Source organism: Rhodococcus sp. NPDC060084 (assembly GCF_042730335.1).
Taxonomy (GTDB): Bacteria; Actinomycetota; Actinomycetes; order Mycobacteriales; family Mycobacteriaceae; genus Rhodococcus.
Genome location: NZ_JBHWWX010000005.1, coordinates 56,513 through 112,872, shown reverse-complemented (window position 1 = coordinate 112,872; position 56,360 = coordinate 56,513). Strand labels below are relative to the sequence as shown.

Genomic DNA, 56,360 nt, shown 5'->3' with positions numbered 1-56,360 from the left:
GGACGCACCCTTGCCGACCGCGACGCACGCCGAGACGCTGTATGCCGACGCAGACGGTGTGCTCGCCGAACTCGACGCTCTCGCCGTCGGGAAGGCGGCGTGGCGGCTCGGCGCCGGACGAGAACACCAGGGCCAGGCCGTGCAGCCGGGCGCGGGGGTCGAACTGCACGCCGTCGTCGGCGACACCGTCCGCAAGGGACAACCCGTCGCGACGCTCCACACCGACACGCCCGGGCGGTTTCCCGCCGCGCTGGGTGCGTTGCGTGGCGGGCTCAGCGTCTCCGAGACGGCGCCGCCGCCGCGCCCGCTGATCGTCGAGCGGATCACGCCGTAGCGGACTACCGTCCCGAAACATGAGTGACGAGTCGGTGGTTCCCGGAATGTTCGACGGCAGGGCCGAGTCGGTGAAGCTCGCGCCGAAAGTGCTCCTGCACGACCACCTGGACGGCGGGCTGCGTCCCGGGACGGTTCTCGAACTCGCCGACGCGTGCGGCTGGTCGCTTCCCGCCGACACCGAAGACGACCTTGCCCGCTGGTTCCGGGAGTCGGCCGACAGCGGCACCCTCGTCCGGTACCTCGAGACGTTCGAGCACACCGTCGCGGTGATGCAGACGCCGGAAGGTCTCGAGCGCGTGGCACGGGAATGCGTGATGGACCTGGCGGACGACGGGGTCGTGTACGCCGAGGTCAGGTTCGCGCCCGAACAACACCTCGAGCGCGGACTAACGCTCGACGAGGTGGTCGAGCATGTCCTCGAAGGCTTCCGCGCCGGCGAGTCGGAGGCGCGTGCCGCCGGGCGCCCCATCATCGTCGGGTGTCTGCTCACGGCGATGCGCCATGCCGCGCGATCCCGGGAGATCGCAGAACTCGCGGTCCGGTTCCGTGACCGGGGAGTGGTGGGTTTCGACATCGCCGGCGCGGAGGCCGGTAATCCGCCCAGCCGCCACCTCGATGCCTTCGAATACACGCGAGCAGCCAACGCGCACTTCACTATTCATGCGGGCGAGGCATTCGGTCTGCCGTCCATCCACGAGGCCGTAGCTTTCTGCGGTGCCGACCGGCTCGGTCACGGCGTCCGCATCCTCGACGACATCGTGCTGGGCGAGAACGGCGAGCCACGGCTCGGGCTGCTGGCGAGCTACGTCCGCGACAAGCGCATCCCGCTCGAGCTGTGCCCGAGTTCCAACGTGCAGACCGGGGCCGTGCTGACACTCGCGGAACATCCGTTCGACCTGCTCGCGCGGTTGCGTTTCCGCGTCACCGTCAACACCGACAATCGGTTGATGAGCGACACCACCATGACCAAGGAGATGGTGCAGCTCGCCGACACGTTCGGGTACGGCTGGGCCGACCTCGAGCGTTTCACGATCAACGCGATGAAGTCGGCGTTCCTGCCGTTCGATCAGCGGCTCGCCCTGATCGACGACGTCATCAAACCGGGTTACGCCGTCCTGATCGGCTGAGCGGGCCGAAGCGGTGCGAACGCGTCAGTTCTTGTTCAGCCGTGCTTCGAACTCGCGCTCGAGTTCACGCCACGCGAGAGCTTCGGCGTCGAACGGTGCGCTCGGAGCGAGGCGGCCCGGGTCGGGTTCGAGAACGTAGTTGACGAACCATCCCAGCTCCGTGGATGCCGCGAGGGCCGCTTCGGTGCTGTCGTCGTTCGCGTAACCGGCGGCGTCGGTGAACAACTCGACGGCGAGCTCGAGTTGTTCCGGGTCGACGGCGGCGATGCCCTCGGCGATGTCGTCGGCGATGCCCGTGAGCACGTAGACGTTGTCGTCGATGACGGCGACCTCGAGCGACCCGTCCACCGCAGCGATCCGGATCTCCTCGTACGTTTCGAGCTGGGACATGTCGTGGTCGTGGTTGTCGGCGAGATACCGCGCGAGAACACGCTCGGACGGGAAGACGAAGATCCGTCCCTCCTGCCCGAGGAACACCGCGTCGTCGTCGAGGTAGCAACGCAGGGTGAACCACGTACCGTCCGACGTGATGATCTTGATGGGGTCGATGCCGACGGAGGCCCAGAAGTCGTCTTCGTCGTCGTCGAGGAACTCGTACTCGTCGTTGTCGACCTCGTCCTGGACCGTGTCGTCGGCTTCCAGTTCGTTCTCGTCCGAGGCCACCAGTTCCGACTCGATCTCGGCCACGACCGCCTCGTCCACCGCGGGCGTGGTCACCACGGCGTCGAGTGCGTCGATCACCGCGTCCCAGTCTTCGGCGATCGCGGTGCCGATGCTGTTCCACAGCTCGTGTCCCTCGCGGCCCGCGACGGCCGACGCGCCGTGGCGGAGCAGGGTATCGACTTCGGTCCGCTCGAAGAACTTGGTGACGACATCGAGTTCGCACACGTCGCCGAGGATGCTGACGATGTCGAACGTGTCCTGCAGTTCGGAGATCGACTCGGCGTCGGGATCGGCGGCCGCGAGTTCCGGTACGCCGATCAGGTCGTACGAGTGCGCGTCGTCGGGTTCGAACTCGACAGCGGCGAGCTTGGCGACCACGGGCCACGCGGGATGCTCCACGAGATCGTTGTCGCCACCGGAGCGGACGAACGCCACCATCGCGGCCACGCTCGGGAATCCGTACAGGTCGTCGCCGTGGCCGAGAAACGCCTCCCATTCGTCGTCGCCCTCACGCCAGCGCGGTGCCCACAGGGTCACGAGGTCGCCGTCGGTGAGACCGAGCTCTATCGGGACGATGTCTCCAGCCATGGCGCGAAGCCTAGCCATGTCGCCGCCGAGAATATAGCCGGGGTGGCAAGCAGCACGTCATCGAAGCGCACCCCGAAGGTCGTCGACGAGTGCGACCCGCTGTGCGGCGGCTGCCTCGGCCGCCGCATGGACTGTCGTGAGGATCGATGCCGCGAGCTCTCGCGCGTCCATGCGGCATGCTGCTTCCTCCAGCCGAAGATCCGCGAGGGCGCCCGTCCCGTCGACGCGCGCGGCGATCCGGCCGTCCGGACTCTGCGCGGTCGCCCGGATGCCGTGTATCCCTTCCAAGGTGCTCTCGAGAGCGTCGAGTTTCGTGCGGACGCGATCGACGATCGCCGTCACCTGCTGTTCACTCATCGGTGGTCCCCCTTGTTCTCGTCGGATTCGGGCGTGCGGCTTCCGGCTCGGTCACGACCGGTGGGCGGCCCGCGCGTCGCCGTACGAAAAATGCCGCATCCGGTCGAGCACTTCGCGTGGGACGCCCTGTTCGTGCAGTTCTCGGTGACGGAGCGTCGCGGCTTCCTGTGCGGCGACGCGATTCAGGGCGAGGATCTCGTCGGCGAGCGCACCCGCGCCGTAGCGAAGTTCGCGGGGATCGATGCGCAGCTCGACCGGGAGGCCGTCGTCGGTGGTCCGCACCGAGATCGTGCCCGCGCGATTGTGGGCGATCGCGGTGATCGGGGCGGTCGGCGGAACGGGAGTCGTGAGATCCATATCCGGTTGGACGCAGGGACTGCCCGGGTGGTTCCCGGCCCGGACGATTCCGGTCGGCCGGCGTACACCGTTCACGCAGTCGTCGGCCGGTAGAACCCCTGGAACGCCATGCCGCCGTTGCCGGTGCGGATCGGGGTGACCGCGACGGGATCGCCTGCTTCCACCATCATTCCGTTGCCGACCACCATCGCGACGTGCCCGTCCCAGACCGCGAGGTCGCCCGGCAGGACCGATCCCGGATCGACGCGTTGCCCGACGTCCTGCTCCTGCGCCAAGCGTGGGATCTCCACGCCCGCTTCGGCGTAGGCGTACTGCGTCAAACCGCTGCAGTCCAGTCCGCTGCCGGGCGACGTGCCGCCCCACAGGTACGGCGTGCCCTGCTGCTCGAGCGCGCGGCGGACGGCCGTCGCCGCGGCGGCATTGGGGGCGGTGCTGACGCTGCCGTCGGGAAGGACCACCTCGGTTCCGGTGTCCCCGGATCGGCTTCCCACCATCGCGTGCGCGGCGGGGTCGGCCGCGGACGGCGCGTCCACCGGGGTGTGCTCGGGGAGCAGCGCGGTCAGCCGGTCGGTGAGATCCGCGAGGGTCGACACGACCCGGGTGAGCACCCGCAGACCCTCGGCGATGTGCTCGACCGCGACGGTGAGCAGCATCAGCTGACCGTGCGGCAGACCCGCCACGGGTGCCGCCCGATTCGCGAACGCGAGGAACGAGTCGACGAGCCGTTGGAGTTCGGCGGTGCCGGTCGCGACGGTGACCGTCGCCTCCAGCGCGACGGCCGCGATGCCGAGTCCACGGTCGGCGGCCACCAGGACATCGGACACCACCCGTTCGGCGCCGGCGACGGCATTCTCCGCGGCGGGCCCTGTCCACGCCCACGCAAGCTCGGCGACGGCGTCCCGCCCGGCCGCATGAACCTCCTCCGCGAGTTGTGCTCCTACCCGTAGGAGGGCGCCCGGATCCGGTGCCGGGGCAGAAGCGGAACCGAAGGCGTCGAGCAACTCCCTCAGGGGCGCTGTCAGCAGGTCGCCGCCGACGGCCGCGATCACGCGTCGTCCTGCACGGCCAGCAGTCGACGCGCCACCGCGTCGACCGAACGCTCGTATGCCGCCGCCGACGCCGTTGCTGCCGCACTCATCCCGGCGAGGGCGCCGCCGAGGCGATCGAGGTCGCGTCCGTGGGCGTCGTGCGTCGCAACGAGCGCGGCGAAGAACGTCGCACCCACGGGGCCGAGCACCGGACCGAGCAGGGCGGGGTCACCGTCCCGGGTGTGTGCTGCCGCACTGTGCATGCGTTCGGCCAGTGCGGCAGCCCGGTGCCCGAACGCCGCGATCGTCGCGGTGTCGGCGCGGACCGCCACCACGGTTCCTTCGTGCGGTCCGCCGCCGAATTGCCGGTCCCTGTCGAGTTCTTCCGACACTCGTCCCCCCGTGGTCGATTGCGGTGTCCACCGTCACGTCGAGTGCGGCGCGAGGTGGACATTCCTCATCGGGGTTCGACGCATAGCGGACGGGTCCGGTTCCCTCGTACCTGCACGTGTCGTGAGCGCTCTATCCTTTTCTGCATGGACATGCTCGTTGTCGACCACCCGCTCGCTGCTTCTCTCCTCACCATTCTTCGCGACGAACGCAGCGACAACGCTGCATTCCGAGACGCGTTGAGCCGGCTCACCCAGATGCTCGTCTACGAGGCGGTGCGCGACGCGCCGGTCGAGAAGTTCGAGGTCAAGTCGCCGGTGGCGGTCACCGAGGGCGTGCGGTTGCAACAGCCGCCGTTGCTCGTCCCCGTCCTGCGCGCCGGACTCGGCATGGTCGACCAGGCCCACGCCCTGATCCCTCAGGCTCGGGTGGGATTCGTGGGTCTTGCCCGCGACGAGAAAACCTTCGAGCCGGTGCCGTATCTCGAGTCGCTGCCCGAGAACCTGTCCGGGTTGCCCGTGTTCGTGCTTGATCCGATGCTCGCGACGGGAGGTTCGATGGTGCACACCCTCGACCTGCTCGTGGCGCGCGGCGCCACCGACATCACCGCGGTGTGTGTCGTCGCGGCACCGCAGGGTGTCGATGCGCTGGCAGCGTCCGGTCATCCGGTCCGCCTGGTGACCGCGTCGGTCGACGAGGGCCTCAACGACAACAAGTACATCGTGCCGGGTCTCGGCGATGCCGGAGATCGCCAGTACGGTCCCCGGTAGTCCGGGGAAGTCGCATCCCGAGCCGGTCGATCAGAGCACCGAGTCGCCGAGTGCGGAGGCCCACTCGCGGAGAGCTTCGAGAGTTGTCTCCGCGGTGGTGCGGTCGCCGTCGGTGACGACCTCGAGGTAGAACTTCAGCTTCGGTTCGGTGCCGGACGGCCGCACCACCACCCGCACGGTCGGGCCCTCGAACACGAGAGCGTCGGTGTTCAGCGGTCCGTCGGCCGCAGCCAGGTCGGTGACCGTCACCGCCTCGCCCGCGAGCGTGCGCGGTGGCGACGACCTCAGATGCGCCATGATCTCGTCGATGCGGCTCAGATCGTCGACGCGCAGCGAGACCTGGTCGCCCACGTGGATACCGAACTCGCGGTACAGGTCGTCGAGGGTATCGAGAAGCGTGCGCCCCGACGCTTTCAGAGCCGCAACGTAGTCCGCGACCACGACGGCGGTGCCGATGCCGTCCTTGTCGCGCACCGCGTCGGGGTCGACGCAGTGACCGATCGCCTCCTCGTATGCGTAGACCAATCCGTCTCCGGCGCGGGCGAGCCACTTGAAGCCGGTCAGGGTCTGGGCGAACCGGGCGCCGCGCGCCGCGGCGAGCTTGCCCAGCAGCGTCGAGGACACGATGGTCGTGGCGACGAGCGGGTCGGGCGGCGCCGAGCCCAGGATGCGCTCGCCGAGCAGCACCCCGGTCTCGTCACCGCGCAGCATCCGCCACCCGTCCGCGGTGGGTACTCCGACCGCACAGCGGTCGGCGTCGGGATCGAGGGCGAGGGCCACGTCGGCACCGACGGCGGAGGCGAGTGCCAGCAGCGCGTCGGACGCACCGGGCTCCTCGGGGTTGGGGAAGGCGACCGTGGGAAAGGCGGGGTCGGGGGTGAACTGGGACGCGACGACATGCACGTCGTCGAACCCCGCGGCGCGCAGCGCAGCGACGGCGGTCTCCCCGCCGACACCGTGCAGCGGGGTCAGGGCGATCCGCACATCGCGCCGGGGTGAGCGCGGCAACGTCGCCACCCGTGCGAGATACCGCTCGAGGAGTTCTTCACCCGAGGTGACGACGGTGGTGCGCGGAATCTGTGCCGCGTCCGGTGCTGCATCGATCGCGGCTTCGATCTCGCGGTCGGCGGGTGCGACCAACTGTGCGCCGCCCGAGAGATACACCTTGTAGCCGTTGTCGCCGGCCGGGTTGTGCGACGCCGTGATCTGAACTCCCGCAACGGCTCCGAGGTCGCGTACCGCGAACGCGGTGACGGGAGTGGGAAGCGGGCGGGGCAGTGCCACCACGTCGAACCCGGCCGCCGCGAGAACTTCCGCCGCTGCGGCGAAGAAGTCCGCCGAGCCGGTCCGGGCGTCGCGCCCGACGACGACGGTGCCGCCGCCGTGGCCACGGTCGGTCAGCCAGCGTGCGAGCCCCGCCGTGGCACGAACGACCACGGGCACGTTCATCCGGTCGGGCCCGTCGCCCACCGGGCCGCGCAGCCCGGCGGTGCCGAAACGCAACGTCACAGCCGCGCTGCCAGGTCGCGGAGCAGATCGCCCATCCGGGTGGCTGCGTCGCGACCCGCCGCGAGGACTTCCGCGTGGTCGAGGTGCGCGCCGGTGATGCCGGCGGCGGCGTTGGTGACGAGGGAGACGCCGAGCACCCGCGCACCGGCGGCGCGCGCGGCGATCGTCTCGTGCACGGTGGACATGCCCACGAGATCTGCGCCGAGGGCGCGCAGCATCCGGATCTCCGCGGGCGTCTCGTAGTGGGGGCCGGGCAGTCCCGCGTAGACGCCCTCGGCGAGGCTGGGGTCGATCTCGCGCGCCAGTGCACGTAGATCTGCGGAATACGCGTCGACGAGGTCCACGAACTGCGCACCTCGCAACGGCGACCGGCCGGTGAGATTGAGATGGTCGGAGATCAGCACCGGCTGACCTACCGCGAAATCGGGATCGATGCCGCCGGCGGCGTTGGTGAGGATCACGGTGTGCGCGCCCGCAGCGACGGCCGTGCGGACGGGATGGACCACACGGGTGAGGTCGTGACCTTCGTAGGCGTGGCTGCGGCCCGCCAGAACGAGAACCGCGTTGTCGCCTGCCCGCACCGAGTGCACGGTGCCGGGATGTCCGGCTGCGGTGGGCGGCGCAAAACCGGGGAGTTCGCTCATCGGCACGGTGGCGACGGGCGTGCCGAACCTCTCGACGGCCGCGCGCCACCCCGAGCCCAGGACGACGGCGACGCCGTGCGCAGGCACCGACGAACGTTCGGCGATGACGGCGGCTGCAGCGATCGCTTCGGCTGCGGGATCGAGAATGACGTCCGGGTGTCCCATGACACGGACCCTAACGTCCCGGCCGTGGTTACTTGCGAGTAACCACGGGCGTTATCCTGGCTCGCATGCCCTATCTCGAACGCGACGGCGACGTCTTCGTACTGCACCTCGGCGACCGCGACGCGGAAGCGACGGACAACCGTTTCCACCCGGATCGGCTCGCGGCGATCGGCGCGCTGCTCGACGAGGTCGAAGCGCACGACGGCCCCGCGGCCCTCGTCACCGCAGCGACGGGCAAGTTCTGGAGCAACGGACTCGACACCGACTGGGTGTTCGCGAACCTGACGGAACTGCCCGGGTACCTCGATACCGTGCACGACCTCTACGTGCGGATACTGACCTTCCCCGCCGCCACGGTCGCTGCCGTGCAGGGCCACGCGTTCGGTGCCGGAGCCATGCTTGCGCTGGCCCATGATTTCCGTGTCATGCGAGCGGACCGGGGATTCTGGTGCCTGCCCGAGGTGCAGTTGAACATGCCGTTCACGGTGGGGATGTCGGCGCTGGTCCGGTCCCGGCTGCCGATCCAGACCGCGGTGGAGGCCATCACGACCGGTCGCCGTTACGGGGGCACCGACGCCGTGGCGTCCGGCATCGTCGAGCAGACCGTCGACGGTGACGCGGTACTCGCCGCGGCCGTCGAACGCGCCGCCGCGCTCACCGGCACCCGGGGCAAGAACCTCACGACCATCAAGCGTGGTCTGCATGCTCCTCTGATCGCTGCTCTCGAGATACGGACGGACGCGTCGAACTTCGTGCTCGGCTGACGCTGCTGCCCGATCCGTCGGGTCGGTCCGGCATGACAGACTGGACAGCGTGACGACACTTGCCGACAGCGCGATCGAGGCTGCTTCAGACACCTTGGTCGCGCTGTCGCATTCGATTCACGCCGAACCGGAACTCGCCTTCGAGGAGTACCGCAGCGCCGCGAAGATCATCGACGTGCTGCGCGGCTGCGGTTTCGAGGTGCGCACCGGTATCGCCGACCTGCCGACCGCCTTCGATGCCCGGTTCGGCAGTGGCGACCTGGTGCTCGCGTTCTGCGCCGAGTACGACGCGCTGCCCGGCATCGGACACGCGTGCGGGCACAACATCATTGCTGCGGCCGCGGTCGGCGCGGGCATCGGTCTGGCCGCGCTCGCGGACGAACTCGGCGTCACCGTCCGCGTGATCGGTACGCCCGCCGAGGAAACCGGTGGCGGCAAGGTTCTCATGCTCGAACGCGGAGTATTCGACGACGTCGGCGCGGCGATGATGGTGCATCCCGGACCGATCGACATCACCGGTGCGACCTCGCTCGCACTCTCCGACATCGCCGTCGATTACCTGGGCCGCGAGGCCCACGCCTCCGCGGCCCCGGAACACGGGCGCAACGCCGCGGACGCCGCCACCGTCGCGCAGGTCGCCGTCGGCCTGCTCCGGCAGCACCTGCACCCGGGCCAGCAGATCCACGGCATCGTCGGCTACGGCGGCGCCGCCCCCAACATCGTGCCCGGCCACACCGAGCTTCTCTACTACCTGCGCGCGACCTCGGCCGAACTGCTCGACGACCTCGGTCGGCGTGCGGAGGGCTGTTTCGCAGCCGGCGCACTCGCGACGGGCTGCACACACCGGATCAGGACGGTGTCGCCGCCCTACACGGAGCTCACACCCGACCCGTGGCTGGTGCAGGCATATCGTGAGGAGATCATCGGGCTCGGCCGCGCGCCGTTGCCCGCCGAAGAGGAAGGATCGCGCCCGCTGGGCAGCACCGACATGGGAAACGTGACGAACGTGGTGCCAGGAATTCATCCGGTCATCGGATTGGACTCCGGTGGTGCCGTGACGCATCAGGAAGCGTTCGCCGCGGCATGCGTCACCGACTCGGCCGACCGCGCAGTTCTCGACGGCGCGCGTGCTCTCGCAGCGACCGCTGCGCGCGCTGCCGCCGATCCCGTCCAGCGCGCCCGGTTGCTCGAGGGAGTCGAGCGCCGATGAATCCGTACGTGGAGAAGTGGCTCGGCGCGCACACCGAAGATCTCAGTGCCTGGCGCCGGCATCTGCATGCCAATCCGGAACTCGCACGTCAGGAGTACGCCACCACGGAGTTCGTCGCGCGGCACCTGACCGCCGCGGGACTCGCTCCGAAGGTGCTGCCTCGCGGAACAGGCCTCATCTGCGACCTGGGCCCCACCGGCGGTCCGCGTATCGCGCTACGTGCCGACATGGACGCGCTGCCGCTCCAGGAGATGACCGGTCTGCCGTTTTCGTCGACTGTGCCGGGTGTCTCTCACGCCTGCGGCCACGACGCACACACCACGGTGCTGCTCGGTACGGGTCTCGCGCTCGCGTCGATGCCCGAGTTGCCGGTCGGTGTGCGGTTGGTGTTCCAGCCCGCCGAGGAAGTGATGCCGGGCGGCGCTCTCGACGTGGTCGCCGCCGGTGGCCTGGACGGGGTGTCGCGGATCTTCGCGCTGCACTGCGACCCGCGGCTCGAGGCGGGCAAGGTCGGGATGCGGACCGGCGCGATCACGTCCGCGGCAGATACCGTCGAACTGGTCCTGGACTCTCCGGGCGGTCACACGTCGCGCCCGCACCTCACCGGCGACCTCGTGTACGGACTGGGCGCGGTGATCACCGGCTTGCCGGGACTGCTGAGCCGGCGCATCGATCCCCGCACCGGAACCGTCATGGTGTGGGGCGCTGTCAGTGCGGGCAAGGCGCCCAACGCTATTCCCCGCACCGGCATGCTCGCCGGCACCGTACGCACCGGTGACCATGCGACCTGGCAACTGCTCGAGCCGATGGTGCGGGAAATCGTGCACGGACTCCTGGCACCGACGGGTGTGCGGTATCAACTGAACTATCTGCGTGGCGTGCCACCTGTCGTCAACGACACGGAGTCGGCCCGCATGTTCGAGGACGCGATCCGTCCGGTAGGACCGGACGCGTTGTCCGACACTCCGCAATCCGGTGGCGGAGAAGACTTCTCGTGGTATCTCGAGCATGTGCCGGGCGCGATGGGCCGCCTCGGCGTGTGGTCGGGCAGCGAGCCGCAGCTCGACATCCACCAGCCGGGCTTCGATCTCGACGAGAGAGCCCTTGCCGTCGGTGTCCGGGTGATGACGAATCTGGCGCTGGGCGTCGGGTAGTTCGCCCGGGGGCCGGGTCTAGAAGCTGTCGGGACGCCCCGGGCCCACGTTGCGGCTGTTACGAGTGCGCAGATCCCGCACGTACTCGGCGGGCGCTCCGGCGATCTCGGCGGCGTCGGCCATCACACCCAGGTAGCGCGCGGACGGGAGACCGCCCTCGTAGCCGTCGACCACATACAGCCACGCCAGCACGGGTCCGTCGGCGGTGTCGACGCGCACGCGGATCTTGCGATGGAACCCGAGTTCGGCACCTTCCCAGCTGTCGAGGCTGCGCTCGTCGTCCTCGGTGACGTCGTAGAGGACGATGAAGACCTTCGCCGCCGGATCCTCGACCACTGTGGCGAGAGCGCCTTCCCAGCCGATATCGGCGCCCGCGAATGTCAGCCGCCACCCGTGCAGCCAGCCCGTCCCCGCCATCGGGGAGTGCGGGCAGCGCTTCAGCATCTGCTCGGGATGCATGTTGGACCCGTAGGCGGCGTAGATCGGCACGGCATAAGGCTAACGGGTCGCCGCCCGCCGCAAGATCAGGGGCGCTCGTCGCCCGTGTTGCCAGGTCCGTATGCGAGTGGGCATGCCCGTGGCATAGCGTTGTCGGGGACGCCCGCACACCCCCGCGTGCGTTGCGCTCGTCCCCCGGCACCCTTCGGAATCGATACAGAGGAGAACCATGACCCGGATTGTCATCATCGGCGGCGGCCCCGCGGGATACGAGGCCGCGCTGGTCGCATCACAATACGGCGCATCGGTGTCACTGATCGATTCGGACGGAATCGGCGGTGCGTGTGTCCTGTTCGACTGCGTCCCGTCCAAGACGTTCATCGCGTCCACCGGGGTACGTACGGACATGCGGCGTGCCGGGGACCTGGGCATCGAGCTCGAGGGCGCGACCGTCGCCCTGCCGCAGGTGCACTCCCGCGTCAAGAGTCTCGCCCGCGCGCAGTCGTCCGACATCCGCACCAAGCTCGAGGCGGCCGGGGTGAAGCTGTACTCCGGGCGCGGCGAACTCATCGACAGCCAGCCGGGTATGGCCGCGCACAAGGTCCGCGCCAACCTCCACACCGGCGAGGAGAAGGTGTTCGACGCCGACGTGGTCCTGATCGCCACCGGCGCGAGTCCCCGGATCCTGCCGGGAGCAGAGCCGGACGGCGAACGCATCCTCACGTGGCGCCAGCTGTACGACCTCGACACCCTGCCCGAGGAGCTGGTCGTCGTGGGTTCCGGTGTCACCGGTGCCGAGTTCGTATCCGCGTACACCGAGGTCGGGGTGCACGTCACCCTCGTCTCGAGCCGCGACCGCGTGTTGCCGCACGAGGACGAGGACGCAGCGCTCGTACTCGAAGACGTCCTGGCCGAGCGGGGCGTGACCCTCGTCAAGCACGCCCGTGCCGATGCCGTCGAGCGCACCGAGAACGGTGTCCGGGTGCTGCTCGCCGACGGCAGGATCGTCGAGGGCAGCCACGCGCTCATGACCGTCGGTTCCGTCCCGAACACGCAGGGACTCGGGCTCGACAAGGTCGGGCTCGAACTCGACCGTGGTGGATTCCTGCCCGTCGACCGGGTCTCGCGCACCGCGGTTCCCGGGATCTACGCCGCAGGTGACTGCTCGGGGCTGTTGCCGCTGGCATCGGTCGCCGCCATGCAGGGCCGCATCGCGATGTACCACGCGCTCGGCGAGGGCGTGAGCCCGATCAAGCTCAAGACCGTTGCGGCGGCGGTGTTCACCCGTCCCGAGATCGCGGCGGTCGGCGTGAGCCAGGCCACCATCGACGCCGGTGAGGTTCCCGCCCGGACGGTCATGCTGCCGCTCAACACCAACCCCCGCGCCAAGATGTCGGGAGTGCGTCGCGGTTTCGTGAAGATCTTCTGCCGGCCCGCGACGGGCGTCGTGATCGGCGGCGTGGTCGTCGCACCCACCGCATCCGAGTTGATCCTGCCGATCGCACTCGCGGTGCAGAACAATCTCAGCGTGGCGGACCTGGCGCAGACGTTCGCGGTCTACCCGTCGCTCAGCGGCTCGGTGACCGAGGCAGCCCGCCAGCTGATGCGTCACGACGACCTGGACTGACCCCGCACGACGCTGCGAGACCGCGTGGCGCGCCGGGGCTTGACTCTCCCCTCAGGGGAGGAACGAGGGTGGGTGTATGACGATCAACAGCATCTTTCCCGTGGTCCCGGCCGCCGACGTGGCCCGCAGCCGCGACTTCTACACCGGACTGCTCGACCTCGCCGTCGTATTCGACAGCGGGTGGTACGTGCAGTTGCAAGCCCCCGGTAGCGAGTCCGTGCAACTGGGACTCGTCGAACGAGGACACCACACCGTCCCCGAGGGATTCCGGGCGGCGCCGGCGGGTGTGCTCGTGTCCGTCGAGGTCGAGGACGTCGACCGCGTGCACGCCGCGGCGATCGCTGCGGAACTTCCGATCGTGTTGTCGCTCCGGGACGAGGATTTCGGGCAGCGGCACTTCATGACGACCGACCCCGACGGGTTGCTCGTGGACGTGATCACCGTGATCCCGTACGCCGGCGACCTCGCCGAGAGCGCCGCGGTCTCCGGCGGGCCGCAATGACAGAGGCGCGCTGGATGAGCATCGGTGAGTTCGCGCGCGCCGCACGACTGACGGTGAAGGCACTGCGGTATTACGACCGCGAGGGGCTGCTCACCCCGGACCGCGTGGACCCCGGCACCGGCTACCGTTTCTACGCGCCGTCACAACTGGCGACGGCGCTGCGGATCGGATTGCTTCGCCGTGCGGATGTGTCGGTCGCGGCGATCCGGGTGTTCCTGAGCGATCCGGCGCAGGGGAGCGAGGTGCTCGCGGCCGAGCGTGCCCGCATCGAACGGGACGCGGCGCGCGCGGCCCGGTCGTTCGCTCTCGTCGATTCTCTGGGGAGCGCGGTGGACGCGGATCTTCCTGTTGCCGTTCACCACATCGACGCGGCAACGGTGTTGTGGAGAGAATCCTGTGCCGCGGCGGAGACGCTCGACGAGGCCGCCTCGGAGGCGATCGGCACCCTGCTCGCGCAGGCCCGGCGGTGTGGTCTGGACGAGTCGGCGTCAGTCGTCGGCCGATACCCCGCCGCGCTCGACGGCGAGGTCTCGTTCGGGGTGGGTCTGGAAATCGGCTGCGGCACCCGGCTGGACCAGGCAGTCGAGGCGCAGACCGTCACTCTGCCCGGCGGGGTCTTTGCGGGCGTGGACTTCACGGGCGCGCCGGCGCTGTTACCGGTCGCCTATCACGTGTTGTTCGCGCGTCTCGCCGACGACGGTGTGCCCGTGGAAGGCCCTGTGCGTGAGTACTACCTCACCGACCCAGCGGTGGTCGGCGAAGACGAGATGCGCACGCGCGTCGTGCATCCCGTGCCCGAGGACTATCGACCGGGGTGAGCTCGGTCGTAGGTGCGTTCGGTCGCCTCGGTCCGAGACGCGATCGGACCGTCGGTGTCGTCGAACGTCCGGTCGATCTCCCTGGTGATGAGGCGGTTCGCGACGTCGGCCTCCATCGCGCCGACGAGTACCGATTGCGTGGCGCCGTTGCTGAGAGCAACCAACCGCATCGCTGCGGCGTGCGCGTGTTCTGCCGAGAGCCCGGCGCTTCCGAGGAGCCGCTCCGCCTCACGGACCGTTCCTCGTGAGGCGTCCGTGATGAAGCCCCGGATCCACGGATCGCTCACGGCCCGAGCCAGATACGCGTACCAGACCGAGGCGCCGATGAGGGACGGGCCGGTCGTCGGAACAGGTTGCGTCAGGAGGGTGTCGAGCGCTGCGCGAGGGTCGGTGTGCGAGTCGCCGTCACGGTAGGACTGCTCGGCGCCGGCGACGATTTCCTCCGCACCGCACCGGATCAAGTGTTCTTTCGACTCGAAGTAGTGCTGGATTCGGCCGATCGAGACGCCCGCCTCGGCTGCGACCGCCCGAAAGGTCACGCCGTCGATGCCTCGTTCGTGAATGACGGCCCACAGAGCCCACACGATTTCCCTGCGACGTCGAGCGTGATCGACAACCTTCGGCATACCGAGAACTTTACAATATGCGTATACTGTAAAAGTTCGAACCGTCGGCCTCGGGATACCTCATGAGCGAACGCACGAACAGAGCGGACGTCCGGCCGGATGCTCCAGGACGCGACCGCGGCCCTCACCGATGGCTGCGCCGCACCGGCATGGCGCTGACTGTCGTTCTGTCCGCAGTGGGTGTGGTGGGGATCTGGCAGTTCTTCTTCGGCGCTCCGGGCGTCGGCCACTTTCGTGACGCCGAGGGGCGCGAAATCTATGTCGAGACCTACGACCGGGCGATGTCTGCTCTTCCCCCGCCGACCGCGACCCACGACCTCGCAACCCGATTCGGATCGGTACGCGTGTACGAATGGTTCTCGGGCGGGGCGGATGGTGCAGTTCCGGTCGTCCTGATCCCAGGCATGTCTTCGGGTGTTCCGATGTGGGCGGAGAACCTCGGCACGTTCCTGCCTCACCGCCGTGTGCTCGCGTTCGACGCGCTCGGCGATGCCGGTTTGTCGATCCAGAGTGTTCCGCTGTCCTCGACCGAGCAGCAGGCACTGTGGATTTCCGAGGTGCTCGGCGAACTCGCACCCGAGGGCGCTCACGTAGTCGGTCATTCGTTCGGCGGCGCGAGCGCGGCGGCCTACGCTCACCGGTTCCCCGAGCGCGTCCGGTCGTTGACGCTTCTCGAGCCCGTGTTCACCTTTGCCTACCCCCCGGTGCGCATGCTCGCTTGGACGATGATCTCGACCGTCCCGTTCCTGCCCGAGAGCTGGCACAACACCGCACTCGGAAAGGTGGGAGGCGCCGAGTTCGACCCGAACGACGACATGTCAAAGATGATCGCCGCCGCTTCGGAACACTTCTCGGCGCAACTTCCGACCCCGTCACCTTTGAACGACGCCGCGCTGAATTCGCTGGTGATGCCCACGTACGTCGCTATCGCAGAACGAGATTCGCTCGCCGGAGGCAGGTCTGCCGCCGAGCGCGCCCGCCGTCTCCCCGATGCGACGGTCGATATCGTGCCCGACACCACGCATTCGCTTCCTATGCAAGCGAAAGACTTTCTGGCCGTGAAACTCCCCGAGTTCTGGCGCGACGCCGAGCGGGGTTGACCGCACGCGAGGACGTGGTGTGGTCAGGCCCAGTCGTAGGTGCGCTCGACCGCCTTGTTCCATCCTGCGAACAGACGTTCGCGCTCGTCGGCGCGCATGGTCGGCTCCCACGTCTTCTGGGCTTCCCAGTTGTGCCGGATGTCGTCCTCACCGTTCCAGTAGCCCACGGCCAGTCCCGCCGCGTATGCCGCACCGAGAGCGGTGGTTTCGGCGACCACCGGCCGCACGACCGGCACGCCGAGGATGTCGGCCTGGAACTGCATGAGCAGGTCGTTCACGACCATTCCGCCGTCGACCTTCAACGTGTGGAGTTCGACGCCCGAATCGGCGTGCATCGCCTCGATGACCTCCCGGGTCTGATACGCGGTGGCTTCGAGTGCCGCCCGCGCGAGGTGCCGTTTGTCGACGAACCTGGTCAGGCCCGTGATCACGCCGCGCGCGTCGGGGCGCCAACGCGGCGCGAACAAGCCCGAGAAGGCCGGCACGATGTACGCCCCGCCGTTGTCCGGCACGGATGCGGCGAGTTGCTCGACTTCGGCGGCGGACCGCAGAATCCCCAGGTTGTCGCGCAGCCATTGGACGAGCGACCCCGTGACGGCGACCGAGCCCTCGAGCGCGTAGACGGCGGGCCGGTCCCCGATGCGGTAACACACGGTGGTGAGCAGTCCGTGTTCGCTGCGGACCGGTGTGGTGCCCGTATTGAGGAGCAGGAAGTTCCCTGTGCCGTAGGTGTTCTTGGCTTCGCCGGGGGACAGGCAGGCCTGACCGAACGTCGCGGCCTGCTGGTCGCCGAGGATCCCGGCGATGGGGACGCCCGCGTAGGGTCCGCGTTCGCGGGCGTGCCCGTAGACCTCGGACGAACTCCGGATCTCGGGAAGCATCGAGACCGGTATCCCGAAATCCGCGCAGATCTCCAAATCCCACTGCAACGTGTCCAGATTCATCAGCATCGTGCGGGAGGCGTTGGTGACGTCGGTGATGTGGACTCCCGGTCCGTGCCCGTCTTCACCGGCACCGCCCGTCAGTTTCCATACGATCCAGCTGTCGATGGTGCCGAACACCAGTTCCCCGGCGTCTGCCCTCTCCTGGGCACCGTCGACGTTGTCGAGTATCCAGCGCACTTTGGGGCCCGCGAAGTAGGTCGAGAGCGGAAGGCCCGTGACGTCGCGGTAGCGGTCCACGCCGGCGTCACCCGCGAGTTCTTCGACGAGCCGGTCGGTTCGCGTGTCCTGCCAGACGATCGCGTTGTAGACCGCCTTGCCTGTCGTGCGGTCCCAGACGACCGTCGTCTCGCGCTGATTCGTGATGCCGATCGCGGCGATGTCCTGCCTGCGCACGTCCGCCTTGGCCAGTGCCACGGCAGCCACTTCGCGCGTGTTGAGCCACAGCTCCTCGGGGTCGTGCTCCACCCAGCCGGCGCGCGGAAAGAACTGCCGGTGTTCCTTCTGCGCGACAGCCACGATACGGCCGTCGTGGTCGAAGATGATGCACCGGCTCGAGGTGGTGCCCTGGTCGATCGCGGCGATGTACTGGTTCACGGATGATCCTCGATAGGGCGGACGGGATGGCTCAGGGCAGCATCTACTGCGCGCTGCGCGGTCGAAACTACTAGCCTTGTCGGGGATACGTCGGCGACTCACGGGAGCGGTGCGGTGAATCAACCAGGTGTGCAACCCCTCGGACCGCAACAGCGCGCCGACGCATGGCGGCAACTCGCCACCGAACAATTCGACGTCATCGTCATCGGCGGGGGCGTCGTCGGAGCCGGTGCGGCGCTCGACGCGGCGACACGAGGACTGCGGGTCGCGCTCGTGGAGGCCCGCGACTACGCGTCGGGGACGTCGAGCCGGTCGTCGAAGATGTTCCACGGCGGTTTGCGATACCTGGAACAACTCGAGTTCGGTCTGGTGCGAGAAGCGCTGCGCGAACGCGAACTTGCGCTGACCACCCTCGCTCCGCACCTGGTCAAGCCGCTGAAATTCCTTTTTCCGCTTACCCATCGGGTATGGGAACGTCCGTACATCGGGGCGGGGATCTTCCTGTACGACCGGATGGGTGGCGCGAAGTCGGTGCCGGCGCAGAAGCACCTGACGCGGGCGGGCGCGCTGCGTATGGTCCCCGGTCTCAAGCGCTCTTCGCTCACCGGCGGAATCTCGTATTACGACACCGTGGTCGACGATGCGCGCCACACCATGACGGTCGCGAGGACGGCCGCGCACTACGGGGCGGTTGTCCGGACGTCCACCCAGGTCGTCGGATTCCTGCGGGAGGCCGACGGAGTCGCGGGGGTCCGTGTGCGCGACAGCGAGGACGGCTCTGTCATCGACGTGCGTGGCAGCGCCGTCATCAACGCGACGGGTGTGTGGACCGACGAGATCCAGGCGCTGTCCCGCCAGCGGGGCAGATTCCGGGTGCGGGCGTCGAAAGGCGTCCACATCGTCGTTCCGCGTGATCGCATCGTGAGCGACTCGGCGATCATCCTGCGCACCGAGAAGTCCGTGCTGTTCGTCATCCCGTGGGGCAATCACTGGATCATCGGCACCACCGACACCGACTGGAACCTCGATCTCGCCCACCCGGCGGCCACGAAAGCGGACATCGATTACATTCTCGATCACGTCAACCGTGTGCTCGTGGTGCCACTCACCCACGACGACATCGACGGGGTGTACGCCGGGCTACGGCCACTGCTGGCGGGGGAGAGCGACGAGACCTCGAAACTGTCGCGCGAACACGCGGTCGCGCGGGTTGCACCCGGCCTCATCGCCATCGCGGGCGGCAAATACACCACCTACCGCGTGATGGCGGAGGACGCAGTCGATCTCGCCGCCGAGGACATCCCGACACGGATCGCTTCCTCCATCACGCACAAGGTGCCCCTCGTGGGCGCCGACGGGTACTTCGCGCTGGTCAACCAGACCATGTCCCTCGCCGAGGAATACGGGTTGCATCCCTATCGGGTCAAGCACCTCCTCGACCGGTACGGCTCGATGATCGACCAGGTCCTCGAGCACGCGAAGAACAGGCCCGAATTGCTCGAGCCGCTGACCGATGCGCCGCGTTACCTTCAGGTGGAAGCGGTGTACGCGGTCGCGGCGGAGGGCGCCCTGCATCTCGAGGACATCCTGGCGCGGCGCACCCGGATCGCGATCGAGTACTCCCACCGGGGGGTGCACTGCGCGGAGCAGGTGGCGCGGCTCGTCGCACCGCTGCTGGGCTGGGACGACGAGACGGTCGATCGCGAGGTCGACATCTACCGGGCCCGGGTGGAGGCCGAAATCCTGTCGCAGACCCAGCCGGACGACGAGTCGGCCGATGCCCTGCGGGTGGCGGCCCCCGAAGCACGCGGGGAGATCCTGGAGCCGGTACCGATCACCCGGTGACCCGGGCGTGGTCTCGCCACGCCGGACGCTTCTGATCTCAGTGCGTCAGCGCGATTTTGACGACCACGACCGCCGACGCGAGCAGGGCCAACCCCACCGCCGCGAAGACGGTTGTGGTTCCGGCGGGGCGGCCCTGCAGGCGTTGGACGACGAACACCGTCGAACCGATGCGAATCAGAATCGCCACCTCGGCGAGCACTTGTGCCGTACGAGGTTCGAGCCACCCGAGCCACGCCGTGAGAAGAATGAGGCACGGCAGCGACGCGGACGACAGGATCGGGACCGAGTTGCGGAGTTCCACCCAGCGCTCGGCGCCGGTGAGTGGGCGCGCCGACCGCACGCTCTGCGAGACCGACTCCGCGAACACGTGCGCGAGAAACGTCGAGAGCGCGGTGCCCAGCACGATCGCGATGCCGATGTATTGCCTGGTGGTGGTGATCGGAACCAGGGCTGCGAGGACGAGCACGTTGCCGTAGACGTACGCACTTATCCGGCTTGCCGCCGCGTTGCGTGACAGCGGAACACGGCGGGACGCAACCAACCGGCGTGGTGCGTCGCGAGCCGGGGTGGGGGACACCCCGTCAGCGTGTCACACCGGGCCGGTGCCGTGACGTGACTTTCGGGCTGTAATGCACGGGCGAGTCGCGGCGGTCCACGGGCGGCAGATTACGGCCCGGGGTGTGCAACACGGGGGCGTCCCGGGCGATGCGGCCGGCGGCGCGATCGAGGCCCGCTCGGGCGCGCGGGTGATAGCGGAAACGCTTCGGCACGACCTTGCCGCCCAGACCGATCGCGCGGCCCACGAGGGCGTGGATCTTCTCGTCGCGAGCACTCCAGCGATACCCGAGCAGGTCGCGTACCGGGGGGTCGTAGAGGCCGACGGTGAGCCAGGAGAACCCGGCGACGACCGGCGGACGCAGCGCTTTCCAGACCGGTTCGGGGAACCACCGCAGGAACGGCGGTCGATCGAGGTTCGACAGGTCGAGGACGTCGCGGGTCGCCTTGTTGTCTTCGAGCACGTTGCGGCACATGTGATCCCAGTACTCCAGGAACGCTTCCCACGACTCGGGGACCGAATGCATGGGCATGCCGTAGAGGCGATACCACTGCACGTGCTCGTCGAAGAGCCGGTGCTTTTCCTCGAGGGTGAGCGGGCCGTCGAACCACTCGATCGACACCATGAGGCTGTAGAAGAACGTCGCGTGCGCCCAGTAGAACGTGCCCGGGTCCAGCGCGTTGTACTTGCGTCCCTTCTTGTCGACGCCCTTGATGGTGTTGTGGTACCCCCGCACCTGCGCGGCGGTCTCCGGTGCCCGCGGGCCGTCGAAGACGACTCCGTAGATCGGGTACAGCGACCGGTAGAGGCGCTCCCAGCGCTCGTCGAAGAACTCCGAGTGTTCCTCGACTCCGGCACCGAGGCCGGGATGCATGTTCTGCATGGACCCGGCCCACGGCCCGAACAGCATGCCGCGCCATCCGCCGAAGTACTTCCAGGTCAGCGAGTCGGGGCCGAGCGGCTCGGGCGGTGCCGCAGCCGGACGGGCCGTCGTCTCGTCCGGTGCCGGCTCGTCGACGCCCTGACCGCCGGGATACTGACTACGCATGTTGTCAGAGTAGGATCTGTCCGGCACGTAGTCAACGACGGGAAACAGCAGTGGGCACCACGCGCCGCAGTTGGGCGGGGGTCGGCATCGAAGAACGCCGACGGGTACGCAGGGAACGGCTCCTCACCGCCGGTACCGACCTGATCGGCGCGCCCGGCGGTGCGATCGCGAACGTCCGTGCCGTGTGCCGCGCGGCCGAACTCACCGAGCGGTACTTCTACGAGAGCTTCACCGACCGGGACACCTTCGTCCGCGAGGTGTACGCACACGTCGCGAAACAGGCGCGCGAGGCGCTCGCGGCCGCGGTTGCCTCGGCGCCGCCGACGGGTGTCGCGGAGGCTGCGGTGCGGGCCTTCGTCGGCCTCGCCGTCGATGATCCGGCCAAGGGGCGCGTGCTGCTCCTGGCCCCGCTGCGCGAGCCCGCCCTGAGCAGCCGTGGTCTCGAACTCGCGCCGGCATTCGTCGCGCTCGTCGAGGGCCGGCTCACCGGCATCGAGGATCGAGCGTATCGGCACCTGGTGGCCGTGGGACTGGTCGGAGCGTTCACCAGCATGTTCATGGGCTACCTCGAAGGCGACGTCACGGTGTCCCGGGAAATGCTGGTGGCACATTGCGTTTCGCTACTCGAACATGCCGGAGAGGCTTCCGGTCCGGTACCGCGCGGCTGACAGCGGGGGCACCGGTACACCACCCGCTCCGGTTCGGCGGCCGTGCCCAGGTCCCAGGATTCGATGGGTGTCCCGCAACGTCGGCAGGGATCGCCGCGCCGCCCGTACACCCAGAGGTTCCGGCCGCGACGACGATCACCCGTCGTGACCCGCACCGCCCGCTCGCGGTTCGCGGTGAGGATGCGGTGTGCGAGGTCCACCCAGCCCCGAGGATCACCTGCCGTACCCACCGGCTCCCGCGGATCGACGCCGCGCAGGAAGCACAATTCGGACCGGTACACATTGCCCACGCCCGCCATGACCCGCTGATCGAGCACGGCAACCCCGATCGGGCGGAGCGGGTCGCGCGACAGATTCTCCGCGGCGCGCGCCGCGTCCCAGTCGGCTCCGAGCAGATCGGGCCCGAGGTGGCCCACCGCATCCTCTTCCCGGTCACGGGGGAGAACTTCGAGGATTCCCAGTTCGAACCCGACGGCCTGCGTCTGTTCCGTACCCAGTACCACGCGAGCCTTGAAACCGGGTTTACGCCACCGCGCGCCGCGCTCGTAGATGTGCCACTCGCCCTCCATCTTCAGATGCGAATGGATCGTGTGGCCGGGTAACCGGATCAAGATGTGCTTGCCCCGCGACACCACCTCGTCGACGACACAACCCGTGAAATACGCTGTGGCGAAACGAGGTACGCGGAAATCGGTTTCGGTGAGCGTTCTCCCCGCCAGAGCGGCGTTCAGTTGCCGCGCCGCGCGGTGGACCGTATCGCCCTCGGGCATCGTCAGAACCTCAACCGGTATCCGCGCGGCGTCGCCGAGAAACCGGACTCGCCCAGGATGTCGGCGAACGCGTGCCCGTGGATGGAGGCACCGTCGACCTTCTCCACGACGATCTTGTCGACGCCCCCGCGCTTGACGGTCGCGGCGAGGGAAGCGCACGCACTGCGCAGCAGTCCCGGATCGTCGTCGAAGGTGAGCATCGTGCGGCCACCGCGTTCGATGAACAGCACCAGGGCGCCGTCGACGAGAACCACCAGGCCACCGGCCTTGCGTCCCGGCCGGTGGCGGGGTGCGTCGTCGGGGGCCGAGGACTTCGGCCACGGGAGTGCGGCGCCGTACGGGTTGGCCGGGTCGCACGCTGCGAGGGTGATCGCCGCGGTTTCGTCGTGGCGGCCTTCGATCGAATCGGCGAACGAGCGCAGGCGGTCGACGACCGCGGGTGTGGAGAACTGGGCCCCTCCCAGCGAGTCGACGAAATACCCACGCCGGCAACGACCACGCTCCTCGAACCGGCTGAGCACCTTGTACATCGTGGCGAACCCGCCGGGTACGCCCTCGCTCACCACGACCCCCCGGGTGACGACCCCGTACCGCTCGAGCAACAGTTCCGCGATGCTGTGTGCACGGATCGTCGCGTCGGTCTCACGTTCGGGGAGCAACGACCAGCGACCGGCGACGGTGGGCGGGCCGGTGCGCGACGGCATCGCCGGGCGGGCCCGGTACATCCGCGCCCGTGGGGCGCGCCGCGGGGTCCGGTGCGCGGGCGTCGCGCGGGAGGTATCGCCGATCAAGGCCCGCAGCGGCGCAAGCGTGTCTCCCGAGATGTATCCGCCCCAGACCAGGTCCCACAGTGCTGCAGCGACAGTCGTGTCGGTGGCGGTCGATTCCCGGGCGGACACGGCATCGGTGAGCTGACGGAAGAAGAACGCGCCACCACCGGCGAGCGAGTCGAGGATCGCGTGGTGGATCGGGGACATGTCGAGTTCTTCGGTGGGCGCTAGGGTCACCGGTGCCAGGTCGACGGGGTGGAGCAGGACCCAGCCGTCCTTGCCGGAGATGGACCCGGCGCCCGACCACACCACCTCACCTGTCGAGGTGAGTTCGTCGAGCATCGTCGGTGAATAGTCTCGGACGCGGGGTGCGAGGACCAGTGGCTCGAGTGCGCTTGCAGGAAGCGGAACCCCGGCGAGTTGTTCCACGACCGTGAGAACGCCGTCGAGTCCGTAGAGAGCACTGCCACCCGCGCCCTTGCCGAGGTGATGCCAGTCGGGAAGGAACCGGCCGAGCGTGGCCGTGCTGACCGGTTCGACATCCTGGCGGGCCGCTGCGAGCGACCGCCGTCGCAGCCGCCGCAGCACCTCGGAATCGCACCATTCGGACCCGGTGGCACCCGGACGGAATTCCCCCGACGTAACGCGCCTGTCCGCGGCCATCCGCCGCAACACGGAGTCGACGACGGCCGTGCCGAGCCCGAACCGCGCCGCGACCTCGGCCGCGGTGAACGGACCGTGGGTGCGGGCATACCGGCCCACGAGATCACCGAGCGGATCTGCGACCGGCTCGACGAACGCGGTGGGCACCCCGATGGGCAACGGCACGCCGAGCGCATCGCGCAACCGGGACGCGTCTTCGATGGCGGCCCACCATTGTTCACCCGCGTACGACACGCGGAGTGCGCGTCGCCGGCGGGCGAGGTCGGCGACCCACTCGGTCGGATCGTCGGTGGTGCGTTCGCGCAACTCGGCATCGGTGAGCGGCCCGACCAGTCGCAACAGGTCGGCGACACCCTCGGCATCGCGCGCGCGCCGCTCCGGTGTCAGTCGCTGCAGTTCGTGTTCGGCGTCGGCGATGACGTCGGCGTCGAGCAGTTCGCGCAATTCCACGCGACCGAGCAATTCGGCCAGCAAGGTCGAATCGAGCGACAACGCGGCCGCGCGGCGCTCGGCGAGCGGGCTGTCTCCCTCGTAGAGGAACTCGCCGACGTAGTTGAACAGCAGTGACGAGGCGAACGGGGAGGCGGTGGGCGTTTCCACCTCGACGAGGCGGATCTGCCGGCGGGCGACGCGACCGAGGAGGTCGTGCAGGGCGGGCAGGTCGTAGACGTCCTGAAGGCACTCGCGGACGGTCTCGAGCAGAATCGGAAAGGTCGGGTAGCGCCGCGCGACATCGAGCAATTGGGCCGAGCGTTGCCGCTGCTGCCACAAGGGCGCCCGCTTGCCAGGGTTGCGGCGGGGCAGCAGCAGTGCGCGGGCCGCACACTCCCGGAACCGCGACGCGAACAGCGCCGATCCACCGACCTGCTCGGTGACGATCTCGTCGATGTCCTCGGGGTCGAAGACGAAGATCTCCGACCCCGGTGGCGCGTCGTCGGCGTCGGGCAGTCGCACGATGATGCCGTCGTCGGAGGCCGTCGGGTGGGATTCGACGCCGTACCGCTCGAGCAATCGGGCGCCCACCGCCAGTGCCCACGGTGCGTGTACCCGCAATCCGAACGGGGAGTGCAGCACCAGTCGCCAGTCGCCGAGTTCGTCGCGGAACCGTTCGACCACCAGGGTGCGGTCGGTGGGAAGCTGTCCTGTCGCGGTGCGCTGCTCGGTGAGCAGAGCGATCAGGTTGGTCGTCGCGTTGTCGTCGAGTCCGCCGTTGCGACAGCGTTTTTCGGCTTCCTCGGCGTCGGCGTGGCCCAGCTCGCGGATGAACGCGCCCAGAGCGGCTCCGAGTTCTGCGGGCCGGCCCTGGCTGTCTCCGTGCCAGAACGGCAAGCGGCCGGGACGACCGTAAGCGGGCGAGACCAGTACCCGGTCGAACGTGATCTCTTCGATCCTCCAACTGGTGGCGCCGAGTGCGAACACATCGCCGACCCTCGATTCGTAGACCATCTCTTCGTCGAGTTCGCCGACACGGGTGTTCTTCTCGCCGACCATGAACACGGTGAACAATCCGCGGTCGGGGATGGTGCCGCCCGAGGTGACCGCGAGTCGCTGCGCGCCCGGGCGCCCGGTGAGCGTGCCCTCGGTGCGGTCCCACACCACACGCGGCCGTAGCTCGGCGAACTCGTCAGACGGATAGCGTCCCGCGATGAGGTCGAGCACCGACTCGAACACGGGTCGCGACAGGGACGCGAACGATCCGCTGCGCCGCACGGTGTCGAACCAGTCGTCGACGTCGAGCGGTTCGAGCGCGGTCGCCGCGACCGTCTGCTGGGCCAGCACGTCGAGGGGATTGGCGGGTACCTGCAACGCTTCGATCTGCCCGGCGACCATGCGCTCCACCGTGACGGCGCAATGGATGAGATCGGTGCGGTGCTTGGGGAAGAGCACACCGCGGGACGTCTCACCCACCTGGTGCCCGGCGCGGCCCACCCGTTGCAGGCCGCTCGCGACGGACGGCGGTGCCTCCACCTGGATGACCAGGTCGACCGCACCCATGTCGATGCCGAGTTCGAGGCTCGAGGTGGCCACCACGCACCGCAGGCGCCCGGTCTTGAGATCGTCCTCGATGAGGGCGCGCTGATCCTTGCTGACGGAGCCGTGGTGCGCGCGGGCGAGCACCGGTTCGGCGCCGTACGTGACTTCGGTGGGCGCCCCGATCTGGGCCGGGGGTCTGCTCACGCGGTCGACCTCGGTGCCGGTGCGTTCGGCGTAGATCTCGTTGAGCCGGGCGGTGAGCCGCTCGGAGAGCCGTCGCGAGTTCGCGAACACGATGGTCGACCTGTGTGCGGTGATGAGGTCGACGATCTGTTCCTCGACGTGCGGCCAGATCGACCCCGCCTGGGGAGTGGGCGACGCCGAGTCCTCGTCCGGCTCGGCGACACCGAGTTCCGTCATGTCCTCCACCGGGACCCGGACCGTGAGATCCCACGTCTTGGCCGCCGGGGGTGCGACGATCCGGATCGGCGCGCCACCGGCGAGGAACCGGCCGACCTCCTCGTGGGGCCGTACCGTCGCGGACAGTCCGATGCGCTGCGCGGGCGCGCGCAGCAGCAGGTCGAGCCGTTCGAGCGACAGCGCGAGATGGCTGCCCCGTTTGGTGCCGGCAACGGCGTGCACCTCGTCCACGATCACGGTCTCCACGCCGGCGAGGTTCTCCCGCGCCGACGAGGTGAGCATGAGGAACAGCGACTCGGGAGTGGTGATCAGGATGTCGGGTGGGGTGCGGGCGAGCTTGCGTCGGTCGGCCTGCGAGGTGTCGCCGGAGCGGACCCCGACGCTGATGTCCGGCGGGGTGAGGCCGAGCCGTTTGGCGGTCTGGGTGATCCCGACCAGCGGCGATCGCAGGTTGCGTTCGACGTCGACCGCGAGAGCTTTGAGCGGCGAGACGTAGAGCACCCGCGTGCGCTGCTCGCGGGCGACCGTCTCGTCGGCCGGGGTGGCGGCGAGCCGGTCGAGCGACCACAGGAACGCGGAGAGCGTCTTGCCGGAACCGGTGGGTGCCACGACCAGGGTGTGCGCGCCGGACGAGATCGACTCCCACGCACCGAGCTGAGCGGGAGTCGGGGCGTCGAAAGCTCCGCCGAACCATTCACGGGTCGGTGCGGAGAATCGGTCGAGGACAGAGCTCACCTGTCTATCGTGCACCCGACCGCCGACAGGCTCAGTCCTCGAAGGCGAATTGAGCGATCTGAGGCGAGTGCAGATCGGCCCACCGGTTGCGCCCGGTGCGGACCAGTTCGGTGACGAGGGCACGGGCCGGCGCCCGCCACGGCAGGGCGTCGAACTGCTCCCGGCTCTCGGGTGTTTCCGTCCATGCGATCGTGGCCATCGCACCGCTGTGCGTCACATTCAGCGCAGGGAAGGTTGCAGCGATCCGGTCGAGGGACGCGCCGCAGGCCTCTTCCAGACCCTCTCGCGTCACCGTGATCCAGCCCTGGACATTCCGCAGACCCGGTCCCGGGGTGTCGAGGTGGAGGCCGGCCACCTCGAGATCACCGGCATACACGCTCACGAGTCGGCGGCCCGTCGGCGACACCGAATTGTCGGGCAGGCACGCGACCGACCAGTACTCCCGCTCGCTCATCCGTGCGTTGGGCACGCTCGACCGGATGTAATCGCGCAACCATGCTGTGACGATGCCGAATTCGGGGTAGTGCGCGAGCTCCCTGTACTTGGTGTCGCGTAGGGGGAGTTCGGAGACGGAGTCGGGCGAAGGCATGTTCACGCGACGATTATGGCCGTTCACGGGCCGATCCGGGTGCAAGGCCGGAATCGACGCGTTCCCACGCCCGGGGGGCTGCGTCCGGGTCACAGCACCACCCCCGGGTTCAGGATCGTCCGAGGGTCCAGCGCATTCTTGATTTGCCTGGTCAGAGCCATGACGTCAGGGCCGACCTGGTCGGGAAGCCACGCCTTCTTCAAGCGGCCCACGCCGTGCTCCCCGGTGATCGTGCCGCCCAGTTCGATCGCGAGATCCATGATCTTTCCGAAAACCGCCTGTGCTCGCACGGCCATCTCGTCGTCGGCGGGGTCGTAGACGATCAGGGGATGGGTATTGCCGTCCCCGGCGTGAGCGATGACCGCGACCGTCACATCGTGCTTCGCCGCGAGCGCGGCGATCCCCTCCACAAGCGCGGGAAGAGCCGGCAGGGGAACCCCGACGTCCTCGAGCAGCAGGCTGCCGGTGCGCTCCACCGCGGGGATCGCCATCCGGCGGGCGGCCGCAAACGCTTCCCCCTCCGCGGCGTCGTCGGTGGTGAACACCTCGTCGGCACCGGCGTCGCGACATGCCTGCGCCATCAGCGTGATCTCCTCGGCCGCGGCCGCCCCCGGTACGTCGGAACGCGCGATGAGCATCGCTTCCGTGGAGCGGTCCAGACCCATCCGGAGCATGTCCTCCACCGCTCCGATCGTGGTCCGGTCCATGAATTCGAGCATCGCGGGCCGCAGCATGCCGGTGATCGCGACGACCGCGTCGGCGGCGGCCTGGACCGACCCGAACGTGGCGACCATCGTCGACGCCGGTGGTTGCGGCGGAAGCAGTCGCAACGTCACCTCCGTGATGACGCCGAGGGTGCCTTCGCTGCCGACGAACAGTTTCGTCAAGGACAGGCCGGCGACGTCCTTGAGTCTCGGGCCGCCCAATCGCACCGCGGTACCGTCCGCCAGCACGACCTCGAGACCGAGGACGTAATCGGACGTGACCCCGTACTTCACACAGCACAGGCCCCCGGCGTTGGTCGCGGCGTTGCCGCCGATCGTGCAGATCTCGAACGACGACGGGTCCGGCGGGTACCACAGACCGTGCTCGGCCGCTGCCCGCTTGACCTCGGAATTGAGGAGCCCCGGCTGCGCAACTGCGGTTCGGGTGGTCGTGTCCACCGTGAGCGCACGCATCTTCTCGGTGCTCAGCACGATGCCCCCGGCGATGCCGCCGGATCCGCCCGACAGACTCGTGCCGGCTCCCCGGGGCACCACCGGGACGCGATGGGTGTTCGCCCACCGCAGCGTGGCCTGCACGTCCGTGGTCGACGTGGCGCGCACCAGGGCGGCGGGCACAACCGCGTCCGGGTCCTGCGCACGGTCGTGGCGGTATCCGGCGAGGATGTCAGGGTCGGTGACCAGTGCGCCCTGCGGCAACGCGGCGGCCAGTTCGGTCAGCGGCATCGCAGGCAGTCCGGTTTCCTGTTCGGTGGACATCTCGTCACCCCGCCGCCGGGACGTAGCGGGCACGCAACTTGTGTTTGACCAGCTTGCCGGTGGGTGTGCGCGGCAGGTCGTCGGAGAAGTCCACACTGCGCGGTGCCTTGAAGTGCGACACGCGGTCGCGGACGTACTCGAGCAGTTCCTGCTCGAGTTCGGGACTCGGCGTGACCCCGTCTGCGAGTTGCACGACGGCCTTGACCTCTTCGCCCATCTCCGTGTTCGGCACGCCGATGACCGCCACGTCGTAGACCTTCGGGTGCAGGGTGAGGACGTTCTCCGACTCCTGCGGGTAGATGTTGACGCCGCCGGAGATGATCATGAAGGCGGCGCGGTCGGTCAGGTAGAGGAAGCGGTCGTCGTCGAGGTACCCGATATCCCCGCTCGTCGTCCAGGTCGGGTGGTCGGGATGTGTTGCCGCTGCGGTCTTCTCGGGGTCGTTATGGTATCGGAAAGGGTGTTCGTCGCGTTCCCACCACACTGTCCCGATCGCGCCGGCGGGGAGTTCGTTTCCCTCGTCGTCGCAGATGTGGACGATGCCCATGACGCCGTCGCGCCCCACGGACCCGGGCCGCGCGAGCGCCTGCCCGGAGTCGATGAAGGTCGCGCCCGCACCTTCGGTGGACGCGTAGTACTCGTGGATCACCGGGCCCCACCACTCGATCATCGCCCGCTTGATCTCCGGTGGGCACGGTGCGGCCGCGTGGATCGCGACCTTCATGCTCGAGACGTCGTATCTCGCCCGCGTCTCCTCCGGCAGTTTCAGCATCCGCACGAACATCGTCGGCACCCACTGGGAGGCCGTGACCGAGTACTTCTCGATCAGGGCGAGCGCTTCTTCGGCGTCGAAGCGGTCCATCAGGATCACGGTGCCGCCGACAGACTGAACGGTGCCGCAGAACCGGAGCGGCGCAGCGTGATACAGCGGGGCGGGGCACAGGTAGACCGTGGTGTCGTCGAACCCGTACATGGGCGCGAACACCGCGGTGTACGGGTCGGGGACGTCCTGCACCTGGCCCACGGACAGAGCCGGTTCGATTCCCTTCGGCCGCCCGGTGGTGCCGGAGGAATACAGCATGTCCCGGCCGCGAGGCTGGTCGTCGAGCGGTGACGGATCGTGGCGGGCGAGCGCATCCTCGTAGTCGTCGAAGCCGGGAAGCGACCCGCCGAAGACGAGGCGGTGGGCCACTCCCGGGTATGCCCCGGGTGACGTATCGATCGCCGACAGGGCGTGTGCCGAGACGACCAGGGCTTGCGCGTCGCAGTCGTCGACGATGTAGGCCGCTTCGTCGGGAGTGAGGTGCCGATTGACCACGGTGATGTACAGGCCGGAACGCAGTGCTGCCCAGTACACCTCCATGACGCGCAGGTCGTTGTCGGATATCAACGCAAGATGGTCGCCGGGCGCCAGGCCGGCGGCGCGCAGATGCTTCGCCAGCCGGATCGAGCGTTCGTCGAGTTCCCGGTAGGTGAGCGATTCGCCCGTGGCGGGCCGGATGATGGCCGGCTTGTCGGGGGTGGTCGCGACGAAGTTCCCTGGGTACATGGTCCCCGGTCTACCACAAGATGTGTCGTACGCCACACGGTTGCTCCGCGTCGGGGCATTGCGCCGGGACGTGTGTAGGTGGGAACGGACGGGTATACCCCGCACACATCGAAAGGAGAGCACGATGCCGAACTCGTCGATCAAGAACGAAAAGATGTACGAAGAGTTGCGGGACGACGGCGCGTCGAAGGAGAAAGCTGCCCGGATCTCCAACGCTGCCGCTGCCGAGGGCAAGTCGAAGGTCGGGAAGCGAGGCGGAAAGTCCGGGTCGTACGACGACTGGACTGTCGACGACCTGAAGAAGCGGGCGAAAGAACTCGGCTTGAGCGGTTACTCGAGCATGCGCAAGAACGAACTCGTGGACGCGTTGCGCAACCACTGACGGGACGGCAACCTGGACTCGCGTGGCCACCCCCGGCCCGCGAGAGGGGCAGGCATGGCATTGAGCGTGGACGGCGACACCCTGTACTTCGAGTTCCCCGAAGTACACGGGGAAGCCGAACTGGCCGTCTCGTTCCACCGCACCGTCCGGGTGCCGGACGACGGGAAGCGCTACCCGCTGCCACCGAGCCTGGGCACCTTTCCTCTACGTGTTTTGGACGAGCACATCGTCCTGCCCGTATGGCAGTCCGAAGCCTGCTGGATCAAGTTCGACACTCGTTATCCGTTTCTCGTCAAGGTCGGAACCGGCGACGTCGACGCGGTGACGGGCGGGCCCTGGACGCCGGAACCCGATTTCGATGCCGAGGACTATTTCGAGGTCCCGGAACAACCCTGGCTCGACGGGTTCTGTGTGGACGGCGGACTGGTCCGCCAGTTCGTGGCGATGCCGCTGGGTGCGGGGTACACCGTCGAGGAACAACTCGGTCGCGGGCCGGCCACCGGGGGAATCCGGATCGCCGCGTCCCCGATGAGGGCCGACGTGTACGAGCGGCGGCGCGCGCGAACCGACGACCGGCAGCACATGATGACCTTCGCGCCGCCTCCGCCGCCCGGCATGGGGCTCGGCGCGGGCGGTTCGATCACCCAGCGCGTCGCGACGCCGGTGGAAGAACGCGGCGTATGGGACACGGGCCGTCGCTCGGCTGCGCACGTTGCGCTGGTCAACAGCGTGCAGTGGGAAACCCTGACGGGAACAGCGCCGCCGACCGAGCCGATCACCGCGCGCGAGTACACCGAGCGCGGGTATCCGTGGTTCGAGGTGTACGACGAGTCGGTCGCGCGGGAAGCGGCCACGGCACTGTCGGGTGTCGAGACCGTCTCGCGCGTGCTCGCCCGCCGAGGGGACGACCCGCTGGCCGGAAACGAGACCGTCGACGTGCCCGAACTCCTGAGGATCCGTCCGCGGAAGGGCCGGGACCGCGGTTGAGATCCGCCGTTGGGGCTCAGCCGAATTCGACACCCTGGGCAAGCGGGAGTTCGTTCGAGTAGTTCACCGTGTTGGTGGCGCGGCGCATGTACGCCTTCCATGAATCCGAACCCGATTCGCGGCCGCCGCCGGTCTCCTTCTCACCGCCGAACGCACCACCGATCTCCGCCCCGGAGGTACCGATGTTGACGTTCGCGATACCGCAGTCCGAGCGGGAGAGGAACTGCTCGGCCTCCCGTTGGTCGAGGGTGAAGATCGACGACGACAGCCCCTGGGGGACTGCGTTGTTCAGCGTGATCGCCTCGTCGAGGTCGTCGTAGGTGAGGACGTACAGGATCGGTGCGAACGTCTCCTCCCGTACGACCTCGGTCTGGCCCGGCATGCGGACGAGTGCGGGGGAGACGTAGACCCCCTTCCCGGACACGTCGACACGGTCGCCGCCGGCGACGACAACGCCGCCGTCGGCAGCGGCGCGATCGAGAGCAGAGCGCATCGCCTCGTACGATTTCTCCGAGACGAGCGGACCCACGAGGACTCCCTCGTCGAACGGATTTCCCACGCGCAAGCCGGAATACGCGGTTGCGAGCCGCTCGACGAGCGTGTCGGCGATCGACCGGTGCACGATGAGCCGCCGGAGTGTCGTGCACCGCTGCCCGGCGGTACCCGCGGCGGCGAACACGACGCCGCGCACCGTGAGGTCGAGGTCGGCCGACGGGGTGACGATCGCTGCGTTGTTGCCGCCGAGTTCGAGCAGGCACCGGCCGAAGCGCGCGGCGACGCGGGGAGCGACCGACCGACCCATCCGAACGGACCCGGTTGCGCTGACGAGCGCGACTCGCGGATCGTCGGAAAGGGCTTCTCCGACGCGGGCGTCGCCGAGAAGCACGTGGTGCAGGCCGTCGGGCGCACCCACATCGGCGGCAGCGCGCCGCAGGAGTGCGTCACACGCGAGCGCGGTGAGCGGCGTGGTCTCGGACGGCTTCCACACGACCGGGTCGCCGCACACGAGCGCGATCGCGGTGTTCCACGACCACACCGCGACCGGGAAGTTGAACGCCGAGATGACACCGACGACGCCGAGGGGATGCCATGTCTCCATCAGGCGGTGGCCCGGACGTTCGGACGGCATGGTCCGCCCGTACAACTGGCGGGACAAGCCGACGGCGAAGTCGCAGACGTCGATCATCTCCTGAACCTCACCCGCCGCCTCGGACGGGATCTTCCCGACCTCGAGTGTGACGAGTGCTGCCAAGGCGCTCTTGTGCTCGACGAGGAGTTCGCCGAGACGCCGGACGAGTTGTCCGCGAACCGGGGCGGGCACGTTCCGCCATTGCTCGAACGCGCTTGCGGCGGTCGAAACAGCGAGATCGACGTCTTCGGCCGAGTGGAGGGGAAGTCGAGCCAGTTCGGTGCCGTCGACCGGGCTCGTGACGCCGAGGACACCGTCCTGCGGAAGTTCGACTCCGCAACGGCTCAGGGCCGCCTCTGCTCGGGTGCGGAGGTCGGAGGTCGCATTCATCGGTGTGGTCCCTTCGTGCTCGGATAATCTGCGCGGGTGCCGGAATCCCCTAAAGACGCGCTGGACGAGATCGATCGATTGCTGTTGCGCGAATTGGAAGCCGACGGGCGGGCCACCTTGGCCGCGCTTGCCGACAAGGCGGGCCTGTCGGTGTCCGCCGTCCAATCCCGGGTACGACGCCTCGAGTCGCGCGACATCATTCGCGGGTACAGCGCCAGAATCGATCCCGAGGCGATCGGACTCGCGCTCTCGGCGTTCGTCGCCATCACCCCTCTTGATCCGTCTCAGCCGGACGATGCACCGGCGCGATTGCGCCATATCGACGCCATCGAATCCTGTCACTCGGTCGCCGGGGACGAAAGCTACATCCTCCTCGTGCGTGTCGCCTCGCCGCGCGCGCTCGAACATCTGCTTCAGCAAATTCGTGCGACCGCGAACGTGGCAACCCGGAGCACCGTCATTCTCCAAACATTTTACGAGCGGTGACGGTAAACGCCGGTAAATTTCTTGTAATGAAGACCCTTTACTGAATGTTCGGACGTATCGTTCCCGGTATGAGTACTGCACTCCGGCGCCCGGACAGTGACGGATCCCTCCTTCCCGACCGCGTTCACGACGTACTGCGGCAGCACCTGCTCACGGACGGAGCAGACCTCGTCCTCGACCTCGAACGCTCACGCGGCCTACGACTGGTCGACCAGCGCGACGGCACTGTTTACCTCGACATGTTCGGGTTTTTCGCGTCCTCGGCGCTGGGCATGAACCATCCTGCGCTCGCGGACGACCCCGGTGCCGCAGAGGAGTTCTGCACTGTCGCACCGAACAAGCCCAGCAACTCCGACATCTATACGGTGCCGATGGCCCGGTTCGTCGACACCTTCGCCCGGGTCCTCGGGGACCCGGCCCTGCCGCACCTGTTCTTCGTCGACGGCGGTGCGCTCGCCGTCGAGAACGCTCTCAAGGCCGCGTTCGACTGGAAGAGCCGCCTCAACGAGTCCCGCGGACTCGACCCCGGCCTCGGAGGCTCGGTACTTCATCTGACCGAGGCGTTCCACGGGCGGAGCGGCTACACGATGTCGCTCACCAACACCGATCCGGTGAAGACCGCACGCTTCCCGAAGTTCGACTGGCCGCGAATCGACGCGCCCTATCTGTGCGACGGCCGCGACATCGCCGCGGCGGAGGACCGCGCGCTCGACCAGGCGCGCGCCGCATTCGCCGAGCGCCCCCACGACATCGCGTGCTTCATCGCCGAACCCGTCCAAGGGGAGGGCGGCGACCACCACTTCCGTCCGGAGTTCTTCCGGGCCATGGCGGATCTGTGCCGCGCCAACGACGCGCTGTTCGTGTTCGACGAGGTGCAGACCGGTGTCGGACTCACCGGCACCACCTGGGCCTATCAGCAGTTCGGCGTGGCTCCCGACCTCGTGGCATTCGGAAAGAAGACGCAGGTGTGCGGGATCATGGCCGGTGGGCGGATCGACGAAGTGCCCGACAACGTCTTCACGGTGAGCTCTCGTCTCAACTCCACCTGGGGTGGCAATCTCACCGACATGGTGCGTGCCCGCCGCATCCTCGAGGTGATCGAACGGGACGGACTGATCGAGCGTGCCCGCACCCGTGGGGCGCATCTGCTGGCCGGAGTGCAGCAACTCGCCGCGCGCCGTCCCGCGGTGACGGAGCCGAGGGGCCGCGGGCTGATGTGTGCGCTGACCCTGCCGTCACCGGACATGCGCGACGCGGTGCTGCGCGACCTGTACCGCGACGAGCACGTCCTCATGATCGGCACCGGCACCCGCGGTATCCGATTCCGGCCCCCGCTGACGGTCACGACAGCCGAACTCGACGAGGCGCTCGCCGCCGTGGACCGGGTCCTCGGGCGCCACACCTGAGCCGTGCGGGGCTTTCCGGTTCCGAGCGCAACGCCGTAGGTTGTCGACATGACCGATGCACTGGGCAGCGAGGCCGCTGCGGACACCGCCTTCGCGATCCCGTCACTGGCGAACTTCCGCGACATCGGCGGGTGTGCGAGTTCCTACGGTGGCGTGGTTCGTACCGGGGTGGTGTACCGCTCGACCGACCTGAGCCGGGTCACCGAGACCGATCTCGACACACTCACGGCGCTGCACATCGCGAACGTCTTCGACCTCCGCACCGCGGCCGAGCAGGAGCTGCGTCCGGACAAGCTTCCGGCGCACGCCCGGCACTTCGCCCTCGACGTCCTCGCCGACCGGAACAACGGGTCCATCGCGGCAGCACTTCCCGACATCGTTGCCGATCCCGCACTGGCCGCCCAGGCGTTCGGTGACGGCCGCGCCGTCGAATATCTGCGGGGGAGCTACCGGGACTTCGTGACGTTGCCGAGCGCTCTCGCGTCGTATCGCGCTGTCGCGGAAGGTATGGCGCAGGGCGACGTTCCCGCGCTGGTCCACTGCAGCGCGGGGAAGGACCGGACGGGGTGGGCCGCAGCGTCCCTGCTCCTGTTCGCCGGCGCCGACGAGGATGCGGTGTTCGCCGACTACCTGCGTACCAACGACATGCTGCTGCCCGCTTTCGACACGATGTTCGCCCGCTTCGCCGAACGGGGAGGTGACCCGGACATCCTCGTTCCGATTCTCGGTGTGCGGCGCGAGTACCTCGAAACCGCAATCGACGAGGCGCTGACCCGGTACGGCAGCATCGAAGGGTATTTCGCGGCCGGCCTCGGTCTCGGCGACACCGCGCTGCAGGCTCTGCGCGACCGCCTCGTGGCCCCGCAGGAGTGAGCGTTCGCCGGGCAGGCGGTACCTGACGAACAGGCCGGTGCCGCAAACGGTTTCAGCGTGCGCGCGCTGCGCGGGTGCGGCGGCGGAGCGCCTCGGCGACGGCGAGGCCGACAAGGATGCCGAAGAGGTCGGCGCACCAGTCCCAGACCGATCCCGAACGCCGCACGGCGACGGTCGCCTGCAACACCTCGGTGAGAGCTCCGTACGCGGCCAGCCCCACCAGCGTGATCGCGGGGGAGAAGCGCGCGAAGCGGGAGCAGTACGCCAGCACCGCGAACATGAGCGCGTGGGTCACCTTGTCGGAATGCGGTGGCCCCGAGGGAGTGGTGTCGCCGGGCAGGAGGAGCATCACCGTGACCGCGATGACGGCAACCACGAGTGGCAGCACTCGCTGCCAGGCGAAAGGGGGCATGGCGCCAACGTTAGTCGGCACCGCCGGGCGGCCGGTCCGAGGCTCGCCATTCCGTGACCAGGCGGTACGCCCTGCGCCCCAGCATCCAGAGGGCGACGAGCGCGAGGAGAATCGCGATCGGGTGCCGGATCGCGACGAGGATCAGCAGCGCGACGAGCACCAGCGGGACCAGCGTCACGAGGTTCAGATAGAGGTTCTCGCGGGCTGGTGGGGGCACCAGGGCTGCCGGCGCCGACGGCAGGTCGCGGAACAGCGGAACCAGGTCGCCGCGGGTCCGGGCTTCCGTCGCGCGAGTCACACGCTCGTCGAACTCGTCGAGCGTGAGCCGGCCGGCCGCGAAGTGGTCACCGAGCAGCTGCACGGCTTCTTCGCGTTCGGCCGTTCCGATACGTACTTCGGGACGCTCGCCCATGGGTCCAGACTAGTGGAGATCGGACGTGCGGGGCGTGCCCGAATCCCAGGCTGCGATCTCGGCCTCGGCGCGCAGATCATCGTGGCTCGGTGACGCCAGCAGCAGCAGCACGATCGCGCCGAGGACGACGAAACCTGCGATGAACCCCGGGAACATCAGCGACATCACGGTCATCCCGGTGGGTTCGGGCGCGTCCGGCAGCACGTGCACTGCCACCCCGGCCATGCCGGTGTAGTGCAGCGCGACCACCGCGGAGGCCATGACGGCCGCCGCCACGACGCGCATCGCCGCACTCTCCGCCGCACCCGACAGCCACAGCGCGGTGAGAGAGGCGACCACCCCGATCAGCACCGATCCAGCGATGTACGGACTCTGTTGTTGGAGTTCTCCCTGAACCCGCACCGCCGACATTCCGGCGTAGTGCATGGCGGCGACCGCGAGGCCCATCACCACGCCTCCCACGGCCAGTCGTTCACCGGGCGACCAGGACCGCAACCGTCGCACATCCGCCTGCAGGATCCACAGTCCGAACCATGTCGCGCCGATCGCCAGAGCGACGGAGAGCAGGGTCGGTGCCAATGCGTACCGGACCGGCGATCCCGGAAGCGAGAAGCCCATCATTCCGATGAAGTGCATCAGCCAGATGCCGACGCCGCCGATCGCGACGCTCGCGAGGAAGGTCCAGCGTGCCCGGGACCGGGCGACCCGCGTGGCGTGGCGGGCGCAGGTCAAACCTGCGTAACACCCGACGGCTGAGGCGAACCAGCCGAGAGCGAAGAGCCACATTCCCATGGAGAAGTGGTGGAGTTCGTGCGACATACGTCCCCTTGGCGGAGGGCGGCACGGGCCCCTCCACGGCATGCAGGGGCTGCGTGCCGCGCATGGATTGGACAGCGACAACGACCCCGACAGTCTCGAAGAGAATAGGTCACAATGCCCCACGCCGATAGGTCCGAAGTCCCACGGCGAGGTGTGGAACCGGTCACGTGCGCATATGACGGAGGCCCCCGCACCGACGATGCGGTGTGGGGGCCCCTCGAGACGTGCTGGTGCTACTTGAGTTCGGCGAGGACCGTGCCCTGCGTGATGGCGGAGCCCGGCTCGACCGTGAGGCCGGTGACGACGCCGGCCTTGTGCGCCGTGACGGGGTTCTCCATCTTCATGGCCTCGAGGACGGCGATGAGGTCGCCCTCGGCGACTTCCTGTCCTTCGGTCACGGCAACCTTGACCACGGTGCCCTGCATCGGCGCGGTGACCGCGTCGCCGGATGCCTTGCCACCCTGGCCGCCGCCGCGCTTGCGGGCCTTCGGCTTCTTGCGGACGACGCCGGGGGCGCCACCGCCGCTGCCGAGAGAGAACTGGCCGGGAAGCGACACCTCGACGCGACGTCCGCCGACCTCGACGACGACGTTCTGACGCGGCAGGACCTCGTCCTCGTCCTCGACCGCACCACCCGGGGTGAACGGCTCGATGGTGTTGTCCCAGTCGTTCTCGATCCACTTGGTGTAGACGTCGAACTTCTCGCCGTCGCCGACGAACGCGGGGTTCTCGACGATGTGGCGGTGGAACGGGATGACGGTGGCCAGACCGTCGACCTCGAACTCGGCGAGCGCGCGTGCCGCGCGCTGCAGCGCCTGCTCGCGGTTCTCGCCGGTGACGATCAGCTTCGCGAGCATCGAGTCGAACTGGCCGCCGATGACGTCGCCCTGGACGACACCGGAGTCGACGCGCACGCCGGGGCCCGTCGGCTCGCGGTAGACGGTGATGGGGCCGGGGGCGGGCATGAAGCCACGGCCGGCGTCCTCGCCGTTGATGCGGAACTCGAAGGAGTGGCCGCGCGGAGTCGGATCTTCCTTGATCTCGAGTTCCTCACCGTTGGCGATGCGGAACTGCTGGCGCACCAGGTCGATGCCTGCGGTTTCCTCGGTGACGGGGTGCTCGACCTGCAGTCGGGTGTTGACCTCGAGGAAGGAGACGGTGTCGCCCTGCACCAGGTATTCGACCGTGCCGGCGCCGTAGTAACCGGCCTCCTTGCAGATCGCCTTGGCCGAAGCGTGGATGCGGGCACGCTGGTCGTCGGTGAGGAACGGCGCGGGGGCCTCCTCGACAAGCTTCTGGAAGCGACGCTGCAGCGAGCAGTCGCGGGTGCCGGCGACGATGACGTTGCCGTGCTGATCGGCGAGGACCTGGGCCTCGACGTGGCGGGCCTTGTCGAGGTACTGCTCGACGAAGCACTCACCGCGGCCGAAGGCTGCGATGGCCTCGCGGGTAGCCGACTCGAACAGTTCGGGGATTTCCTCGATGGTCTGCGCGACCTTCATGCCGCGACCGCCGCCGCCGAAGGCTGCCTTGATCGCAACGGGCACGCCGTACTGCTTCGCGAACTCGACGACCTCGTCGGCGTTCTTGACGGGGTCCTTGGTGCCGGCCGCCATCGGGGCCTTCGCGCGCTCGGCGATGTGCCGGGCGGTGACCTTGTCGCCGAGGTCGCGGATGGACTGCGGGGAGGGGCCGATCCAGATCAGGCCCGCGTCGATGACAGCCTGGGCGAAGTCGGCGTTCTCCGACAGGAAGCCGTAGCCGGGGTGGATCGCGTCGGCGCCGGACTTGGCCGCAGCGTCGAGGATCTTGTCGAACACCAGGTAGGACTCGGCCGAAGTGGTGCCACCGAGCGCGAACGCCTCGTCTGCGAGCTTCACGAACTGTGCATCGGCGTCCGGCTCAGCGTAGACAGCGACACTGCCGTACCCCGCATCCTTCGCCGCGCGGATGACCCGCACAGCGATTTCGCCGCGGTTCGCGACGAGCACCTTCGTGATCTGCGCGCTGGCATGACTGGGCACGGAGCCTCCTGCTATCGATCGTTAGGTTATTTCCGTCAAGCGGCAGTCTAAGCACCAATCCGCTAGACGATGTAACCGGATGGCGTCTACACATTACGGTGCCCACCTGAGCGTGCAACGCTACTCGCCGGTAGGTGGGACGTCCCGATCAGGGGCTCCGGAGCTCGGTGCAGAGGAAGCCACCACGTCGTGCATCAGTTCGCGTGTCCGGTGCAGGAAGCGGAGAACGTTCGCGGCCGCGACCGGATTGTCGGGGAAGCGAGCGGACATGTTCAGGCCCTCGGGGGTCCGGTTGATCCAGATGTAGACGTCGTGGGCGAAGCTCCGGCTGCGCAGCGCGCGAGCGTTCCACTCCGGCCACTGGGCGGCCATCGGAACGAAGCGCACATCCATGTAGGACACGACGAACCGCGGGCGGATGGGCACGCCGAGCAGTTCGCCGACGCGGTCGAACGGCACGCGGGCGCTGGCGCGCGTGCGGCGCAATTCGCGCGCGGCGCGGGCGGTGAGCGTGTCGAAATCCGTTGTGCCCGTAAGGTCCAGGTCGATCGGGCTTACTCCGACGAACCAGCCGAGTGCGCCCGCCCACATCGGGCCCGTCCGGGTATGGGCGGGCGCGACGACGCGAAAATTGTCGACGCCCGCCAATTCCCGGGTCGCCTGCCCCAGGCATGCGAGTACGCCCGCGAAGAAGCCCGCGCCCGAGTCCTGACACCGCGCCGCGAACACGGACGCCTGCTTGTCGTCGAACCAGCGTTCCACCGCACCCTGCTGCGCGACGGTGTGCGGCGGGCGAGGGCCGATCGGGAGCGGGAACGACGGCGCGTGCCCGCCGCACACTTTCAGGGTGTGCTGCCAGATGCGCACGGCTTCGTGCTTGTCGTCGAGTCGCTCGGAACCGTCGCGTTCGGCGGCGCCGAAATCGATGTAGCTGCCGACGGGGAACAGTTCGGCGGGGCGGCCCGTCCGCTCCTCCTCGTACAGGGCGGTGATCTCGTGCGCCACCAACACGATCGAATACCCGTCGATGATGGAGTGGTCGGCTCCGAAGAAAACCGTGAAACACGGTGCAGTGCCGGAGAACCCGGACGAGTCGCCCGGGAGCCGTTCGAGCGTCGCGAAGACGTACGCGGGCCACAGATGAGGCGTCGTGTAGTCGTCGAACAACCCGTGGAGGTGATCGCGGATGGTGTCGGGATCGCTGGGGTCGTGGCGGATGGAACGGAGGGAGATCCTGCCCGGGGGTGCGGTACGCCGGATGATCGGACTCTCCGCACGATCGGATCCGGTCAGGCGGGTATGGCTGCGCAACGGCTCGTGCCGGTCGATCCACCGTTCCAGCGCGCGGCGGAACTTCTCGGTGTCGATCTCACCGTCGATCTCGAAAGCGGTGCCCAGCCAGGATTCCCGGCCCCCGCCGTAACGGGCACCACTCGAACGCCGCAGGTGCGCCTCGTGGATGTAGGAGGCCGGACGCGAGTCCTGCTGCCAGGCGTCGTCTTCTGCGCACGGCAGCCATTCGGTCAGGACCCCCGCCGAGATCGGGTAGTCGGCCAACTCGGTGAATTGCATCGACTTGCGGTTCCGCAGGACTCAGGAGCGGAGGTGACGTTTGATGCGCGACAGCATGGCGCTCATGCCGCGCAACCTCAACGGGCTCACGACGGCGGCCAAGCCGAGCGCGGAGTAGAAGTCGTCCGGCACGTCGAGGATCTCTTTCGCGCTGAGGCCGTCCAGCCCCTGGTGCAGGATCGACGCGAATCCGCGCGTGGTCGGAGCCTCGGCGGGAGCACTGAAATGCAGTGTCACGCTGGAGGGGTCCGCGGCGTCGACGGAGAGGAACAGCGGCGACTGGCACTCGGGCACAGGCTCCATCGCCGCCTCTTCGAGCTCCGGTGGGAGCGGCGGCAGTTCCCGGCTGAACTCGAGCAGGAGCTGTAGCTTGTCCTGACCCTCGACGGCGGCGAAGTCGTCGACGATCTCGGCGAGAGGTGCGGGAATACTCATGCGACCGGCGCTGTTCCCGGCTCGTCGCCCTGGACGATCGGCACGCGCACCGCGTTGCCCCATTCCGTCCACGAACCGTCGTAGTTGCGTACATGCGGGTAACCGAGCAGGTGCGTGAGCACGAACCAGGTGTGGCTGGACCGCTCGCCGATCCGGCAGTACGCGATGACATCGGCGTCCTTGTCGACACCCGAGTAGATCTCGTCGAGTTCGGCGCGGGAGCGGAAACGTCCGTCCGGAGCAGCGGCCTTCGCCCACGGAATGGAGACCGCGGTGGGGATGTGACCGCCGCGCAGGGCGCCTTCCTCCGGGTAGTCGGGCATGTGGGTGCGCTCGCCGGTGTACTCCTGCGGCGACCGGACATCCACGAGCGGAACGCGTCCGAGGTGGGAGAGGACGTCGTCCTTGAATGCGCGGATCGGGGTGTCGTTGCGTTCGACGACGGGGTAGCCGCTCGTCGTGGCCGACGGGATTTCGAGGGTGGTGTCGCGGTTCTCGGAGATCCACGCGTCGCGGCCACCGTCGAGCAGGCGGACGTCCTCGTGACCGAAGAGCGTGAACACCCACAGTGCGTAGGCGGCCCACCAGTTCGACTTGTCGCCGTAGATCACGACGGTGTCGGTGCGGCGGATGCCCTTGCGATCCATCAGCGCCGCGAACTGCTCGCCGTCGATGTAGTCGCGCGTCACCGGATCGTTGAGGTCGAGATGCCAGTCGATCTTCACGGCGCCCGGAATGTGCCCGACGTCGTAGAGCAGCACGTCTTCGTCGGATTCGACGACCTTCATCTCGGGATGCCCGAGGTGCGCCGAGAGCCACTCGGTCGACACGAGACGAGCGGGATCCGCGTAGGCGGCGAACGACGAGTTGCTATCGGGTGCGACGGGCACTAAGAGCTCCTGGGGCAGTGGTGGCAGGTGCGCAGTCGATTCTAGGCGGTAGCGTTCGAGCACGTGACTCGCAGTCGATCCCGCCACGCCGATCTCGGCTGCCGTGCCGACATCGACGTACTGGTGCGGCGGTTCTACGAGCGTGCGACGGCCGATCCGCTGCTCGCGCCGGTATTCGACGTTCTCGCCGTCGTCGGGCTCGACGAACACCTCGTCGTCGTCGGCGACTTCTGGGAACAGATCCTGTTCCGCACCACGCGTTACGACGGAGCGTTCATCCCCGTCCACCGCGCGCTGCACGGCCACCACGGCCTGACATCCGCCCGGTTCGAGCGCTGGCTCGCGTTGTGGACCGAGAACGTCGACGCGCTGTTCGCGGGGACGAATGCCGACCGTGCCAAGATCAAAGCCGAGGCGATGGCACGGTCGCTCGCCCGCTCGCTGAAGGTCGATATGTCGTAATATCCGCGCGGACGCCGTGACGAGCAGACACGGCAGGGACCAGCAGACGCGGTAGTGCTTAACAGACGAACCGATCCGGGGCGGCCGGCGGCGACATACAGGGGTGTGCGGGAATGCCGTATTTCGGGTTGATCGTGATGATCGTGTGGGTGGCGTGCCTGATAGACCTGATCCGTGCCGACGAGCACGAGGTGCGGCACCTGCCCAAGCCGCTGTGGCTGATGGTCGTGATCCTTCTGCCACTGGTCGGCTCGGTGCTGTGGTTGCTCGTCGGACGGCCGGACGGGGTCGACCGGTCGCGGACGCAAAGGCCTGCGTCGACGTTCCCCGAATACAACCGGCCCGGGCGGCAGGCGGGGCAGCAGCCCGAAACCGACGAGGAGTTCCTCCGGCGCTGCCGCGAACGCGCAGAACAGCAACGCCGCGTGGCCAGGGAGCAGGAGAAGCGCCGGCTGGAACGCGAGGGCGGCGCCGGGGCATGAGCGCCGCTCAGTGGGAGACGGGCGCCTTCAGTTGCATCCACGCGAGCACATCGAGCACCCGCAGGGCCGGCACCGCGTCCGGCAATCCGGCCCGCTCCCGCAGCCCGACGAGGCGTGCCTGTAGCTCACCGTCGTTGTGCCGCAACGCTTGCCGGATCGGCTCGAGATGCGCCTGCTTGGTGTCGAGCACCTCGCCCACGACGCGATCGTAGATCGGGTAGAGCCGGGGCCGCTTCCGGGCGATCAGCTTCGACGCGACCGTGCGTCCGATGCTCGGCACCGTCCACAACGCCGTCTCCAGTTGCCACGCAGGGGAACGGGGCGTCATCTCGTCTGCTTCCTCAGCGAGATCGCGGTCCGGACCGATCGCCGCCAGCAACTCGGCGAACTCGTCGCGGCGTTCCCGGAGCACGATGTCGGCGCCGTCGGGCGAGACCTCGACCGAGAGAAACGTGACGGCGACGAGGTCGTCGGCGGTGAAGACGTCGACGTCGCGGCCTCTGGTGCCGGAGGGATCCCACTCGTCCCACAGTGCGCCGCTCCGGAGCCGTCCGGTCTTCGGCAGCGGCACACGGAAATAGCGGTCGAGCACGTCGAGTGCCGCCGCGTCGTCCGCGGTTGCCAGCACCTTCGGGAGCCGGATCGTCATGTCAGCCCTCTGCGATGACTTCGAGGATGTGCTGCGCGAACCAGCGGTTGTGATACTCCTCATACGGGCCGGAGCCCTGCGCGGCGAGATGCTCGGCCAACGGGCCGATGGTGGTCTCGTCGAGCGGAAGCGCGAAGAACTGCTCGTCGGCGCCCTCGTCGCTGAGGAACCAGTCGATGACGACTGCGTCGCCGTCCGTCGCCACGTTGTCCGACTCGTGGAACTTCAGCAGGGGATACCGCATCGACAATGCGTCCGGAGACGACCCGGTCTGCTGGGTCAGCGCGGACGTGGACGTGGTGAGCACCGTGCGGTAATCGACGGTCTCCCCGTCTTCCGTGTACCGCTCGACGTGCAGGACTTCCATCGGGCCGATCGCGAGCGTGAACAGCCGCTGGTGGTCTGCGGTTCTGCCCGCGGACGGAAGGCAGGTCAGCGTCCACCCGGACACTTCATGGTCCGCCGGATCGTCGAACGCGGAGGCCAGGTACCCGGCCACCAGGTCGACGACCACGTCGAAGAAGGGATCCTGGCTCAGCAGGACGAAGCTTTCTTGGGTCGCGGACCCCGCGATGTCGTTCATGACCGTCCTCGGATTCGGTGATGGGGATGGTCCGGAAATTCGCTCAGTTTTCGAGAGCTTCGATCGGGATGGCCGCGTTCTCGGTCCACAACTGCGCAACCGAGATGCCGACCCGGGCAAGAAGCGTGCGCACGAGGGGCAGTCCGATACCCACGACAGACGACGGATCGCCTTCGATGCTGTCGATGAACCAGCCGCCGAGACCGTCGAGGGTGAACGCTCCCGCCACCTCGAGCGGCTCTCCGCTCTCGAGGTAGGTCTCGAGTTCCTCTTCGGTCGGGGTGCCGAAATGGACAACGGTGCCGCTGTGGCCGGACGCCTCGGCAACGAGTTCACCGTCGTGGACCCGCAGCACGCTGTGTCCCGTGAGCAGTTCCGCGCTGCGACCCGCCATCATGTGCCAGCGTTCACGCGCCACATCGGTTGTACCGGGCTTGCCTTGCAGCACACCGTCGACGAGGAGCATCGAGTCGCAACCGATGACCACCGCGTCCTTGAGTCCGCTCTCCTCGAGCACCGGCAGGATCGCAGCGGCTTTCTCGCGAGCGAGTGCTGTGACGACGGCCGCCGGGACGGTACCGGGCTCGAGTGCCGCGACGACGGCGTCCTCGTCCACACCGGAGACGTGGACGAGCGGCTTGACTCCGGCCGCGTGCAGCACCGACAGGCGGGCCGGGGAAGCCGACGCCAGCACCAAGCGCGGCACGTCAGAGCCGGTTCGGGTACGAGTACGGGGAGAACGGAGCCCGCTGGCGGTGCATCCGCGTCGGATCGCCCCACGTCTCGGGCGGCTTGCCGTCGCCCTCGGGTGCCGCGGACCCTGCGGCCGCCGCGAGCACCGACACGAGGGCTGCGATCTCCTCGTCGGACGGGTTGCCCTTGACGATCCGCAACGCAACGGCGAGCTCATCGGCCGAATCCGCCGCCTCGGCCGCGGGTTCCGGCTCGGCCGGTGCGGTGACCTGCCCGTTTCCGGAGGTCACCGGCACGGCGTCGGTCGCTTCGATCTCCGTGTCGGTGATGATCTTGTCCTCTGCCGTCGCCGTCACTGCGCGCCACCCGTGTGCGACGTCGCGAACTGGGTCGCTGTCATGTGGATCCCTCTCGTTGAGGTCACAGGGGAATGTTTCCATGCTTCTTCGGCGGGAGCGAAACCATCTTCCGCTCGAGCAGTCGCAGCGCGGAGACGATCTGGCCGCGGGTGTGCGACGGCGGGATGACCGCGTCGACATACCCGCGCTCGGCCGCGATGTACGGGTTGACGAGGGTGTCCTCGTATTCGTTCTGCAACTGCAGACGCAGCGCATCGACGTCCTCGCCGGCTGCGGCGGCGTCCTTGAGCTGCTTGCGGTAGACGAATCCCACGGCTCCGGATGCGCCCATGACGGCGATCTGCGCGGTCGGCCACGCGAGGTTGACGTCGGCGCCCATGTGCTTGGAGCCCATGACGTCGTAAGCGCCGCCGTACGCCTTGCGGGTGATGACGGTGATCTTGCCGACCGTCGCCTCGCCGTACGCGTACAGCAGTTTCGCGCCGCGGCGAATGATGCCGTTGAACTCCTGCTCGGTGCCGGGCAGGAAGCCGGGGACGTCCACGAGCGTGATGATCGGGACGTTGAAGGCGTCGCACGTGCGCACGAAGCGGGCGGCCTTCTCGGAAGCGTCGATGTCCAGGCAGCCTGCGAACTGGGTCGGCTGGTTGGCGACGATGCCGACGCTGCGGCCGTCGATGCGGCCGAAGCCGATGATGATGTTCCGGGCGCGCTCCGCCTGGACCTCGAGGAACTCGTCGTCGTCGAGGAGACGGCGGATCACCTCGTGCATGTCGTACGGCTGATTCGCCGAGTCGGGGATGATCGTGTCGAGCTCGAGGTCCTCGTCGGTGAGCGAATCCTCGATCGCGCCGTCGATCGGATCGGTCGGGGCGGTACGCGGGGCAGCAGCCTGGTTGTTGCTCGGCAGGTACGACAGCAGGTCGCGGACGTAGTCGAGCGCGTCCTGCTCGCCCTCTGCGACGTAGTGCGCGACACCCGACTTGACCATGTGGGTGTGTGCGCCGCCGAGGTCCTCCATCGTGACGTCCTCGCCCGTGACGGTCTTGATGACGTCGGGGCCGGTGACGAACATCTGGCTGGTCTTGTCGACCATGACGACGAAGTCCGTCAGCGCGGGGGAGTACACGTGACCGCCCGCGGCGGGGCCCATGATGAGCGAGATCTGCGGGATGACGCCGGAGGCCTGCACGTTGCGGTGGAAGATCTCGCCGTACAGTCCGAGCGAGACGACACCTTCCTGGATGCGCGCGCCGGCGCCTTCGTTGATACCGACCAGGGGTCGACCGGTGCGAACCGCGAGATCCATGACCTTGACGATCTTCTCGCCGTAGACCTCACCGAGGCTGCCACCGAAGACCGTGGCGTCCTGAGAGAAGACGCAGACGTCGCGGCCGTCGATCGTGCCGTAGCCGGTGACGACACCGTCGCCGACGGGGCGGTTCTCGGCCAGACCGAAGTTCGTGCTGCGATGGCGGGCGAGAGCATCGAGTTCGACGAACGAACCTTCGTCGAGCAACGCGGTGATGCGCTCGCGGGCGGTCAGCTTGCCCTTGGCGTGCACCTTCTCGATGGCGGCCTCACCGACGGGAGCCTGAGCCGTGGCCTGACGATTGCGCAGGTCGGCGAGCTTGCCGGCGGTGGTGTGAATATCGGGCGTACTCGCCGCCTCGGACGCGGAGGGCTCCTGGACAGTGGTCATGGGCAGTCAGCTTAGCGAGCGTCACATGCCTGTGCCGCGCCGGTCCCGGTTGTGTTGAATTATTGAACTGGACCTACCGGCGGGTAGGGAATTTCGACCCACCCTAGGCTGGGCGCATGGCCGGAAACCGCGAAACGCCAGATCTCGCTTCCCTGCGCGCACCCCTCGACGTGGCTCGTCTGCGCAGCGCCCTCACCTCGGCAGAGAGCGGCGCGTTCTACACCCGGCTCGACGTCGTGGACGAGACCGGCTCGACCAACGCGGACCTGCTCGCCGTGGCAGGAACGGGCGCCGACCGCCGCGCGCTGCTGGCGGAGTTCCAGAGCGGTGGACGCGGCCGGCACTCGCGTACCTGGAACGGTGTGCCGGCAGCCCAGGTCATCGTCTCGGTGCTCCTGCGCCTGCCCGGGTGCCCCCTGCGCGACCTCGGGTGGCTGCCGCTGATCGCCGGGATCGCCACCGTCGACGCCGTGCGCTCGGTTGGGGGGGTCCCGGCACAGCTCAAATGGCCGAACGACGTGCTGGTCGGCGGCCGGAAACTCGCGGGGATCCTCGTGGAGGTCGCGTCCACCTCACCCGAGCCGGTGGCCGTCGTCGGCGTCGGGGTCAACGTGACCCTCACGGCGGAGGAACTGCCCGTTCCGACCGCCACGTCGTTGTTGCTCGAGGACGCCGGCGATCTCGACCGGACGCTGCTCGCGGAGACGCTGCTGGCCGCGTTCGCCGACCGGATCCGTGCGTGGGCGCGCGCGGGCTGGAACACGGCGGGGCCCGCCGCTGCGTATCGCGAGCGCTGCGGCACGATCGGGCAGCAGGTACGGGCGGTGCTCCCGGGCGACACCGAACTACGCGGCCTCGCCGTGGACGTGGACGACCAGGGTCGTCTCGTGATCCGGCCCGACGGCGCCGGCGACACGGTGGCCGTGGCCGCGGGGGACATCACGCACCTGCGTCCCGCCTGACAACCACGCCGACGAGGCGGTCGGTCACCGGCATGTGCCATCGTGGGCGCCATGGGATATCCCGACGACGCGCTGGCACCAGGGGAAGAGCTGCTGCTCCACCGTCATCCGCACTGGAAGGCGTTGATCGTTCCGGCCGCAATCCTCCTCGTCGCGACGCCGCTCGCCGGCTTCCTGCTGGGCGTCGTCGCGGCTCGGCTCGACGGTGCCGCAGCGACCGTCCTGAGCGTGGCGGTCGTGCTGCTGTGGCTCGCGGTCGTGGTGTGGCGCTCCCTCGTTCCGCTCGTGAGCTGGCTCAGCACGCATTTCATCGTCACCGACCGGCGCGTGCTGGTTCGCACCGGTGTCCTCACGCACACGGGAATCGACATCCCCATGGGCCGGATCAGCAATGTCCAGTTCCGGCACGGCCTCGTCGACCGGATGCTCCGCACCGGAACCCTCGTGGTGGTCTCGGCTGCCGACGATCCGCTCGAGTTCGACGACATTCCCGAGGTGCGGCAGGTCCACGCCCTGCTCTACCAGCAGGCGTTCGACGCGCACGACCGCACGGCGGCGGAAAACCGCCCCGCGCGGCATCCGCACGAAGAGGACACCCACCGCAAAGCGTGGTAATCCCGACAACCGGGCCATCGATCCGTACGCTGAATTCCGTGACTGCCGTACTACTCGCCGAAGACGACGACGCCATCGCGGCACCGCTTTCGCGCGCGCTCGGCCGCGAGGGTTACGACGTGACAGTCGAACACAGCGGTCCGGTGGCACTCGAACGCGCACTCTCCGGCGACTACGACCTCCTCATCCTCGATCTGGGCCTACCCGGTATGGACGGTCTGGAAGTGTGCCGTCAGATCCGCGCGGACCGGTCCGAGCTGGCCGTCCTCATGCTCACCGCCCGGACCGACGAAGTCGACTTCGTCGTCGGGCTCGACGCGGGCGCCGACGACTACGTCGGCAAGCCGTTCCGGCTCGCCGAACTGATGGCGCGGGTCCGCGCATTGCTGCGGCGCCGGGGCTCGGGCGAGCAGGACGATATCGTCGACGTGTCGGGGATCCGGCTCGAACGAGCCGCCCGGCGGGTCCTCGTCGACGGGTCCGAGGTCGCACTCGCCAACAAGGAATACGAGTTGCTGAGGGTCCTGCTCGAACACGCGGGGCAGGTGGTCTCGCGCGACATCATCCTCGAAGAGGTCTGGGGTGACACCGATCTCCGGGGGTCCAAGACCCTCGACATGCATATGTCGTGGCTGCGTCGCAAGATCGGCGACGAGGGACCCGCAGGTGAACGACGCATCGCGACGGTGCGCGGCGTCGGTTTCCGTTTGAATACCGACTAGCGGCCCGCGCACGTGCGTAGTCGCATCCTCAATGCGGTGATGGCCACCGTTCTGCTCGTCGCCCTCCTGCTCGGTGTTCCGCTCGCCTATACGGCCTACCTCTTCGTGGAGGACACGGCACGGCGCGACCTACAGGACCGTCTCGGGCGGATGGCCGACGAGATCATCGCGCAGGAGGGCACCGGCGGCCTCGTGGTCGGCGGCCTCGACACGAGTTCCCTGCGCCTTCTCGTTCCCGCCGACGGCCGGGTCGTGGTGGTCTACCCCACCCCGGAGAACGTTGCGGCGCGCCTCGACATCGGGGCTCCCGTCGTGGAGTCCCCGATCGTGGAGTCGCTCTCGATGGGCACTTCGGGTTCGCTGCGGATCGAGGTTCCGTCGGAGAGCCTGCGCACTCTTCAGCAGCAGGTGCTCGCGGCCGTGACATTGCTCGTGCTGCTGTCCGTCGCCGTCGGCGCACTCGTAGCGGTGGCGACCGCCCGACGGCTCGCCGACCCCCTTCGGGACGCGGCACGTCGCGCGGCCCGGTTGGCCGAAGGTGATTTCCGGCCGGTCCCGCGGCGGCACGGAATTCCGGAACTCGATCGCGTGTCCGACGTGCTGGACGCCGCAGCCGTCGAGATCTCCAACCGCCTCCAGCGCGAGCACGGCCTGGTCGGCGACGTCTCCCACCAGTTGCGGTCGCGCATGACGGCGATCCGGCTGCGTCTCGACGAACTGTCCACCCACGACGACCCGGCGGTCGTCGAGGAGGCCGAGGCCGCGATGGCACAGGTGGACCGGCTGACCGCTGCGATCACCGATCTGGTCCGGCAGTCCCGCAACAGCGCCGCCGAACTCCGCACCGAGGTCTCGGTGGTGGGCGACCTCACCGGCGTGATCGCGGATTGGCGGGGCCCGTTCCAGGAGGCCGGCCGCGAACTGGTGCTGAGTGGCGACCCGTCGTTGCGCTCGTCGGTGACGGGATCGCGGTTGCGTGAAGCGGTCGCGGTGCTCGTCGACAACGCACTCGTCCACGGTGGCGGAACGTGCACGGTCTCGGTGCGCTACGTCGCCACGCGCGGTGATTCGACGGTGTGCGTCGAGGTCAGCGACGAAGGCGAGGGAGTGTCCGACGACCTGGTACCGCATATCTTCGACCGCGGCTTCTCCGGTGGCGGCTCGACCGGACTGGGCCTGGCACTGGCACGGGCGCTGGTCGAAGCGGACGGCGGGCGCCTCGAACTGCAACGTCGCAGACCCGCTCTGTTCGCGTTGTTCCTCGGCGCGAGCAAAGATCACGCAGCGCCGGAGCGGCGAACCCGGGAACCGAGATGATCCGGACGGCCTGCCCGCGCTCGGGATCGGATCAGGTCCGGGGCTCGTCGGTGAGTTCGCCGGGCACGTTCTCGGGGGTCATCTCCTCGGGGAAGACGAACCGCCGGAAGCAGTAGAAGCGGAACATCATCTGCAGCAGGTTGCCGATGATGTACGCGCTGACGAAGTCCGCGATGTTCTCGACCGTGAGGCTCACTTCGGGAACCCGCAGGTTGAACACGTAACTCGAGATGTACAGCGGGATGAAGGACAGGACCACCCCGATCCCGCTCACGAAGAAGAACAGGAACGCCTCGTGCGCACGCTCGCGGCCACCGCGATTCTTGAAGGACCATTCGCGGTTGAGGACGTACGAGCAGAGAACCGCGATCACACCGGCGATGATCTTGGCCGTGACGGGCTTTTCCGACAGAACCGTGAGCTTGAGGGTGTAGAAGATCGTGGAGTCGATGACGAACGTGGTGCCGCCCACGATCGCGAACTTGATGAGCTCGCGATGACGAACCAACAAGTCCCGAAGGGGCTGCGGAACTCTGTTCAGGGTTTCATCAACGAATGACACTCGGAGAAGTCTACGAAACGTTTGCGTGAATTCACGAACCTTGCGAGAAACTATCAGCCACGCCACAGGTTCGTATCGTGCGCGACGGCCGGGCGGCGCACACCCTTCCACGAGCGCCGCACGATGCCCGCGACGTGCGGTGACACCGCTGCGAGGCACCCGCGACGGCCTGTGACAACATGGTTACCCGTGACCGGCAGATCCGATTCGTCTCCTCGATCCGACACCCCACGTGCACTCACCGGCGGTATGCCGGTCGTCACCATGATCGGTGGGGGCCAGCTCGCCCGGATGACCCACCAGGCCGCAATCGCGCTCGGCCAGACGCTGCGCGTCCTCTCCGGCAGCGCGGACGAGCCCGCGGCGCAGGTCAGCCCGGATGTCGTGCTGGGGAGCCACAACGATCTCGACGCGCTCCGCCGCGCCGCCACCGGCGCACACGCACTGACCTTCGATCACGAGGGCGTGCCCACCGAGCACCTCGAGGTGCTGCAGCGCGAAGGCGTGAACGTCCTGCCGCCGCCCCAGGCACTGATCTTCGCGCAGGACAAGATCGCGATGCGGAACCGGCTCGGCGCCCTCGGCGCACCCATGCCGAAGTTCGCCGAGATCACCTCCGTCGACGATGCGATCGCCGCACTCGACACCCTGGGCCGGCCCTACGTGCTCAAGGCGGCACGTGGCGGATACGACGGGCGCGGCGTGTGGATCCTCGACGACCGCGCCGAACTCGAGCGTGTCGTCGCCGAGCAACTCGCCGCCGGTGTGCCGCTCCTCGCGGAAGAGAAGATCGAGTGGACGCGCGAGCTGTCCGCGATGGTCGCCCGTTCCCCGTTCGGGCAGGGCGCATCGTGGCCCGTGGTGGAAACCGTCCAGCGCGACGGGCAGTGCGCCGTCGTCATCGCGCCCGCACCGGACCTCCCCGCCGACGTCGCGGCCGCAGCCGAACAGCTCGCCCTGCGCATCGCCGGTGAACTGGGCGTGGTGGGAGTCATGGCGGTCGAGCTCTTCGAGACCCGGTCCGGCGAGTTGATCGTCAACGAACTCGCGATGCGTCCGCACAACTCCGGCCACTGGGGTATGGACGGCGCACGCACCGGCCAATTCGAACAGCACCTGCGCGCGGTGCTCGACTACCCGCTCGGCGACACGACTCCGCTCGCCCCGGTGACGGTGATGGCGAACGTTCTCGGCGCTGCCGAAGCTCCCGAGATGAGCATGGACGAGCGCCTGCACCACCTGTTCGCCCGGATGCCCGACGCGCGGGTGCACCTGTACGGGAAGGGTGAGCGCAAGGACCGGAAGATCGGGCACGTCAATGTGCTCGGCGATCCGAGCGGGTCGATCGACGACCCCGCGTACGTCGCCGCGGTGCGGGAGCGCGCCGAACGCGCGGCGCACTGGCTCTCGCACGCGGTCTGGACCGATGGTTGGAACGAACACACGGGAGACAACGGTGAGTGACGTGTCGCAGGGTGCGCAGGTCGGCCTGATCATGGGCAGCGACTCCGACTGGCCGACGATGGAGGCCGCCGCCGAGGCGCTCGCCGAGTTCGGAATCCGCTTCGAGGTGGGCGTCATCTCCGCGCACCGCACACCGCAACGGATGCTCGACTATGCCGCGAACGCGGCGGGCCGGGGAATCAAGGTGATCATCGCCGGTGCCGGTGGCGCCGCGCACCTGCCGGGCATGGTCGCGTCGGCGACGCCGTTGCCGGTGATCGGTGTGCCGGTCCCGCTCAAGTATCTCGACGGCATGGACTCGCTGCTGTCCATCGTCCAGATGCCCGCGGGAGTGCCCGTGGCAACCGTGTCCATCGGGGGCGCGCGCAACGCGGGCCTGCTGGCGGCGCGGATCCTCGGCGCGTCCGATCCGGCGCTGCGCGAGCAGATGGAGCGGTTCCAAGCGGGCCTCGAGAAGATGGTGCTCGAGAAGGACGACGCGCTGCGGCGCACGCTCCTCGGCTGACAGACTGCCGCCGTGCAGACGACGTCGCTGGTGGAACGATGGAACCGGTGGTCCCGGGCGCACATCGGAACGGTCGACGCGGTTCTCGCGGCACCGATCGTGTTGTTCGCGGTGGCCGCTGCGCTTGCCGTGGACGAAAGCTCACCGGCGGTCGTCGTCGTGGCTCTCGCTCTGTCCGTCCCGCTCGTCTGGCGGCGCGTGTATCCGGTGGCTGCGGGCGGAATCGTCGCTGTCGCCTCGTACGCGCATCTCGCGTTCCTGCCGGAACTCGGGCCCGGGACCGCGATCGCGGTTCCCGTCGCGGTGTACTCGCTTGCGGCCTACGCCCCGCGCTGGGCCGCGAACGTCGCTCTCGTCGCCGCGGTGGCGGGAGGCGCGGGTGCCGGGGCGCGGTATCTGTCCCCGCCGGGCAGCCGACCGTTCGACGTCGCGGTCATGGCGGTGCTGGTCGCCGTGTTCCTCGGCGGGATCTGGGCGTTCGGGCGAGTTCGCAGCCTGCGGTTGCGGGAGGTGACGTCGCTGACCGAACGGAACCGGCTGCTCGAACTCGAACGGCTCAAGGAAGCGGAACTCGCCGCCACCCAGGAACGCACCCGGATCGCGCGGGAGATGCACGATATCGTCGCGCATTCGCTCACCGCGATCATCGCGCAGGCGGACGGCGGACGGTATGCCGCCGCGCAGCACCCGGAGACAGCCACGGAGGTGCTCGCCACCATTTCCGAGACGGGCCGCGGCGCACTGACGGATATGCGGTCGCTGCTGTCGGTGTTGCGCGAGGACTCGCCACGTGAGTTCACCACGACACCCGGCCTCGGCGATCTCGGCGCCCTGATCGACCGGATGGGCGACAGCGGTCTCGACGTGACGTTCACCGAGACCGGAACGCCCCGCGAGGTCTCCGACGGGCTCGGCCTGTCCGTGTACCGCATCGTGCAGGAGTCGCTGACGAACGTTCTCAAGCACGCCGGACCGAGCGCACACGCCGAGGTGACCCTGGACTGGCGCCCGGACCGCCTCGTCGTGGAGACCGTCGACGACGGGCGGGGTGCGGCCGCGCTGGTGGAGGCGCGGCCGGGAGGCCAGGGGCTCACCGGCATCGACGAGCGGGCACGGTTGCACGGCGGCACCGCCGTGTCGGGGCCGCGCGCGCGAGACGGTGGTGGGTACCGTGTCCGCGTCACGGTCCCTGCCTAGGCTGACGGACGTGTCCGATCCCGAAGTTCCGATCCGCGTCGCGCTCGTCGACGACCAGCAACTCGTCCGCGCGGGTTTCCGCATGGTCCTCGAATCGCAGCCCGACATCGACGTGGTGGCGGAGGCGTCCGACGGAGCAGCGGCCGTGGCCGAACTCGCGCGTGTGCACGCCGATGTCGTCCTGATGGACGTGCAGATGCCGCGGGTCGACGGGATATCCGCGACCCGGATGCTGCTGGCGGAACCGGACGCGCCCAAGGTCGTGGTGCTGACGACCTTCGACAACGACGAGTATGTCGTGCAGGCCATTGCCGCCGGAGCCAGCGGATTCCTTCTCAAGGATGCGCCGCCCGAGGATCTGCTCGACGCGGTACGGACGGTGTACCGGGGAGACGCGATCATGGCGCCGCGCGCGACGCGGCGACTGCTCCGGCACATTTCACCGATGCTCGGAGCGTCCGCGCATCCGCCCGCCGCGCAGGTGGACGTGCCCGCCGAGTTGACGCCGCGTGAACTCGAAGTCCTGGTGGCGATGGCGCACGGGCTGACCAACGGCGAGATCGCGCAGCGGTTCGTGTTGTCGGAGGCGACCGTGAAAACCCATGTGGGCCGGGTGCTGGCGAAGACCGGTTCCCGCGACCGGGTGCAGGCGGTGTTGTTCGCGTTCCGGTCCGGTCTGGTGCGCCCCGACGAACTGCTCGGCGCGGGCGAGTAGGCCCACGGTCGGACCGGGACACGGCGATGTGTCCTACCGTGGGATGACACGGCCCCACGAGGATCGCTCCGCGCTCCGATGTGCCTCGGCCGCCGGATTTCTACGGTCGAACCATGACAAAACCTGGTTCTTTCCTGCCGGCGTGTTCGGCGCACGACGTCGTGCGTGTCTACGGTCGCGGCGACGCCGAAGTGCGCGCCCTCGACGGGGTGACCGTCGCCTTCGAACGCGGCCGGTTCACCGCGATCATGGGGCCGTCCGGCTCCGGAAAATCCACGCTCATGCACGCACTCGCCGGCTTGGACGGAATCGACGCGGGCCGCGTGGTTCTGCACGGAGACGCGCGGCGGAGCGACATCGACATCAGCTCCGCGT

General features: G+C 68.5%; 59 protein-coding genes (2 of these 59 running past the window's edge). 28 read left to right on the top strand and 31 right to left on the bottom strand.

The window, feature by feature from the left end; translation table 11 throughout:
* On the top strand, positions 1–334 hold the 3' end of the coding sequence (locus ACFWBU_RS04845; RefSeq protein WP_296548985.1) for a thymidine phosphorylase. Its footprint begins 950 nt before the window's first position; 334 of the gene's 1,284 nt are visible here — the last part of the coding sequence; its start codon lies off the left edge, out of view; its stop codon occupies positions 332–334.
* A 46-nt stretch (positions 335–380) separates the two neighbouring features.
* A complete protein-coding gene (locus ACFWBU_RS04840) occupies positions 381–1,463 on the top strand; it encodes an adenosine deaminase (RefSeq protein WP_169620005.1) in 1,083 nt (360 codons plus the stop codon).
* Between the two features lie 24 nt (positions 1,464–1,487).
* On the opposite strand, the gene ACFWBU_RS04835 is transcribed toward ACFWBU_RS04840, so the two are convergent.
* From ACFWBU_RS04835 to ACFWBU_RS04815, 5 genes are all read right to left on the bottom strand, one after another.
* A complete protein-coding gene (locus ACFWBU_RS04835; protein ID WP_169651657.1) occupies positions 1,488–2,714 on the bottom strand; it encodes a primosomal protein in 1,227 nt (408 codons plus the stop codon).
* 57 nt (positions 2,715–2,771) lie between these two features.
* Positions 2,772–3,071 carry a YbaB/EbfC family nucleoid-associated protein gene (locus ACFWBU_RS04830; RefSeq protein ID WP_169619870.1) on the bottom strand — a complete coding sequence of 100 codons (300 nt, stop codon included), beginning with the start codon at positions 3,069–3,071 and terminating at the stop codon, positions 2,772–2,774.
* 51 nt (positions 3,072–3,122) lie between these two features.
* Positions 3,123–3,428, bottom strand: a complete 306-nt coding sequence (locus tag ACFWBU_RS04825; protein WP_169619869.1) for a hypothetical protein — start codon at positions 3,426–3,428, stop codon at positions 3,123–3,125.
* 71 nt (positions 3,429–3,499) lie between these two features.
* Entirely contained in the window at positions 3,500–4,477 is a 978-nt protein-coding gene (locus tag ACFWBU_RS04820; RefSeq protein WP_169619868.1) for a C40 family peptidase, read from the bottom strand.
* Positions 4,474–4,848, bottom strand: a complete 375-nt coding sequence (locus ACFWBU_RS04815; protein ID WP_296548988.1) for a type VII secretion target — start codon at positions 4,846–4,848, stop codon at positions 4,474–4,476. Before ACFWBU_RS04815 ends, ACFWBU_RS04820 begins: the two co-directional genes overlap by 4 nt.
* A 144-nt stretch (positions 4,849–4,992) precedes the next feature.
* Between ACFWBU_RS04815 and upp the strand changes: the two genes are divergently transcribed.
* Positions 4,993–5,616, top strand: a complete 624-nt coding sequence (gene upp, locus ACFWBU_RS04810) for a uracil phosphoribosyltransferase (protein ID WP_169619867.1) — start codon at positions 4,993–4,995, stop codon at positions 5,614–5,616.
* A gap of 30 nt (positions 5,617–5,646) precedes the next feature.
* On the opposite strand, the gene ACFWBU_RS04805 is transcribed toward upp, so the two are convergent.
* Together ACFWBU_RS04805 and ACFWBU_RS04800 are read right to left on the bottom strand one after the other, a co-directional pair.
* The gene (locus ACFWBU_RS04805; protein ID WP_378527663.1) at positions 5,647–7,125 is read right to left on the bottom strand and encodes a phospho-sugar mutase; all 1,479 of its coding nucleotides are present in this window, start codon (positions 7,123–7,125) and stop codon (positions 5,647–5,649) included.
* On the bottom strand, positions 7,122–7,934 hold the full coding sequence (locus ACFWBU_RS04800; protein ID WP_378527662.1) for a purine-nucleoside phosphorylase: 813 nt from the start codon (positions 7,932–7,934) through the stop codon (positions 7,122–7,124). Before ACFWBU_RS04800 ends, ACFWBU_RS04805 begins: the two co-directional genes overlap by 4 nt.
* Positions 7,935–7,999: 65 nt before the next feature.
* On the opposite strand from ACFWBU_RS04800, the gene ACFWBU_RS04795 reads away from it, so the two are divergent.
* Genes ACFWBU_RS04795 through ACFWBU_RS04785 form a run of 3 tightly spaced genes read left to right on the top strand, consistent with a single transcriptional unit; the run spans position 8,000 to position 11,062 of the window.
* Complete coding sequence (locus ACFWBU_RS04795) at positions 8,000–8,698, top strand: enoyl-CoA hydratase/isomerase family protein (RefSeq protein WP_169619864.1); 699 nt, start codon at positions 8,000–8,002, stop codon at positions 8,696–8,698.
* Positions 8,699–8,747: 49 nt separating this feature from the next.
* Entirely contained in the window at positions 8,748–9,908 is a 1,161-nt protein-coding gene (locus ACFWBU_RS04790; protein WP_378527661.1) for a M20 family metallopeptidase, read from the top strand.
* A complete protein-coding gene (locus ACFWBU_RS04785; RefSeq protein WP_378527660.1) occupies positions 9,905–11,062 on the top strand; it encodes a M20 family metallopeptidase in 1,158 nt (385 codons plus the stop codon). The genes ACFWBU_RS04790 and ACFWBU_RS04785 overlap by 4 nt, the downstream gene beginning before the upstream one ends.
* Positions 11,063–11,080: 18 nt before the next feature.
* On the opposite strand, the gene ACFWBU_RS04780 is transcribed toward ACFWBU_RS04785, so the two are convergent.
* Positions 11,081–11,551: a gamma-glutamylcyclotransferase gene (locus tag ACFWBU_RS04780; protein ID WP_169619861.1), complete on the bottom strand. Its 471-nt coding sequence runs from the start codon at positions 11,549–11,551 to the stop codon at positions 11,081–11,083.
* Positions 11,552–11,729: 178 nt separating this feature from the next.
* Between ACFWBU_RS04780 and ACFWBU_RS04775 the strand changes: the two genes are divergently transcribed.
* The 3 genes from ACFWBU_RS04775 (at position 11,730) to ACFWBU_RS04765 (ending at position 14,447) form a co-directional block, all read left to right on the top strand.
* Positions 11,730–13,127 (top strand): NAD(P)H-quinone dehydrogenase, encoded by a 1,398-nt coding sequence (locus ACFWBU_RS04775; protein ID WP_169619860.1) that lies wholly within the window; start codon positions 11,730–11,732, stop codon positions 13,125–13,127.
* 76 nt (positions 13,128–13,203) lie between these two features.
* Positions 13,204–13,629 carry a VOC family protein gene (locus ACFWBU_RS04770; protein ID WP_169619859.1) on the top strand — a complete coding sequence of 142 codons (426 nt, stop codon included), beginning with the start codon at positions 13,204–13,206 and terminating at the stop codon, positions 13,627–13,629.
* 14 nt (positions 13,630–13,643) lie between these two features.
* Complete coding sequence (locus tag ACFWBU_RS04765; protein ID WP_378527659.1) at positions 13,644–14,447, top strand: MerR family transcriptional regulator; 804 nt, start codon at positions 13,644–13,646, stop codon at positions 14,445–14,447.
* Here ACFWBU_RS04765 and ACFWBU_RS04760 read toward each other — a convergent pair.
* Positions 14,432–15,073 (bottom strand): TetR/AcrR family transcriptional regulator, encoded by a 642-nt coding sequence (locus tag ACFWBU_RS04760; protein WP_169651663.1) that lies wholly within the window; start codon positions 15,071–15,073, stop codon positions 14,432–14,434. The two genes, ACFWBU_RS04765 and ACFWBU_RS04760, sit on opposite strands and share 16 nt — an antisense overlap.
* 62 nt (positions 15,074–15,135) lie before the next feature.
* On the opposite strand from ACFWBU_RS04760, the gene ACFWBU_RS04755 reads away from it, so the two are divergent.
* Positions 15,136–16,173, top strand: coding sequence for an alpha/beta fold hydrolase (locus ACFWBU_RS04755; RefSeq protein WP_378527658.1), 1,038 nt, complete (start codon positions 15,136–15,138; stop codon positions 16,171–16,173).
* A 23-nt stretch (positions 16,174–16,196) separates the two neighbouring features.
* Here ACFWBU_RS04755 and glpK read toward each other — a convergent pair whose 3' ends face one another.
* Positions 16,197–17,711, bottom strand: coding sequence for a glycerol kinase GlpK (gene glpK / locus ACFWBU_RS04750; RefSeq protein WP_169619856.1), 1,515 nt, complete (start codon positions 17,709–17,711; stop codon positions 16,197–16,199).
* Positions 17,712–17,840: 129 nt separating this feature from the next.
* On the opposite strand from glpK, the gene glpD reads away from it, so the two are divergent.
* Entirely contained in the window at positions 17,841–19,556 is a 1,716-nt protein-coding gene (gene glpD / locus ACFWBU_RS04745; protein ID WP_378527694.1) for a glycerol-3-phosphate dehydrogenase, read from the top strand.
* A gap of 37 nt (positions 19,557–19,593) precedes the next feature.
* Here glpD and ACFWBU_RS04740 read toward each other — a convergent pair whose 3' ends face one another.
* Together ACFWBU_RS04740 and ACFWBU_RS04735 are read right to left on the bottom strand one after the other, a co-directional pair.
* Positions 19,594–20,133: a hypothetical protein gene (locus ACFWBU_RS04740; protein ID WP_296548998.1), complete on the bottom strand. Its 540-nt coding sequence runs from the start codon at positions 20,131–20,133 to the stop codon at positions 19,594–19,596.
* Positions 20,134–20,137: 4 nt separating this feature from the next.
* Entirely contained in the window at positions 20,138–21,160 is a 1,023-nt protein-coding gene (locus tag ACFWBU_RS04735; protein ID WP_378527657.1) for an oxygenase MpaB family protein, read from the bottom strand.
* 50 nt (positions 21,161–21,210) lie between these two features.
* Here ACFWBU_RS04735 and ACFWBU_RS04730 point away from each other — a divergent pair, with 50 nt between their 5' ends.
* Complete coding sequence (locus tag ACFWBU_RS04730) at positions 21,211–21,828, top strand: TetR/AcrR family transcriptional regulator (protein ID WP_378527656.1); 618 nt, start codon at positions 21,211–21,213, stop codon at positions 21,826–21,828.
* On the opposite strand, the gene ACFWBU_RS04725 is transcribed toward ACFWBU_RS04730, so the two are convergent.
* The 5 genes from ACFWBU_RS04725 to ACFWBU_RS04705 all read right to left on the bottom strand — a co-directional run bounded on the left by ACFWBU_RS04725 (position 21,723) and on the right by ACFWBU_RS04705 (position 30,779).
* Positions 21,723–22,598 carry a DNA-formamidopyrimidine glycosylase family protein gene (locus tag ACFWBU_RS04725; protein WP_378527655.1) on the bottom strand — a complete coding sequence of 292 codons (876 nt, stop codon included), beginning with the start codon at positions 22,596–22,598 and terminating at the stop codon, positions 21,723–21,725. The two genes, ACFWBU_RS04730 and ACFWBU_RS04725, sit on opposite strands and share 106 nt — an antisense overlap.
* A 2-nt stretch (positions 22,599–22,600) precedes the next feature.
* Positions 22,601–27,160: an ATP-dependent helicase gene (locus ACFWBU_RS04720; RefSeq protein ID WP_378527654.1), complete on the bottom strand. Its 4,560-nt coding sequence runs from the start codon at positions 27,158–27,160 to the stop codon at positions 22,601–22,603.
* Positions 27,161–27,191: 31 nt separating this feature from the next.
* On the bottom strand, positions 27,192–27,749 hold the full coding sequence (locus ACFWBU_RS04715; protein WP_206036604.1) for a hypothetical protein: 558 nt from the start codon (positions 27,747–27,749) through the stop codon (positions 27,192–27,194).
* Positions 27,750–27,838: 89 nt separating this feature from the next.
* Positions 27,839–29,230, bottom strand: coding sequence for an FAD-binding oxidoreductase (locus ACFWBU_RS04710; protein WP_378527653.1), 1,392 nt, complete (start codon positions 29,228–29,230; stop codon positions 27,839–27,841).
* 4 nt (positions 29,231–29,234) lie between these two features.
* The gene (locus tag ACFWBU_RS04705) at positions 29,235–30,779 is read right to left on the bottom strand and encodes an AMP-binding protein (protein ID WP_378527651.1); all 1,545 of its coding nucleotides are present in this window, start codon (positions 30,777–30,779) and stop codon (positions 29,235–29,237) included.
* 124 nt (positions 30,780–30,903) lie between these two features.
* Here ACFWBU_RS04705 and ACFWBU_RS04700 point away from each other — a divergent pair, with 124 nt between their 5' ends.
* Positions 30,904–31,161 carry a Rho termination factor N-terminal domain-containing protein gene (locus tag ACFWBU_RS04700; RefSeq protein WP_169619845.1) on the top strand — a complete coding sequence of 86 codons (258 nt, stop codon included), beginning with the start codon at positions 30,904–30,906 and terminating at the stop codon, positions 31,159–31,161.
* Between the two features lie 54 nt (positions 31,162–31,215).
* Positions 31,216–32,148 (top strand): hypothetical protein, encoded by a 933-nt coding sequence (locus ACFWBU_RS04695; protein WP_169619844.1) that lies wholly within the window; start codon positions 31,216–31,218, stop codon positions 32,146–32,148.
* Positions 32,149–32,164: 16 nt separating this feature from the next.
* On the opposite strand, the gene ACFWBU_RS04690 is transcribed toward ACFWBU_RS04695, so the two are convergent.
* Positions 32,165–33,667 (bottom strand): aldehyde dehydrogenase family protein, encoded by a 1,503-nt coding sequence (locus ACFWBU_RS04690; RefSeq protein WP_378527649.1) that lies wholly within the window; start codon positions 33,665–33,667, stop codon positions 32,165–32,167.
* A 36-nt stretch (positions 33,668–33,703) separates the two neighbouring features.
* On the opposite strand from ACFWBU_RS04690, the gene ACFWBU_RS04685 reads away from it, so the two are divergent.
* The 3 genes from ACFWBU_RS04685 (at position 33,704) to ACFWBU_RS04675 (ending at position 36,432) form a co-directional block, all read left to right on the top strand.
* A complete protein-coding gene (locus tag ACFWBU_RS04685) occupies positions 33,704–34,153 on the top strand; it encodes an Lrp/AsnC family transcriptional regulator (protein WP_169619842.1) in 450 nt (149 codons plus the stop codon).
* Positions 34,154–34,221: 68 nt separating this feature from the next.
* The gene (gene lat / locus ACFWBU_RS04680; protein ID WP_169651672.1) at positions 34,222–35,559 is read left to right on the top strand and encodes an L-lysine 6-transaminase; all 1,338 of its coding nucleotides are present in this window, start codon (positions 34,222–34,224) and stop codon (positions 35,557–35,559) included.
* Positions 35,560–35,607: 48 nt separating this feature from the next.
* On the top strand, positions 35,608–36,432 hold the full coding sequence (locus ACFWBU_RS04675; protein ID WP_378527647.1) for a tyrosine-protein phosphatase: 825 nt from the start codon (positions 35,608–35,610) through the stop codon (positions 36,430–36,432).
* A 52-nt stretch (positions 36,433–36,484) separates the two neighbouring features.
* Here ACFWBU_RS04675 and ACFWBU_RS04670 read toward each other — a convergent pair whose 3' ends face one another.
* From ACFWBU_RS04670 to ACFWBU_RS04640, 7 genes are all read right to left on the bottom strand, one after another.
* Positions 36,485–36,844 carry a VanZ family protein gene (locus tag ACFWBU_RS04670; protein ID WP_169619839.1) on the bottom strand — a complete coding sequence of 120 codons (360 nt, stop codon included), beginning with the start codon at positions 36,842–36,844 and terminating at the stop codon, positions 36,485–36,487.
* A 10-nt stretch (positions 36,845–36,854) separates the two neighbouring features.
* Positions 36,855–37,256, bottom strand: coding sequence for a DUF1707 domain-containing protein (locus tag ACFWBU_RS04665; protein ID WP_169619838.1), 402 nt, complete (start codon positions 37,254–37,256; stop codon positions 36,855–36,857).
* Positions 37,257–37,265: 9 nt separating this feature from the next.
* Positions 37,266–38,075, bottom strand: coding sequence for an MHYT domain-containing protein (locus tag ACFWBU_RS04660; protein ID WP_378527645.1), 810 nt, complete (start codon positions 38,073–38,075; stop codon positions 37,266–37,268).
* 233 nt (positions 38,076–38,308) lie between these two features.
* Complete coding sequence (locus ACFWBU_RS04655; RefSeq protein WP_169619836.1) at positions 38,309–40,099, bottom strand: acetyl/propionyl/methylcrotonyl-CoA carboxylase subunit alpha; 1,791 nt, start codon at positions 40,097–40,099, stop codon at positions 38,309–38,311.
* Between the two features lie 120 nt (positions 40,100–40,219).
* Positions 40,220–41,671 carry a condensation domain-containing protein gene (locus ACFWBU_RS04650; RefSeq protein ID WP_169619835.1) on the bottom strand — a complete coding sequence of 484 codons (1,452 nt, stop codon included), beginning with the start codon at positions 41,669–41,671 and terminating at the stop codon, positions 40,220–40,222.
* A gap of 21 nt (positions 41,672–41,692) precedes the next feature.
* Positions 41,693–42,106 (bottom strand): SufE family protein, encoded by a 414-nt coding sequence (locus ACFWBU_RS04645; RefSeq protein ID WP_169619834.1) that lies wholly within the window; start codon positions 42,104–42,106, stop codon positions 41,693–41,695.
* Positions 42,103–42,996: a sulfurtransferase gene (locus tag ACFWBU_RS04640; protein ID WP_169619833.1), complete on the bottom strand. Its 894-nt coding sequence runs from the start codon at positions 42,994–42,996 to the stop codon at positions 42,103–42,105. Before ACFWBU_RS04640 ends, ACFWBU_RS04645 begins: the two co-directional genes overlap by 4 nt.
* 63 nt (positions 42,997–43,059) lie before the next feature.
* On the opposite strand from ACFWBU_RS04640, the gene ACFWBU_RS04635 reads away from it, so the two are divergent.
* The gene (locus tag ACFWBU_RS04635; protein WP_378527644.1) at positions 43,060–43,458 is read left to right on the top strand and encodes a group III truncated hemoglobin; all 399 of its coding nucleotides are present in this window, start codon (positions 43,060–43,062) and stop codon (positions 43,456–43,458) included.
* 113 nt (positions 43,459–43,571) lie between these two features.
* Positions 43,572–43,940 (top strand): PLD nuclease N-terminal domain-containing protein, encoded by a 369-nt coding sequence (locus ACFWBU_RS04630; protein ID WP_169619831.1) that lies wholly within the window; start codon positions 43,572–43,574, stop codon positions 43,938–43,940.
* Positions 43,941–43,947: 7 nt separating this feature from the next.
* Here ACFWBU_RS04630 and ACFWBU_RS04625 read toward each other — a convergent pair whose 3' ends face one another.
* From ACFWBU_RS04625 to ACFWBU_RS04605, 5 genes are all read right to left on the bottom strand, one after another.
* A complete protein-coding gene (locus ACFWBU_RS04625) occupies positions 43,948–44,589 on the bottom strand; it encodes a DUF6308 family protein (RefSeq protein ID WP_378527643.1) in 642 nt (213 codons plus the stop codon).
* Between the two features lies 1 nt (position 44,590).
* On the bottom strand, positions 44,591–45,172 hold the full coding sequence (locus ACFWBU_RS04620; RefSeq protein WP_378527641.1) for a hypothetical protein: 582 nt from the start codon (positions 45,170–45,172) through the stop codon (positions 44,591–44,593).
* 43 nt (positions 45,173–45,215) lie between these two features.
* Positions 45,216–45,878 carry a Maf family protein gene (locus ACFWBU_RS04615; protein ID WP_378527640.1) on the bottom strand — a complete coding sequence of 221 codons (663 nt, stop codon included), beginning with the start codon at positions 45,876–45,878 and terminating at the stop codon, positions 45,216–45,218.
* A gap of 1 nt (position 45,879) precedes the next feature.
* Complete coding sequence (locus ACFWBU_RS04610) at positions 45,880–46,221, bottom strand: acyl-CoA carboxylase subunit epsilon (protein ID WP_378527638.1); 342 nt, start codon at positions 46,219–46,221, stop codon at positions 45,880–45,882.
* A 64-nt stretch (positions 46,222–46,285) separates the two neighbouring features.
* On the bottom strand, positions 46,286–47,926 hold the full coding sequence (locus tag ACFWBU_RS04605; RefSeq protein ID WP_378527637.1) for an acyl-CoA carboxylase subunit beta: 1,641 nt from the start codon (positions 47,924–47,926) through the stop codon (positions 46,286–46,288).
* 116 nt (positions 47,927–48,042) lie between these two features.
* Between ACFWBU_RS04605 and ACFWBU_RS04600 the strand changes: the two genes are divergently transcribed.
* From ACFWBU_RS04600 to ACFWBU_RS04585, 4 genes are read left to right on the top strand one after another with little or no spacing between them, the layout of a single operon-like run.
* Positions 48,043–48,888, top strand: a complete 846-nt coding sequence (locus tag ACFWBU_RS04600) for a biotin--[acetyl-CoA-carboxylase] ligase (protein WP_378527636.1) — start codon at positions 48,043–48,045, stop codon at positions 48,886–48,888.
* Between the two features lie 51 nt (positions 48,889–48,939).
* Complete coding sequence (locus tag ACFWBU_RS04595; protein ID WP_169619824.1) at positions 48,940–49,503, top strand: PH domain-containing protein; 564 nt, start codon at positions 48,940–48,942, stop codon at positions 49,501–49,503.
* A gap of 38 nt (positions 49,504–49,541) precedes the next feature.
* Positions 49,542–50,225 (top strand): response regulator transcription factor, encoded by a 684-nt coding sequence (locus ACFWBU_RS04590; protein WP_169619823.1) that lies wholly within the window; start codon positions 49,542–49,544, stop codon positions 50,223–50,225.
* Positions 50,226–50,237: 12 nt separating this feature from the next.
* The gene (locus ACFWBU_RS04585; protein ID WP_378527634.1) at positions 50,238–51,542 is read left to right on the top strand and encodes a sensor histidine kinase; all 1,305 of its coding nucleotides are present in this window, start codon (positions 50,238–50,240) and stop codon (positions 51,540–51,542) included.
* A 31-nt stretch (positions 51,543–51,573) separates the two neighbouring features.
* Here the strand turns inward: ACFWBU_RS04585 and ACFWBU_RS04580 are convergent, their stop codons facing one another.
* The gene (locus tag ACFWBU_RS04580; protein WP_378527633.1) at positions 51,574–52,104 is read right to left on the bottom strand and encodes a GtrA family protein; all 531 of its coding nucleotides are present in this window, start codon (positions 52,102–52,104) and stop codon (positions 51,574–51,576) included.
* Between the two features lie 189 nt (positions 52,105–52,293).
* Between ACFWBU_RS04580 and ACFWBU_RS04575 the strand changes: the two genes are divergently transcribed.
* The 5 genes from ACFWBU_RS04575 to ACFWBU_RS04555 form a co-directional block, all read left to right on the top strand.
* Positions 52,294–53,568, top strand: coding sequence for a 5-(carboxyamino)imidazole ribonucleotide synthase (locus tag ACFWBU_RS04575; protein ID WP_169619820.1), 1,275 nt, complete (start codon positions 52,294–52,296; stop codon positions 53,566–53,568).
* A complete protein-coding gene (gene purE, locus ACFWBU_RS04570) occupies positions 53,531–54,073 on the top strand; it encodes a 5-(carboxyamino)imidazole ribonucleotide mutase (RefSeq protein ID WP_072699464.1) in 543 nt (180 codons plus the stop codon). Before ACFWBU_RS04575 ends, purE begins: the two co-directional genes overlap by 38 nt.
* 12 nt (positions 54,074–54,085) lie before the next feature.
* Entirely contained in the window at positions 54,086–55,270 is a 1,185-nt protein-coding gene (locus ACFWBU_RS04565) for a sensor histidine kinase (RefSeq protein ID WP_378527632.1), read from the top strand.
* Position 55,271: 1 nt separating this feature from the next.
* Positions 55,272–55,985, top strand: a complete 714-nt coding sequence (locus tag ACFWBU_RS04560) for a response regulator (protein ID WP_378527693.1) — start codon at positions 55,272–55,274, stop codon at positions 55,983–55,985.
* Between the two features lie 113 nt (positions 55,986–56,098).
* Positions 56,099–56,360: the 5' end (the start) of an ABC transporter ATP-binding protein gene (locus ACFWBU_RS04555; protein ID WP_169651675.1), read on the top strand. 518 nt of this gene lie beyond the right edge of the window; only the first 262 of its 780 coding nucleotides appear in the window; it begins with the start codon at positions 56,099–56,101; the stop codon falls past the right edge of the window.

Coding starts and splice junctions, on each gene's coding strand:
- ACFWBU_RS04690 (WP_378527649.1), bottom strand. CDS start 33,667: ATGAATGCGACCTCCGACCTCCGCACCCGAGCAGAGGCGGCCCTGAGC.
- ACFWBU_RS04725 (WP_378527655.1), bottom strand. CDS start 22,598: ATGCCCGAGGGCGATACGGTCCACCGCGCGGCGCGGCAACTGAACGCC.
- ACFWBU_RS04595 (WP_169619824.1), top strand. CDS start 48,940: ATGGGATATCCCGACGACGCGCTGGCACCAGGGGAAGAGCTGCTGCTC.
- ACFWBU_RS04840 (WP_169620005.1), top strand. CDS start 381: ATGTTCGACGGCAGGGCCGAGTCGGTGAAGCTCGCGCCGAAAGTGCTC.
- ACFWBU_RS04625 (WP_378527643.1), bottom strand. CDS start 44,589: ATGACGATCCGGCTCCCGAAGGTGCTGGCAACCGCGGACGACGCGGCG.
- ACFWBU_RS04705 (WP_378527651.1), bottom strand. CDS start 30,779: ATGTACCCAGGGAACTTCGTCGCGACCACCCCCGACAAGCCGGCCATC.
- ACFWBU_RS04630 (WP_169619831.1), top strand. CDS start 43,572: ATGCCGTATTTCGGGTTGATCGTGATGATCGTGTGGGTGGCGTGCCTG.
- ACFWBU_RS04605 (WP_378527637.1), bottom strand. CDS start 47,926: ATGACCACTGTCCAGGAGCCCTCCGCGTCCGAGGCGGCGAGTACGCCC.
- ACFWBU_RS04675 (WP_378527647.1), top strand. CDS start 35,608: ATGACCGATGCACTGGGCAGCGAGGCCGCTGCGGACACCGCCTTCGCG.
- ACFWBU_RS04765 (WP_378527659.1), top strand. CDS start 13,644: ATGAGCATCGGTGAGTTCGCGCGCGCCGCACGACTGACGGTGAAGGCA.
- ACFWBU_RS04800 (WP_378527662.1), bottom strand. CDS start 7,934: ATGGGACACCCGGACGTCATTCTCGATCCCGCAGCCGAAGCGATCGCT.
- ACFWBU_RS04600 (WP_378527636.1), top strand. CDS start 48,043: ATGGCCGGAAACCGCGAAACGCCAGATCTCGCTTCCCTGCGCGCACCC.
- upp (WP_169619867.1), top strand. CDS start 4,993: ATGGACATGCTCGTTGTCGACCACCCGCTCGCTGCTTCTCTCCTCACC.
- ACFWBU_RS04650 (WP_169619835.1), bottom strand. CDS start 41,671: ATGCAATTCACCGAGTTGGCCGACTACCCGATCTCGGCGGGGGTCCTG.
- ACFWBU_RS04620 (WP_378527641.1), bottom strand. CDS start 45,172: ATGAACGACATCGCGGGGTCCGCGACCCAAGAAAGCTTCGTCCTGCTG.
- ACFWBU_RS04835 (WP_169651657.1), bottom strand. CDS start 2,714: ATGGCTGGAGACATCGTCCCGATAGAGCTCGGTCTCACCGACGGCGAC.
- ACFWBU_RS04775 (WP_169619860.1), top strand. CDS start 11,730: ATGACCCGGATTGTCATCATCGGCGGCGGCCCCGCGGGATACGAGGCC.
- ACFWBU_RS04715 (WP_206036604.1), bottom strand. CDS start 27,749: ATGCCTTCGCCCGACTCCGTCTCCGAACTCCCCCTACGCGACACCAAG.
- ACFWBU_RS04770 (WP_169619859.1), top strand. CDS start 13,204: ATGACGATCAACAGCATCTTTCCCGTGGTCCCGGCCGCCGACGTGGCC.
- ACFWBU_RS04795 (WP_169619864.1), top strand. CDS start 8,000: ATGCCCTATCTCGAACGCGACGGCGACGTCTTCGTACTGCACCTCGGC.
- ACFWBU_RS04695 (WP_169619844.1), top strand. CDS start 31,216: ATGGCATTGAGCGTGGACGGCGACACCCTGTACTTCGAGTTCCCCGAA.
- ACFWBU_RS04755 (WP_378527658.1), top strand. CDS start 15,136: ATGAGCGAACGCACGAACAGAGCGGACGTCCGGCCGGATGCTCCAGGA.
- ACFWBU_RS04665 (WP_169619838.1), bottom strand. CDS start 37,256: ATGGGCGAGCGTCCCGAAGTACGTATCGGAACGGCCGAACGCGAAGAA.
- ACFWBU_RS04735 (WP_378527657.1), bottom strand. CDS start 21,160: ATGCGTAGTCAGTATCCCGGCGGTCAGGGCGTCGACGAGCCGGCACCG.
- ACFWBU_RS04825 (WP_169619869.1), bottom strand. CDS start 3,428: ATGGATCTCACGACTCCCGTTCCGCCGACCGCCCCGATCACCGCGATC.
- ACFWBU_RS04760 (WP_169651663.1), bottom strand. CDS start 15,073: ATGCCGAAGGTTGTCGATCACGCTCGACGTCGCAGGGAAATCGTGTGG.
- ACFWBU_RS04700 (WP_169619845.1), top strand. CDS start 30,904: ATGCCGAACTCGTCGATCAAGAACGAAAAGATGTACGAAGAGTTGCGG.
- ACFWBU_RS04710 (WP_378527653.1), bottom strand. CDS start 29,230: ATGTCCACCGAACAGGAAACCGGACTGCCTGCGATGCCGCTGACCGAA.
- ACFWBU_RS04785 (WP_378527660.1), top strand. CDS start 9,905: ATGAATCCGTACGTGGAGAAGTGGCTCGGCGCGCACACCGAAGATCTC.
- ACFWBU_RS04645 (WP_169619834.1), bottom strand. CDS start 42,106: ATGAGTATTCCCGCACCTCTCGCCGAGATCGTCGACGACTTCGCCGCC.
- ACFWBU_RS04670 (WP_169619839.1), bottom strand. CDS start 36,844: ATGCCCCCTTTCGCCTGGCAGCGAGTGCTGCCACTCGTGGTTGCCGTC.
- purE (WP_072699464.1), top strand. CDS start 53,531: ATGGTTGGAACGAACACACGGGAGACAACGGTGAGTGACGTGTCGCAG.
- ACFWBU_RS04830 (WP_169619870.1), bottom strand. CDS start 3,071: ATGAGTGAACAGCAGGTGACGGCGATCGTCGATCGCGTCCGCACGAAA.
- lat (WP_169651672.1), top strand. CDS start 34,222: ATGAGTACTGCACTCCGGCGCCCGGACAGTGACGGATCCCTCCTTCCC.
- ACFWBU_RS04660 (WP_378527645.1), bottom strand. CDS start 38,075: ATGTCGCACGAACTCCACCACTTCTCCATGGGAATGTGGCTCTTCGCT.